Genomic DNA, 53,063 nt, shown 5'->3' with positions numbered 1-53,063 from the left:
CTCGACTTGCATGTATTAGGCACGCCGCCAGCGTTCGTCCTGAGCCAGGATCAAACTCTCCATTAAAGAAAAGCTGATTAAAGCTCAAAATTTACTACTGACGAGAATTTGCATTCTCTTTATGACACTCACTCAATGTTCAGTTTTCAAAGGGCAATGATGTTCGCCATCTTTCGACTTCGTTTTACAACCCGTCAAAAGCGACCTCTTTAATATACCACATCTTCAACCTGTAATGCAAGTACTTTTTTTAAGTTTTTTTTCGAAACTCTTCAAAAGCTTGTCCTTGCACCAGTTTGCGATGCCCCAGCTCATGGCCGGAAGACTAATATACCATGGCTCAAATCGAAAATCAACCCCTCTGCATAAAAAAGATACAAACCAGCGTTGGTTTGTATCCCAGTGCAGAAATATCACTTTAAATTCCGGTGGCCGCAGCTGCTGACAGCTCCTTGTGGATTTCGTTGTGAATATGACCATTCGTAGCCAGAACATCGCGGACATGCAAGCTGTACGGATTCCCATCCATATCGGTAACCTTCCCGCCCGATTCGGAAATAAGCAGCGCTCCGGCAGCCATATCCCAAGAATTTAAGCCAATTTCCCAAAATCCGCTCAAGCGTCCTGCAGCTACATAAGCCATATGCAGAGCAGCAGATCCCGCCACGCGAAGATTCCTTACTTTAGGAGCCAACGCTTGAACGCCTCGCAGGTTCACCGGCAGGGCGCCTGCCCGATCGGCAGGGAATCCGGTTGCAACCAAACTGTCGATGAGCTTCGTTTCGGAAGAAACTTGCATACGCTTTCCTTTAAGATAAGCGCCTTTTCCCTTCTCGGCAACATACAGTTCGTTATGAATGGGGTTGTAAACAACGCCGACAATAACCTCGCCTTTATGAGCAAGCGCCAGCGAGATGGAGAAAAAGGGAAAGCCGTGTACGAAATTCGTCGTGCCATCCAACGGATCGACGATCCACAAATATTCGGCGTCTCTCAGTTGCTCCAGCGCTCGCTTGGAAGCGTCCGGACCGGGAGCGACTCCTTCTTCGCCCAAAATAACGTGATGAGGGAAATGCGTCAGTATCAAATTGCGAATCATCGTTTCGGCGCCTTTATCGACTTCCGTGACAAGATCGTGGGACGAATATTTGGTTTGCAGCTTGTTGAAGTCCCCAAGTTTGCTTTGAATCCATTCTCCCGCTTTGGAAGCGATATTAATTGCGACCGCGGTAAAGCTTTTGCTGCCGACAGCAAAGGAGGGGATGTTGGGATTGGTCATTACTAATCATTCCTTTTCTATACCAATAAATAAAAGTCTTTTTAATCCTAGTGACATGACAACAGATCGAATAGTATCAGTATAGTTAATATACGTAAAATATGCTACGGAGTTTCGTCCAAACCGGCAGTCAATTGTAACAAAACCTTGATTTTCCCCAAATACCCAATTTATACAAGAAACCATCCGCCGATATGACGGATGGCTGTGTTATAAGTAGAGGATTAAACTCCGACAATATGGTAACCGCCATCGACATAAATCACTTCTCCCGTAATCCCGCGGGATAGATGGCTCATTAAGAAGAGGGCGGTATCTCCAACCTCGGCGGTTTCGGTCGTGCGGCGAAGGGGCGCTTTTTCCTCGACGATTTTCAAGATGGAATTGAAATCTTTGATGCCTTTGGCTGCGAGGGTACGGATCGGGCCGGCCGATATGGCATTAACACGGATATTATATTGGCCGAGATCGTTCGCCAAATAACGTACGCTGGCTTCGAGTGCCGCTTTGGCGATCCCCATGACGTTATAGTTTTTCATAGCCCGTTCGGCGCCCAAGTAAGTCATGGTCATGATGCTGCCGCCTTCAGTCATCAGCGGGTAAAGCTTCTGGGCCACGGCCACCAGGGAGTACGCGCTTATATCATGAGCTAATACAAAGCCGTCTCTCGACGTATTGACGAACAGCCCTTCCAGCTCCTCCGTGCGCGCAAAAGCGATGCTGTGCACAATGCCATGCAACACGCCAAACTGTTCTTTCAAGGCTCCGGCCAGCTTCTCGATATCTTCATCCGAAGTGACGTTGCAGGGCAGGATGACGGAGTTCGGAATCGTATCAGCCAGCTTCCGCACCCGCTCCTCGACCCGCTCGCTTTCATATGTAAAAACAAGTCTTGCGCCGTGGCTTGCCAAAGATTGCGCGATCGCCCAGGCAATGCTGCGGTCGTTAGCGACCCCCATGACCAATATGTTTTTGCCGGCAACCAAGTTCATATCCACCAATTCCCCTCTCATCCATAAAATAGGGCTAGGACAACTTTCTCCCTTCTCAACGTACTTGATTTTAACAAAGATTTCAAGTGTGTGGATTCGCCGAAAGTTACAGCTCAAACGAGGCTTGGGACAATATCGTAATCCCTTCTTCCTGACCGATCGCTTCCATAAGATGAAACAGCGCTTCGTCTTTCCTTTTTGCCTCAAGCATGATATCGAGCCGAGGTGTTGTCGGGGCAATGGCACGCAAAAAAGGCATGAGAATGCCGGTATTGATGAAATCGGCATGGCCGCGGGGATCTTTGTCGCTTTTGGGGCTGGAGACATGAATTTTGGGCGGCAATTCGTGCGGAGGAACTGTGGTATCCGCCTGCGCTTTCTGACCTTGCCATGTCCGTTGAATGCGCGGCCATAACTCTTCCGCCACCTCTGCACTCCGGTTCAATTGGTCGTGATGAATGTCAAGCACCATCGGAACCCCGACCTCCTCGCATACCTCCAAGGTTTCGAGGGCGGTAAACGTCTTGTCGTCGTTCTCCAGCGTCATCCGCTCCCGAATCCGCTCCTCTAAAGCATCGAAATTGCGAATGAACCGTTCTGTTGCCATTGTTTTGTTGCCGTACGTGCCCCCAATATGAATGTTGCACTTGGCCGACGCGTCCAGTCCCATCGCCTCCAGCATGCGAACATGACGATCCAGATCGGCGAAAGAGTGCCGCAGCACCTCCTCCCGCGGAGTGCTTAATACTGTAAAATGATCGGGGTGAAAACTGATGCGCATCCGATGCTTCCGGGCGTAGCTGCCGACTTCCGCAAACGATTCCGCCAGCACTTCCATCGGGTCCCAATCGCTAAGCATCTCATGGCCGACTAAGGGAATCAGCTTGGAGGAGCAGCGGTATAGATCGATGTCATGCGCCCGGTTATGCTTTAGCAGCCGCAGCGTGTTGTGAAGATTCTCGGCGGCAATCCGCTCCAGCTTGCGCAGCGCCGCATCCCGGTCGTCAAGCTTGGCGAAGTTGGTATACGTCATCGTTTTGGAAGGCGAGGCATTCTGGACAATCATGGACATCGCTACATAACCAAGACGAACGATCATGCTACAATCACGCTCCCGATAGTTAACTACTCCATAGCTTTTCCCCGGAAAGAAAAAAGCACCCTCTTCCATGGCTGGAAAAGGATGCTGTCCTTAATGGTTTACGCACCGTAAGGTCGGCCGAGCTGACAGTCTACGCCCGCTCTCCGAAAAACATTTCGTGAGCCAACGACGTCTGGATGCGCACTTCTTCCTCGTTCAGCTTGCGAACCAGCTCCATCTCGACCTGCGTCACTTCTTCGCCCTGAAAATTAATTTCGGCGATAGAGGCCAAAATTTTAACGATGGCAACGGCTTGGTTATCCGGCGTGTAGGCGATGACTTTCTGTCCGGTAGGAAACACGCGGAAGCCGCTCTTCATCATTTTGCCGCGGCCGTACTCCAGCAGCTCGAACAGCTCTTGTTCGGATTTGAACTTGCATACGGAATTGAACTCGGTTTGAAATCCCATGAATTCGCTCCTTTCAGCCATTTTTAGCTTAAGCATATCGAACCCGAGAAGACAAAAGCAAGTTCCGGCGCTTAACCTGCACTGAAGGTTAGTCCAAGGTATACTCCAAGCGCTGCTTCTCGGCGTGACGGTCCAACGCAAGATGAATTAAATCGTCGATCAACTCGCTGTAAGGCTTCCCGCTCTCGCGCCACAGTAGCGGATACATGCTGTAAGGAGTGAAGCCCGGCATAGTGTTTATTTCATTAATGAAGATTTTGTTGTCTTCTTTCCGCAGGAAGAAATCGACGCGGGACAAGCCCGAACCGTCGATAGCCGTAAACGCCCGAATGGCGAGCTCCCTGATTTCTTCCGCGGTCTCTTGCGGAATTTCCGCCGGAATAATCATCGACGAGGTGCCGTCGACATATTTGGCCTTGTAATCGTAAAACTCGCTCGAAGATACGATCTCGCCGACGACGGAGGCTTGCGGCTCGTCGTTGCCGAGCACCGCCACTTCCACCTCGCGGGCATTCACGAACTCTTCGACAATGACCTTGCGGTCGTAACGAAATGCTTGATTGACGGCGGCAAGCAGCTCTTCGCGGTTGCGTGCTTTGCTTACGCCGACGCTCGATCCGAGGTTGGCCGGCTTGACGAAGCAGGGATATCCGATCGAGATTTCAATTTCCATCAGGAAATAGGCGTTGTCTTTTTCCCACTGGCTTCGCGTAAAGTGACGGAAAATGCATTGAGGCAGGCCTTCCTGGGCGAATATTTTTTTCATGGTGATTTTGTCCATGCCTACGGACGAAGCCAGTACGCCTGCGCCTACGTAGGCGATGTTCGCCATTTCGAGCAGCCCTTGAATGGTGCCGTCTTCGCCGAACGTGCCGTGCAGTAAAGGAAATACGACATCCAGCGGGGCAAACGGCGCAGAAGCGCCCGACACCTTAATCGGCGCGTCGGCGGAAGCCGGTTGGGCGGCAAAAAACGGCTGAAGGGCAAACTCTCCCGAAGATTCGGACGAGCTATCGAACGCAAGCTCTTTGACCGATTCGGCCGGCGTCATAAGCTGCGGTCCCGAATGCCAGTCCCCTTGCTTGGTTATGTAAAACGGCTGCACTTCATATTTGTTCAAGTCGAATGCTTTGATGACGGCCAGTGCCGTTTGGAGCGAGACTTCATGCTCCCCGGATTTGCCGCCGTAAATCAAGCCTACACGTATTTTGTCGCTCATAGAAACCTCCGGAAGAATGTTGATCCATGCCGTCTAAAATGATGAAAAAGCGGGCTCCGTGCATGGCCGACGGCAGAAAAGCGAAGCCTAAACTACGGCACTGCTAAATTCGGAAAGATTAAAAAGAATCGGATAAATGCAGAAAACGGTAGCGCGTTCGCTTCGTCCAAGCCGGGGAATCCGCATAGCTCCAGTACCGATGCTTGCTGTTGATCGTCTGAGCATTGACAAGCGGCATGCCGCTTGGGTCCTTGGCGGTAACAATGGTCGTATGCTGATACCGGCCGTCGCCGTCCCAATCGTAACTTATGACATCGCCCAAATCGAGCTGTTGCGGATTCGCCACTTCCTGGGCCCGCAGCCCTCTGCGGCTCGTCAGCAAATAGAACTGCAGACTTTCGGCTACGGCCCAACTGAAGCTCCAGTGCTCCTGACCGCCGACCCGGCCTTTGTACCACCAGCCCGAATCCCTTTTACCAGTATAGTTCATAGGCGCTCCACCTGCAAAGATGCATTGGGACACGTAATTGCTGCAGTTGACCTCAAAAGCAAGATAGGTCGGATTGGTTCTATCCCACCATTGATCGGCGTAACGCACCACTTCGAGCCGGTTGTAAGGGGTGCGGGCGGCAGCTTGCTGGAAATGTGAAATGATTTGCGTATTCAAATACGGTACGGAAGGAGCACGCATTAACCCGACAGCGGCAAACGAATCTTCCGCCTGCATGATCCCGCCCGCAACCGGAGGTTTTAAACGTAAAGCCTGCTCCGTTCGAAGATATTCGATATGTACAACGGACCAGCCGTCTGACACCGGGGAAAGGGTGATCCGTTCCTGTTCGATCCGCTGCTCTTCGTGGAGGACCTGCCAAATCTCGCCGACGGTCGTCCGTCTGAGGGTGACGTCGGCTACGATGCTGTCTCCGCGCTCCGCCACTTGATCGACGGTAAGCCGGGTTTCGCTTTTGGTCGGTACGAATTGCCGCTGACGGTCGGTGTCCGCCCGCCGGGCAAGCCTCTCGGTCTGCGCACTCAAATAGGCGGCGTCCTTCACAAAGGGCAGCATCGGTTCCACGGAATAATCGATGTCCATTTGATTGCGATGATGTACATAGTCGTAGAGGGTCGCTTTCCAAGACACGGCATCGTTCCCCTTTCATTCGGAAGCCTGTACGGCTAAGATCGATTTATTTCTATAGGACAGAAAACATTCATTCCCATGGTATGCGCGCCGCCGAATAAAAATGAGCGAAATCCACCTTTACGAAACGGCCTTTCAGCATGTATACTATAGCTATGGCTAATAATGAAATCAAGTTTCATACAATGAAACAAGATCCATGCAGCTGATTACTTGTCTAAGGAGGAATAGCACCATGTCTAAAAAAGACCAATTCTCGGTCCGCAAGCAGCTGAACGTTGGCGGTCAATCGTACAACTACTACAGCCTGCAGGCGTTTGAAGCGCAAGGCAACGGCCATGTGCAAAATCTGCCTTTCTCCATTAAAGTTCTGCTTGAAGCCGCGATCCGTCAATTCGACGGCAAGGCGATCACGGCAGAGCACGTGAAACAAATTGCCGGCTGGGCTTCCGAACGCGATGCCAACAAAGAAATTCCATTCATTCCGGCACGGATCGTGCTGCAGGACTTCACCGGCGTACCGGTCGTCGTCGATCTGGCAGCCATGAGAGATACGATGAAACGGGCGGGCGGCGACCCGAAACGGATCAACCCGCTTGTTCCGGTCGACCTCGTTATCGACCACTCGGTTATGGTTGATGCCTTCGGTTCCCCGGACGCACTCGAATATAACGAACGCATCGAATTCGAGCGCAACGAGGAGCGCTATCGCTTCCTGCGCTGGGCGCAAACGGCGTTCGACAACTTCCGTGCCGTGCCGCCGGATACCGGTATCGTTCACCAAGTTAACCTTGAATATCTCGCATCCGTCGCAGCAACGAAAACCGTTGACGGCGAAACGGAAGTTTATCCGGATTCCCTCGTCGGTACGGACTCCCATACGACGATGATCAACGGTCTGGGTATCGTTGGCTGGGGCGTCGGCGGTATCGAAGCCGAAGCAGGCATGCTGGGCCAACCGCTGTATTTCGTTACGCCGGAAGTTATCGGCTTGAAGCTGACCGGTACGCTGGCGGAAGGCGCTACGGCAACCGACCTCGCGCTCACCGTAACCCAAATGCTGCGCAAAAAAGGCGTTGTCGGCAAATTCGTCGAATTCTACGGCCTAGGCCTGAGCAACATCAGCTTGGCAGACCGTGCGACGGTAGCGAACATGGCTCCGGAATACGGCGCAACGATCGGCTTCTTCCCGGTGGACTCCGAGTCCTTGAACTACATGAGAGGCACGGGCCGCAGCGAAGAGCAAATCGCGCTTGTCGAAGCTTACTATAAAGAGCAAGGCATGTTCCGCACCGACGCAACGCCAGATCCGGTGTTCAGCGATACGCTGGAGCTTGACCTCAGTTCGGTCGTTCCGAGCTTGGCTGGTCCGAAGCGTCCGCAAGACCGCGTCGAGCTGACGAACATGAAGGAATCGTTCAACAGCATCATCCGCACCCCGATCGAAAAAGGCGGCTACGGCTTGTCCGACGAGAAAATCGCGGAAACGGTCGAAGTGAAGCATCCGAACAGCGAAACGAGCAAAATGGGCACAGGCGCCGTCGTCATCGCAGCGATTACTTCCTGTACCAATACGTCTAACCCAAGCGTTATGCTGGGCGCCGGTCTCGTTGCGAAGAAAGCGGTAGCTCTCGGCCTCCAAAAACCGGGCTACGTCAAAAGCAGCTTGACGCCAGGCTCCCTGGTCGTTACCGAATACCTGAAAAAAGCCGGTCTGCTCGAACCGCTTGAAGCTCTCGGCTTCCACGTCGCCGGCTATGGCTGTGCAACGTGTATCGGTAACTCCGGTCCGCTGCCGGACGAAGTCAGCAAAGCGATCGCCGACAACGATATGACCGTAGCTGCCGTACTGTCGGGCAACCGGAACTTCGAAGGCCGCGTTCACGCCCAAGTGAAAGCTAACTACCTGGCTTCTCCGCCGCTTGTCGTCGCTTACGCTTTGGCCGGTACGGTCAACATCGATCTGGCGAACGATCCGATCGGCTACAACCAAAAGAACGAGCCGGTTTACCTGAAAGACATCTGGCCGACATCGCAGGAGATTCAAGAAGCGATCCAAACCGCGATGAGCCCTGCGCTGTACCGTGAAAAATATGCCAACGTGTTCCGTTCCAACGAGCGCTTCAACGCGATCCAAGTACCGGAAGGCGAGCTGTACGAGTGGCCGACTTCCACGTATATCGCGAACCCGCCGTTCTTCGAGAACTTGGGCGCCGGACTGTCGGACATCGCGGATATCCGCGGAGCCAAGACGCTTGCGCTGCTCGGCGACTCCGTCACGACGGACCATATCTCGCCTGCGGGTAACATCAAGGTCGACAGCCCTGCCGGCAAATACTTGATCGAGCATGGCGTGAAGAAAGAAGACTTCAACTCCTACGGTTCCCGCCGCGGTAACCACGATGTTATGATGCGCGGTACGTTTGCGAACATCCGTATCCGCAACCAAGTGGCACCGGGCACCGAAGGCGGCGTAACGACTTACCTGCCGACTGGCGAAGTCATGTCCATCTACGATGCTTCCATGAAGTATCAAGAGCAAGGCACGAACCTCGTCGTTATTGCCGGCAAAGAATACGGCACAGGCAGCTCCCGCGACTGGGCGGCAAAAGGAACGTTCCTGCTCGGCGTGAAAGCCGTCATCGCGGAAAGCTTCGAGCGGATTCACCGTTCTAACCTTGTTGGCATGGGCGTGCTGCCGCTGCAATTCTCGGAAGGTCAAAGCTGGACATCGCTTGGCTTGACTGGCAGAGAAACGTTCGACATTACGGGTCTCAGCAACGACGTACAGCCGGGTCAAAAAGTATCCGTCAACGTCACGCGCGAAGACGGCTCGAGCTTCAGCTTCGAAGCCATTGTCCGTCTGGACAGCTACGTGGATGTCGATTACTACCGCAACGGCGGTATTCTGCAAACTGTCCTGCGTCAAATCATTGCGTAAGACGAAGCCTTTTATATACAGGAAAGCCCCAATCCTCCTCGCGAGGCCTTGGGGCTTCTTTTTTTGCTACATGAAGCAGCTCTGCCAATTACTTCAGCATCTTGCCCATTCTGCGGGCGGCCTCCATCAACGCTGGCGCATGCTCCTTCATCTTCTTGAGCGTCAGCCGGTTGGCCGGCCCCGATACCGCGAGAGCGGCGACCAGCCGCTGGGCGCGGCCGAAGATCGGCGCCGCCACCGCCGCGGCGCCGGGTTCGCGCTCCTCGACGCTGGTGGCGTAGCCCAGCGTCTTTACTTCCTCCAGCTGCTGCAAATAAGCAGCTGAAGATACCGCCGTCGGCCAGGACGGGTCGCGCAGCAGCTGCTGCTGCTCGTTCCGATCGGCGAAAGCGACGAGGATCTTGCTCGACGCGCCGACGGACAGCGGCAGTCTCGCCCCGATCGGAGCAACCCGGCGGATCGCCTGGTTGCTCTGAACCGCCTGCACGCGGACGCGCTCCATGCCGTCGCGCACGTACAGGCTGACGGTCTCGCCGACTTGGTCGCGCAGTCGTTCCATCTCCGGCAGCACGATCAGCGCCGGATCGTCGCTGTGCGTCAAATTGGCGCTCAGCTCCCAGATGCGAAAGCCGAGACGGTACCGCTCCGAGCCCGGGTCGCGAATGATAAAGCCTTTGCCTTCCAGCGAGGCTAACAGCCGGTGGACCGTGCTTTTGTGCAGCCCGACCTTTGTGGAAATTTCCGTTAAGTTTAAATCTTCCGCTTCCGTAAAGCAAAGCAATATATCCAGAGCCCGTTCGACGGCGCGAACGGTTAGTTTGCCATCTTCGACCATATTCCCACTCCCCGAAAATCTGTTTCACTGGTTGAAATCTATTATAGCCGATTTCTATGCGTTTTCCTATATGAAGGTCGTTCCTGCTTCAATAAAATATTGTTTTTCCAGTAGTTGTAACAAACGATGTTACAGGGAGATTACAGAAAGTTTACATTTTTCGCGCAATATTGACGCCCGGTCTTTCTCCCTTTACTATAAAAATACAAGGATCTTACAAGCCTCGAATTTGCGATTCTGACAGCAAATGTACATCGCAAGTTTTTCCCTCCGATCGCTCGGATAAAAAGCTCGCGTTTTTCAAATCATTTATCAGGGCTGTACCCAACGTCATCCGCAACAGGCAGTCAAGTCATCTTAGTTTTCAATGGGAGGGATCCGGCATGGAAACCAATTCTTATTCACCCGCACCTTTAAGCACCACTACGGTTGAAAGCGCTATCAAACGAACTACCTTCCTTAGAAGGCACCGGGGTCTGCTTCTCGCTCTGCTGTCCGTTCTGCTTCTGCTGTTCAGCTTAACGATGGCCTTCCACGCTTATGTAGCTTGGACGCTGGGCCGGCCGCATATCGATCCGCTGCGTTCGAATCCCGCCGCTGCCTTCGGCGCCGCTTATGAGGACGTGCAATTTCCAAGTCTGAATGCCTCTTCGAATCTGTCCGGCTGGTATATCCCGTCGAGCGCGGGAACGGCAGCGGCCCGGCAAACGGTTGTGTTCTCGCACGGCTATGGCGGGAACCGCGAAGAAATCTGGGTGCCCATCTACGATTTGGCTAAGGCAGCCCACGATATGGGCTACAACGTGCTGATGTTTGATTACGGCTTCGTCCAGCCTCAGTGGAACGTGACAGGCGGTTTGCGCGAATCGCAAGAGCTGCTGGGCGCCATCCAGTACGCGAAAGACCGGGGAGCTGAAAAAGTGTTCGTCTGGGGCTTCTCGATGGGTGCCGGAACGGCTCTGCAGGCCGCGCTGCAAACGAAAGAGATCGACGGCATGATTCTGGACAGCACGTTCGTGCTCGAACCGGACACCTTGTACCATAACATGAAGCAGGCAGCGAATTTGCCGAAGTTTTCTCAAAACCTTGTGCATATGTTTTTCCCGCTGATCAATGGAGTCAGCTTGAACCAAGTGCCTTATAACAAAGTGAAAGAGACACAGTATTCGATGCCGATTTTTTTCATCCACAGCAAGAAAGATTTGCTGGCCCCGTACGAAATGACGGAAGGGATCTTCCAGAAGCAAAAAGCGGACTCCGGTTCCGCGTTGTGGCTGCTGGAAAACGACGGGCACGAGCTCATCTATCGCGCTCACAGCAAAAGCTATCTGGAGATGACGACCGGCTTCCTCCGTACGTTGTCCTCCGCTCCGGCACAACCGCTGAAGTATAGTAAAGCCCGTTAGACAAATCAAACATAGCTGTACACCTCCCCGAATACAATGTTCCTGTAGCGTCCGGCCGCGAAAGCCGGATGAAACAGAACGATGGGGAGGTTTTTGCGTATGCTGTACGTTTACGGTTCCTTGATGCCGCTCAGGGTATTGGAGGAAATTCGGTTCTGGAAAATGCAGGAGAGAGAACATACGGTCGTCATCCGTGAACTGGTACCCAAACTCGAACCGGAATATGCCGCGCTGCTGCAGCAATGGGAAGGTGTCCTTGCACAGACGGAAGCCGCCAGCCAGCAATGGATCAAAGCCGTGCTGCGGGCTAAGCCCCCGGTCGGTCCGTATATCATCGACAAAATTAATGAGCTGCTCTATGCGTCCATTGCCCAATCGCAGGAATTTATCCGACAGTTGTTTTTCATTCTGGAACGAAGCCGTCCGGTTCGGGCAAATCCGGTCGTCCAAACCGTGTTCTTGCATATCATACGCGAATCCGAATATTTCCTGGGCGTTCTGCATGCGGTCCAAAGCACACCTGAAGGAGCTGAAGAGTTTCGCGCCGAGGATGCAGTGGATGCACCGTATGCAGTGACAGAGAATCGTGCCCCGGACGAGGAGCAAGCGCACATCCACTTATGGCGCAGCGAAAACGAACCGCTTCCCATCGATCTGAATCAGCTAACGGCTACGCAGGAAGGCACGTGGTCGGGAGAACGCCCTCAGTCCCCCTATTCAAGGCCCGTACCGATTGGAGGCCATAAGCTGCCGCCTCTGCCCTATGCCTACAATGCACTCGAGCCGTATATCGATGCGGAAACGATGCGGCTGCATCATGACAAGCACCATAAAAGCTATGTTGACGGGCTAAATAAAGCCGAGAACATGCTTGCCCGCGCAAGGGAGACGGGCGACTTTTCGCTGGTTGCGCATTGGGAAAGGGAGGCGGCGTTCCACGGAGCCGGGCATTACCTCCATACGATTTTCTGGAATGTGATGAAGCCAGGCGGTGGCGGAAAAGCGACGGGACCGATCGCGGCAGAGATAAAAAAATCGTTCGGCTCCTACGAAGGGTTTCGCAAGCAATTCAGTGCAGCGGCGGAGAAAGTGGAAGGTGGCGGCTGGGCCATTCTGGTCTGGAGCCCGCGCAGCCACCGGCTGGAAATTTTGCAGGCGGAAAAGCATCAAAACTTGTCGCAATGGGACGTCATCCCGCTCCTCGTGCTGGATGTATGGGAGCACTCGTATTACCTTAAATATAAGAACGAACGGCCCAAATACATTGAAGCTTGGTGGAACACGGTGAATTGGGACCATGTTAACGAACGGTTCGCGGCTGCCCGTCATTTGATGTGGCTACCTTATTAAACCTAACGAATCCCCGGCTGACGGAAATCCGGTCCGTATGCGTAAGATCAGCGGATACGCCATGCATCCTTTAGTCCTGTGCCTGCTGCTTTGACGCAAGGGTGCTCTCCGATTGAGCATCGGCCGTGCTTCCGTGAGCCCCTCCGCCCACGTTCAGTCCGATGACGCCAAGAATGATTAACACAATGGAGCCGGCTTTTAACAGCGACATGGACTCGTTAAAATACAAGTAACCGATCACCGCAATGACCGCCGTTCCGAGACCCGACCATATCGCGTACGCCACGCTCACTTCAATTTGTTTCAACGAGAAATTGAGCGCCGTAAACGCCAGCAAGTAAAAGACGACCATGAGAATCGAAGGCGTCAGCCGCGTAAAGCCTTGGGAAAATTTCATTGAAATCGTTCCGGCGATTTCGAGGACAATCGCAGCCCCCAAATATAACCAATACATATGCACGTCTCCCTTGTATCCATTGTTCGAAAGAAAAAGGACGCAGGCTCCCCCGCATCCTCGCATCCTTGTCCTTACTCTTTAATTAGCGATAAAAACTCCGAGCGCGAGACCGCATCCGTACGGAACCGTCCGCGAACGGCGGAGGTGACGGTTTTGCTGCCCGGCTTCTTGACGCCGCGCGCGCACATGCACAGATGCTCGCCCTCGACGACGACCATGCAGCCGTGCGGCTCGAGCACCGACTCGATGATGTCGGCAATTTCCGACGTGATCCGCTCCTGTACTTGGAGGCGGCGTGTGACCGCTTCGACCAAGCGGGCGAACTTGCTCAGCCCGGCAATTTTGCCGCTCGGAATGTATCCGATATGGATTTTGCCGAAGAACGGCGCCATATGATGCTCACACTGGCTGTAGTAGACGATATCCTTCACAATGACGAGCTCCTCATGTTTCTCGTCAAAGGCAACGCCTAAAATATCCTTCACGTCCGCGTCGTAGCCCGCAAAAATTTCTTCATACATGCGGGTTACCCGCGCAGGCGTGTCAAGCAGACCTTCCCGGTCCGGATCTTCGCCGATCAGACGCAAAATCTCCCGGACATGATACTCGACCTGTTCCCGGTTTTCGGCAACACGGCTGTTTCTGTACTCTTTGGCCGGCACTGGTTATCCTCCTCCTGAATTCGTCCGGAGTTTCCGTTCCAATATAGAAAGAAAAGCCCGCGACCAGGCTTTTCGGGCTTACGGACGAAACTTTTGATTCTTCATCATAGTTTGCATTTTCTGCATCTGCTGCTTGTTCAAGTTGTACCCCATTTGCTTGGCCATCTGCTGCAGCATTTCCGGATTGCTCTGCATTTTTTCAAGCTGCTTGCGCAAGTACTGCACACCGATAAAAAAACCGGCCGCGCCTCCAGCAATGAGGGCGATAACCGCGGTAATGACGTAACCCCACATAATCGTACCTTCACCTCAAACGATAGATGTCATTTCTTCATCATAGCATGTCAAAGCCCCGGTTACAAACACCATTTTTCGCTACATCAGGACGCTCTCGATAAACACGGTCGTCTGCTTGGCCAAATCGACTTCCTTGACCTCCATGTCGTCTCCGCTGCCCTTGACCACACGGATGACAGGCCGGCCCGGCAGCCCCCGGTGCTGACCGACCACGACGCCGGTTTCCCGGGTGGACAGCTTGACCGACGTGCCTGTCGGATAAACCGACACCGTGCGCAAAAACTGGATCACGATCTCTCGGTCGAGCTTCTCGCCCGCCAGCACCATCATGCGTTCGCACGCATCGTGCGGCAGCATCCTCCGGCCTTCGGATAAATCGAACAGCAGGTTGTCATACGTATCCGCAACGGCAACGATGCGGGCGTACAGATGAATCTCCTCGCCCAGCAGTTGACGCGGTATGCCTGTTCCGTCTATCGTCTCGTGATGTTGGAAAGCGACGTGCGCAATCAGCAAGCTGAGCTCGCGCTTATGCTTCAATAGTTCAAAGCCGCGCCACGTATGATGCTTTTTCGGATCGCCGCTGTCATCGTCCGTGACGAGCTCAAGCTTGCCGACATCGTGCAGCAGCGCGCCGATCGCCAGTTCCTTCAACTGCGTCGTCGGCAGCCCCATATTGATGCCAATCAAGGTCGACATCATGCAAACGTTGATCGCATGCACGTACATTGCGTTGTCGTGCGTCCGGATATCCGACAACTGCACCAGTACTTCTTTGTTTTTCATAATATCGTCCAGCAGCGTATCAATGCTTGCCCCGACATGCTTCATGTTGAAATCTTTCCCGGATCGGATCGAATCGATCGTCTCTCCCATCCGCTGCATCACGGCCCGTTTCGTCTCCTCCGATACAAGGTCAACCGGCTCGATATCGTCAAACTGAGGGTCTTTAATATAAATCATCGTCACGCCGATCCGTTTCAGCGTCGTGATCATAAATACGGTTAGCTGCACCCCTTCGGATAGCAGCACCGCCCCGTTTGCGGAAAAAATCGTCCGTCCCAAATATTGCCCGGACTCGACGTTCTCGATATGCACGTATCTCACGCTAGGGCCCCTTTCCCCGAAAAGCCTTCATGCTGAAGCAAAAACGTCTTTATGTGCAGTCCGCCGCTGTAGCCGATCATCGCGCCGCTTGCGCCGATCACGCGGTGACAGGGCACAATAATCGGGACCGGATTGCGGTTGTTCGCTCCTCCTACGGCGCGCACCGCTTTAGGCGAGCCGATCCGGAAGGCAACGTCTTTATACGACCAGGCTCCACCGAACGGAATATCGGTCAACGCCTTCCATACTTGAATTTGAAACGGCGTGCCGCGCAAATCCAGAGGCAAATCGAACGTCCGTCTCGTACCGGCAAAATAAGCATGCAACTGCTCAGCCGCCTCAGTTAACGCTCCGGGGTCCCGTATCCAATCGTCCGTGCCGTACCGCTGCCCGGACCAAGCGCGAAGCTTCGGTTCGACATCGGCGAACGCGCCGAATTCGATCTGACACAAGCCGCCTTGCGGCTCTGCGTTCCAGCCGAGCGTCAATACGCCAATCGGTGAATCAATTTCATCGTACCGAATCGCCATCCTGCTCATCCCCCTGTCGCTCTCCCGTAAATTGCGCGCGCCTTGCCGATCTCCCGGCGGGCGGCCTCGTCCCGCTCCGTTTCCCAAGCGGCGTCCAGCGCCTCGCGCGCAGCTGTGCCTCCGATGCGGCCGAGCGCCCAGGCGGCCGTGCCGCGAATCTCGGGGCGCTCGTCCTTTCGCAACAGCTCCGCGAGCTGCGGCACGCTGCTTGCGTCCCGGAAGTTGCCCAGCGCGAGAATCGCGTTGCGCTGGATAGGCTTGCGGCCGCGCCAAGCGGCGGCGCTGTGGCCGAACCGCTCTTTGAACTCGCGGTTCGACATCGAGAGCAGCGGCAGCAGCAGCGGCTTGACGACCTCAGGGTCCGGTTGCAGCTCCGGTTGATGCCCGGCGTGAATGCCTTTATTTTTGGGGCAAACGATCTGGCACGTATCGCAGCCGTACAGCCGGTTGCCGATCTTGCGCTTCAGCTCGTCGTCCTCGATGAGCCCTTTCGTCTGCGTGAGGAACGAAACGCAGCGCTGCGCGTTAAGCTGCCCCGGTCCGACCAGTGCGCCGGTCGGGCAGGAATCGATGCAGAGCGTGCAATCGCCACAGCTCTCGGTTACTGGCGTATCGGGCGGAAACGGCACATTCGTGATCAGCTCGCCGAGAAATACCCAAGACCCCCACTCCGGGGTAATGACGCAGCTGTTTTTACCGATCCAGCCGATCCCGGCCCGCTCGGCCACCGCCCGGTCGACAAGCGCCCCGGTATCGACGAGGCTCGCCGTGCGCGCTCCGGGCACCCGTTCGCGAATCCAGGCTTCCAGCCTTGCCAGCCGGTTGCGCAACACGTGATGGTAATCCTGCCCCCAAGCGGAGCGGGACAAAATGCCCCGGTATGCGCCCGGCTCGGACCGCGGCGCGTTTCTCAGCTTCGACGGATACGCCACCGCAATCGATATAATGGACCGGGGCTCCGCAAGCGTCAACGCCGGGTCCACACGCTTCTCGATATCCGGCTCCTCGAAGCCGGATTCGAACCCTTTCTCGCGGTGCCGGATCAAAATATCCTTCAATTCGACGAACGGGTCAGCGCTCGCAAAGCCGATTTTATCAATGCCCATCTTCGAAGCTTCCGCTTGCAGCTGCTGCTTGAGCTGTCTCCAGTCTGCGGGGTGCAGCTCCGCCGCCGCCGCAAAACGTTCGCTCTGCTGCTCCGTTCCCGCCCTGCTGTCTTCTTTTTCCATTACAGGCTCCTCCACTTTTGCGGCGGCCATACGATCCATTCCGCCCGTCCAATGACCCGGGTTACGGGAATGGCTCCGAAAGTACGGCTATCGTAGCTGGCATACAGATGTCGGTTGTCCCCCATGACAAACAGATGGCCTTCGGCAACCGTATAAGGCTCGAAGCGCCCATCCTCGATGCTGGTATCCGTGTACGCTTCCTGCGCCTCGCTGCCGTTGACGTAAAGCTTGCCGCTCCGGATATGCACCTCGTCTCCGGACAACGCTACCACCCGCTTCACCAAAAAAGGATGCATCGATTCGCTTCCCGGCGGCTCCTGGATGACCACGACGTCTCCGCGCTTGGGCGGCGTTCCGGCGTAGCGGATCGTTTTATTGATAAACAGCCATTCGCCCTCTTCCAGCGTAGGCTGCATAGATTCCCCTTTGACTGTGGACAAATGAAACACGAATTGATGCATGAGCACGACCAAGGCCAACGCGAATGCGAACCACTTCATCCAGCCCAGCAGCTCCCGTAAAGGGTTGGAGCTAACCGGGCTTTCCGATGGGCTTTCGGTCCGTTCACTTTCGTTGTTGCTCAGAGAAAAGCTCACATCCTAACCCTCCGCTCCGCGTTCTCTCCACTGCTCATAATAGGATAGGACCAATTCATCCTGAAACGGCGCTTTAGCGCTTTTTACACGCCCCAGCAAATGCTGCAGGCCCTGCTCGACCTTGCACTCCACGACGGCGGAATAATGATAGGCGAGCTTATGCCGCTCATATTCTTCCCGGTCAACAACATGCACATCGCCCGCCGGCATGCGAATCACGTCCAGATCGTAATCAATATAGGTAATGACACGTCCGTTCACATACGGCGGGGAAGCGACGTTGCAGTAGTACCGGACGCCGGCTTCCTCGATCAGCGCGACTACGTTAAACCACTGCCCCGGGATAAAAAAAGACACTCCGGGTATGCGGCTGACCCATTCTTTGCCGTCGGCCTCGACGATTTTCGTCTGGCTGTTAATCAGCACCAGCATGGACTCCGCCCGATGGGATTCATGCAGCAGACGTTCCGGCACCAACCAATTCTCAATCCACATGCGATGCAAGTGCCCATCGTGTTTAAAGCTTTTGATGACATGCGGGATAAACGTCTCCATGTGGTCCAAACCCTTCTGCCTGCGGTTTTCAACTGACTGTCGTGTTTCCTTCTCAGCCTTAATGATAAACTTATGTTGCACCGCTTTCAAGAGCCGTAATCTTCGAATAAACAAAAAAAGCATAGCCGGGAAGCCGAAGGGCTCCGGGTATGCCTGAGTGATTCGTTAAGCTTGATTCGTCCGATGTCAGCCGTTCACAATGCTGAGCCGCTGCGGGAATCGGGAAAAGTCATCTGCCTGATAGCCGGCTTTCTCGTATATGGGAATGACCACTTCGTTGTGCGCATCGATGGTGACCATAATGCGGCGCACTTTGCGACCCACGAAGCGCTGGCGAAGGGACTCGATCAAGGTCTGGCCGATTCCTCTGCGCTGGTGTTCCTGCTCTACGGCAATGCGATAGTAGTAGCCATCCTGGTTATCGATCGTTCCGACGATGACCCCGACGATCTTGCCTTCGTTCTCGGTAAGAAGGACGAGCTCGCTGTCCCAGGACAACTGTCTGGCGAAAGCCGACATTGTCTCCTCATAACATTCCTCTGAAAGCACATTCCTGAAAAGCTCCGTGACTGAAACGTAATCGGACAATTTAAACGTACGAACCAGATACGAACTTACAAGCATGTTAAACTCTCCCCGCCACTCATATGGTAGATAATAAAATACGACAAATAACGCAATATTCCTGCTAATTTTCAAAAAAACGATAAAAAATCTTCATATTTTTTAAAATTGCTCTTGAAAGCGCTTAATTTTAATCGTTTACAAGAGATTCGAGGCATTTATTGTCTATTCTTTGCAAATCGTGCAATCTCCGATCAACGGCGAAAAAAGCTCCCCTCCGGCGGACACGGCGGGATCGGGAGCTCCAGTTCAAGCAGTGGGGGTTAGGCTTGGGAGGCAGAACTGCCTCCGCTTTTCTTTTGCATAAAAGTCCGAACGGCGTGAAACGATAATCCGGTAATCTTTGGCTTTGCACAGACGATGCAATATCATACGGCAATCGTTCGGATTGCCTTGAGGAGGAAGACGATGACACACGAAGCGACGACTAAATCCGGTACGATGCGCCGGATTGACGAACTGAACGATGTGCAAATGACGAAATGGACGTCAGAGGAGCTTCATTACCATCAACGGGTCATGAGCGACCTGTCCCCTTGGCTGAACGCTCAAGGCACCGCCATGCTCGGGCAGATCATCCATGAGATCGAACACCGCGGCGGCGAACGGTTCCGTGGAGAGGATGCCCCGGCCACGAACACTTAATATACATAAATGTTGATTTTATATGGAAAATAGGCGATAATAAATCTTGGAAATCTCATATCCTCAGGAGGTAGATAGAAGATGGCACACCAATTACCGGCACTTCCTTATGCAAACAATGCGCTTGAGCCTCACATCGACGAAATGACCATGATGATCCACCATGATCGTCACCACAACACGTACGTTACGAACCTGAACGCTGCACTTGAAGGTCATGCCGATCTTCAATCCAAAAGCGTGGAAGACCTGATCGCCGATCTGAACAGCGTACCGGAGAGCATCCGTACCGCAGTCCGCAACAATGGCGGCGGCCATGCGAACCACTCCTTGTTCTGGGAAACGATCGGTCCGAACGGCGGCGGCGCTCCGAGCGGCAAGCTGGCTGACGCGATCAACAGCGAACTGGGCGGCTTCGACAAGTTCAAAGAAGATTTCGCCAAAGCGGCCACGACCCGTTTCGGCTCCGGCTGGGCTTTCCTGGCTGTGACCAAAGACGGCAAATTGAAAGTGTACAGCCTGCCGAACCAAGACAGCCCGATCATGGAAGGCGAAACGCCACTCCTCGGTCTGGACGTATGGGAGCACGCGTACTACTTGAAATATCAAAACAAACGCCCTGACTACATCGCGGCATTCTGGAACGTTGTCAACTGGAACGAAGTAGGCAAACGTTACGAAGCGGCTGTAAAATAATCGGGCTTGCCAGCAAAGGACTGCGGAGGTTCTCCTCCATGCAGTCCTTTTTCTATTCTCGACATGCATCGAACGAACCGATTCTCCTCTAAGACCACCTGACAGGTATATCCAAGGCCCCTTTCCCCCGAAGCCGGAACGTAGTATGATAGAGAAATAGGCGAATTTTGGAGAAAACGGAAACCGTGACCGAAAAACGCAACATATTTGATCAGGAAAGAGTGAGACTCATGAGCAAACTGATCACTCTCCTGCATGATGTGCCGCTGTTTCAAGATATGTCGGTGGCCGAGTTGGAGACGATCGTTCCCCTGTTCGTGGAACGAAAATTCAAAAAAGGAAACATTTTATTTTTCGAAGGAGACGTCGGTGAGGAATTTTATTTGATTCATTCCGGTGTCGTCAAAATTTACCGCATCGACAATTCCAAGGAAATTATTCTTTCGTTGTTCCGGGAAGGGGACTTTTTCGGGGAGATGTCGTTGGTTCAAAAAGGGCTCAGGCGCTCTGCGACGGCAGAAACGCTGGAGGCCTGCTCGTTGTATACGCTGATGCGCTCGGATTTTCAGCAGTTTATGGAGCGAAGCCCCAAGCTGTGTCTGAAGCTGATGGAAGTTGCTATGGAGCGACTGCGCAAAGCGAACGAGAAAATATACGACCTTACGTTCCTCGACGTCCGGACGCGCACGATCAAAACGATCTGCCGGTTGGCGGAAGAATACGGCCAGCCGAAAGCCGGCGGCATGTTTATCGATATGAAGCTGACGCATCAGCAGTTGGCCAACATGGTCGGCACGGTGCGCGAATCGGTGACGAAGGTGCTTCAGGAGCTGCAGGAAGACGAGCACATCGCGATCGACAAAAAGCATATTCTGATCAAAGACATCCAAGCGATGAAGAAGCAGATTTACTAGATATCGCAAGAAACGCCAACCCGGAACGAAGGGCAGACCTTCGTTTCCAGGCTGGCGTTTTTCATTTTATCCGGGCTGTCTATGTCATTTATTACATTGCCATTTTTCTTTCACATTTGGAAAAGAAAAGCGTGATTTACATCACTTACACATCCGGCCGCGTTTCCTATAATTCAGCTATAAGGACATCGTAAAGCAAAAAAATGTGAAAAGGGGTATGAACGTATGGCAAACCTGAAAACAAATGAACCGAAGCAGCGAAATAGCGGCCTTCTGCTAGTGGCAATTCTCTTCGTTGTGATCCTTTGTTCACCGCTATTCTATTTCATGTATCACCTCGTGCTGGGTAACGAAGCGATGTTTATATACAATCCCTATAAATAACGAATCGGGTTGCGGCACAGCGCAACGATCGAGAGCAAAGGCGCCCGTAGAAGGCCTTCAGTCTTCCAGTGCTGCGCCCGTTCAACCGCATGAGTCCGGTTCTTTCCTATCAACTGCAGTCGTTATTCCATTTCGGTTGCAAGGTTGTGCCATATAATTTGAAACAGTTGTTTGGCGGCGATACGAACCTGAGATCAAAGACAGTCCGCCATCCTTCCCAAACCAGACCTGTGTGTTCCTGTCCGATAATCCAAACATCGGTTGCATCGGGAGGAATGTAATAGGTCTTCTTGTTGCCTAAAGTCATACCGCCGGTTTTGAATACCAGCGATTCTCCGCCATAGGTATAATGGAGTTCGAAGCGCGCTTCGAAACCGCCATCATTGAAGAATGTAACATGACCCTCCGTAGGAGGAACCGGCATGGGAGGATAAGGAATCGTATCGTTAAGGTTGCATTCCCATGAATCTCCAGTGAAGTCGTACTTGCCGTTTAATGGACATGCCCTTTTACGGACAATCATTTTCTTCTGTTCCGTGTCTATATCCGCTACAAGGTAATCCTGGTAGGAAGCCGCGCCTGAACGGAAGAAAGGGATATTCGAACTCCCGATGGTTCCCATCTTGCCGCAAGTTCGGTGGATATGCCCGGCAAAAACTGCGGATACGCCATATTTGTTTATCATATCGTCGAACTCGGTCACAAACGGCTCGATAAAATTGTCATGATAGTCGTGAAGACTGACGATGATCACGTCGCCTCTGTTGCGTGCGATAGCCAGATCGTTCTTTAGCCATGTGAAGGATGGCTTAATGAAGAAAAAATCCCTGCGGGCCGAGCCAGCATTCCACGAATCCCAATTGTCTGTATACGAGGGGAAATTTTGCAGCTGAACGAAGTGGACCTTGCCGATATTAAACGAATAGGCCAGGCTGCCCGTATAATCTACCCGCAACTCCGGGAATTTGTAATAAGACCTTTCTGCGAAATCGTATTTGAGCATTCCTGTGTGCAATCTTAACCACCCGTACATAAAATCGACCATACGCGTCGCGCAATTGTTGTTGTAGCTGTCGTCCACGTTGTTCGCATAATCATGGTTTCCCAGTCCCGGGTAATAAGGCAGTTCAAGCTTTCCGAGCAGTTGTTTGTACTTCTCCATCTGCCAGTCATGACCGAAAGCTGTCAGGTCGCCGTTGATCAACACCCCATGTACAGGAAAAAGACTTCCGGTTTCTCGGCGCTGTTTCGCCAATTCGTTCATACTCTCGTATTGCTCGGATATTTGACGCGCCGAATTCAATTTGATCTCGTCTTCCGTTTTCAAGCCCTCGGGCAGGACGCCATCATACCAAGGATACTGAGGGTCCGACGAAATCATGACGCTGAACTTTCCCGGAGACGCAGTCAATATGCAATCCCCCTTTCGCTATTTCCTACTCGTTTCATTGCCATTCACTCCCTTATGTTTTTTACGGTTTTTAACATATGGTTTTAAACAAACTTTAGAACTGAAAAAAAGACATTAGATCAGAAAATACAAAAAAAAGAGCCAGTCGTCATCTCCACGGATGAAGTGCCGACAAAGCTCTATCTGGTGTTTTATAACAATATTAATGCCGCTTGCCTCAGCCCCGGGTTTGGCTGAAATACGCATTCAGGATGCGCAAAAAGACGTTCGGGAACGCATACTGCTCCATCTCCTCGCGGTTTATCCAGCGATAATTCGACGGCAGTGGCACAGGCAGCAGCAGCGCGGAGGATTCCTCCAGGCGGCCGGCGTACACTTCCATCTCCCAGCGGATGTGGCTGAACGTATGCTCCGCCTGCATAAGCCAGCCGACCGGGCCGAGCCCGAGGCCGTCCCCGGCGAGATGCGCCGCCAGCGCGGCATAGGCCGCGGCGGGGTCTCCGCCTTCGCCGCGCGCCTCCGCGGCTGCGGGCGCTGTGGGAACTGCCGCATGCGGCAGTTCCCACAGGCGCGCCAGCAGCCCTTCGGCCGGCCGCTGGCGGATCAGTACCCGGCCGGCGTGCTCCGCCGCGCCCTCGATCACTACGGCGTACCGCCGCTCCGGCCGCGGCGGCTTCGCCTTGGTCTTCACCGGCAGCGATTCCTCCATGCCGGCCGCCCGTCCCGCGCAATGCGCCATGACCGGACAGGTCAGGCAGCTCGGCGACTTGGGCGTACAGACGAGCGCGCCGAGCTCCATCAGCGCTTGGTTAAAATCGCCGGCCGCCCCTTCGGGAATCAGTTCCTGCGCGAGCTTCTCCATGCTGACGCGGGTACTCCCCTTCATGATATCGTCTTCGATCAAAAAATATCTCGACAGCACGCGCATCACGTTGCCGTCTACGGCAGGCTCGGGCTTGTTGTAGGCGATGCTCAGAATCGCCCCGGTCGTGTAAGGGCCGACGCCCTTAAGCGAGGACACCTCCTCCTTCGTGTCTGGCACAACGCCGCCGTAACGCTCCTTCACCTCGCGGACGGCGCTTTGCAGATTGCGGGCGCGCGAATAATAGCCGAGCCCCTCCCACGCCTTCAGCACCTCGCCCTCAGGCGCTTCGGCCAATGCTGCGACAGTCGGAAATTTATCCATAAACCGGTTAAAATAAGGAATGACGGTGTCAACCCGGGTTTGCTGCAGCATGATTTCGGATACCCAAATATGATACGGATTCCGGCTGCGCCGCCAAGGCAGGTCGCGCTTGTGCCGCCGGTACCAGGATAACAGCTCGGTGGAGAAATACTGCTTTTGCTCTGAACTGGACATAGGATCTCCTTCTCTTTGCACACGTTTTCGGGATATAATAGAAATCAATACCCCGAATAAACGGCGGTACGACTTTTTTTGCAAGGACAGATACGACGATTGCCAAGATAGAAGCGAAGCTTTAAAAATAGCTCATGACGGCGCTTATCTCAAGAAGGAAAGGACGGACGCCGATGCTGACTCCCGGAGAGCTGGCCTCGCGCCTGAACAAGCTGGTCATCTCGATTCTGCTCGTCGGGCATCAGAAATGCGAGCCCGACTGGCGCCAGAAGCCGCGAACGGTCAAGTACCACTCCGTATGGCTGATCATTAAGGGCAAGGGCACCTTTACGATAGGCGGCACGCATTATCCTGCCGAGCCCGGCAAGCTGTTCTGCTTTGCCCCCGGCATGATCGTCGAACGCACGACCGATCCCGAGCAGCCGCTCGAATACTATTTTCTACGTTTTCATTATACGGAAGTTTACGAGGAGAAGGAACAGTGGATTTCCCGCAGCGCCGCCGAAGCGTGGTTCCCGCTGGAGGGGATGTACACGGTCACCAATACGCCGCAGCTCATTTATTTGATGGAACAGCTCCATATGCTGTGGAAGCGCCGGGGACACATGACGGCGATGCGGCGCAAAATCGTGCTGCAGGAGTTTTTCTTGACGCTGGTCGCCGATTTCCGCGCGCAGAAAATCGCCGGCGATACGACGGCGGCGATCGAGCTGACGCAGGACTACATGGTCGGGCATTACCGCGAGCCTCTCACGCTCGAAGGGCTGGCGCAAATGGCCGGGCTCAGCGTGAGCCACTACTCCCGCCTGTTCAAAAAATACATCGGCTACAGCCCGATCGATTACCTTACGCATTTGCGCGTCGACCGGGCCAAGGAGCTGCTGGTGCTGTCGGATTACCGGTTGAAATCGATTGCCGGCAGCGTCGGCTACACGGACGAGTTTTATTTCAGCCGCATTTTCAAGAAGGTGACCGGCTTCTCCCCCCGCGAATATGCCAAAAAACACCGGTTCACACCGGCAAAATAATACCCGCGGAACGTGCTGGACGCACGGTTCCTGCCAGGCCGGCACTGGGTTTGACTTTCGCCCCCCGAAAGGTGTACGCTACCTGTAAATGCCGTCGAAGTTTCGGAAAATCGGCGGTTTTTGCAACGTTCAGCAAAGCGAGGCGATAGCGATGAAACAAGCGAATGCGGCCGGAGGCCCCATCCGCGTCGACGGGATAAGAACAGACAAGCTGTCTGCCGAAACGCAGGCTTGGAGGGCGGCGGCCCCTTATTCGGCTTATTTATACATTTGGGGAACGGCATGGATGGCGGCGGCCATCGTGACGTTTCTTGGGCAATGGCGGGATTGGGAGCTAATGCAGCCTGTCCTGTTCTTGGTTGCGCTTCTCCTTACGGCGGCGGTCTTCCTCCGTCGGCGTCGCTCGTCCGCCGAACGCACGGCGCAGAACGGGTTTCTGGGTGCGCTTCTCGTTGCGGCGGCAGCCGTCGCGGTCGTTTGGCTGCTCACACGCGGTCCAATCGAAATCGATCCGTTCTACTGGCCGGTGCTGAAGGGGCTCGCGCTTACAGCCGCCTATCTTGCCCTCTTCCCGCGGTTGGGCTGGGTGCTCGGGGCGTTCGGGGTGTGGATGCTTGCTCTGACGATGACGGTGGTATGGATGTATCTCGGCTATGCGCCTGTATTGATCGGGGGCTTCGGCGGCCTCAGTATGGTTACGCTCGGCGCGATGATTCGTATGCGAAACAAGGGGATGAATGCAGAATGAAACGATGGAAGCAATGGGCGGCCGCTGTGGCGGCATTGACGGTTTTAGCAACGGTAACGGCATGCACAGCAAACAGCCCGGAGCCGTTCGGCGGCGGCAAGAAGGAAAGCGGCCTCACGGCGGAACAGGCAATGGCCGGCTCTTCCGAGCAGGTGCAGACGCTCTATAAGCAGAACTGTCTCTCCTGTCATGCAAGCAATCTGGAAGGCCGCATGGGACCGAAAACCAACCTGCAGCAGGTCGGCGGACGGATGACCAAAGAACAGATCGTGAAGCAGATCGAACAAGGCGGGGGCGGCATGCCGGGCTTCCAAGGCAAGCTGAAACCCGAGGAAACGACAGCTCTGTCCGAATGGCTGGCAAGCAAAAAATAAGCCGCTTCCTGTCTATGGGTTAGCTGCGGTTCGCTCTGCCACGGCATAGGCCATCGCCAGCGTTTCGCTGTGCGTAATGCTTAGATGAATGCGAATCGCGTCTGCCGTTACGGACTGGAAGACCGGGTTCCAGGCGGCTAAGCGTTCCCAAGCCGCCTCCGACAACCGGCATACCGGCTTGCCCTTTCCGTCCGGCAGCACTTCCATGTCCTGAAATCCTACTTCTTTTCCGATCCCGCAGCCGAGCGCCTTTACGACCGCCTCCTTGGCGGCAAAGCGCCCGGCTGCAAACTCGACCAACCTCCCGCCTCTCACAGCCGCCAGCTCCCGCTCCGCAGGCGTCAGCACCCGCTCCAGGAAGCGCTTGCCGGACGGTGGCCCCAGAATCTTCCGCATCCGCTCAATTTCCAACACATCGGTACCGATGCCGATAATCATAGCCGTTATTTCCTCTCTTTGTCCTCTATATGCGTGTGTCCGTAGCAGTAAGTCGCATTCCGTGTGGCTTTATCGTATCCGATCGGAAGGACAAGTTCAAGATGAGCAAATTTGCCGGAGGAGCATTATGTATTCATCCCTCTTGACTTTACGCTCGTGAAGAAGTTAGAATATTGAAACATCAGGCGATGACCAAAGACACGATTCCCTGCAAGGGCTGCACAGAGAGAGGAGTCCCGGCTGTAAGCTCCTCCAGCGACCGGCATGGATTTACCCCTTTGCAGCCGTGACGCTGAACTTGCGGTCTTGACCAAACGATCGCGAAATTAAGCGCGCCGTCTCATCCCCGTTATCGGATGGCCATGAGGTCCGGCATGATTCCTTTCGTTCTGGCAGCAGCCATGACGCGGAGGGCAGCCGGTCGAATTAGGGTGGAACCACGAGCTGAACGCACTCGTCCCTTGGGCGAGATGCGTTTTTTTGCGTTCACATTCCATTTGACCGGAAACGGAGGACGAAAACCATGAAGATTCAAGTGAAGCTGCCGGACGGCTCGGTCCGGGAATACGAAAAAGGAGCAACCATCGAGCAGGTGGCCGAATCCATCAGTTCCAGCTTGAAGAAACAAGCCGTAGCAGGCAAAATCGACGGCAAACTCGTCGATCTTAACCGGACGATCGAAACGGACGCTTCGGTTGAAATTGTGACGCTAGACAGCAAAGAAGGCTTGGAGGTATACCGTCACAGCACAGCGCACCTGATGGCTCAGGCCATTAAACGGCTGTACGGACAAAAAGCGGTGAAGCTGGGAATCGGTCCTGTCATCGAAGACGGATTTTATTACGACATCGATATCGAAAAGCCCCTATCCGTCGACGACCTCTCCTCAATTGAACAAGAGATGGGGCGGATCGTCCGGGAAAATGTGCCGATTACCCGGCGCGTCGTCAGCCGGGACGAGGCCGTGCAAACGTTTGAAGCTTTGGAGGACCCGCTCAAGCTGGAGCTTATCCGCGATTTGCCGAATGAAGCGGTTCTTTCCCTGTACGAACAAGGCGAGTTTGTCGATCTGTGCCGCGGGCCTCATTTGCCGTCCACAGGCCGCATCAAAGCGTTCAAGCTGCTGAGCGTCGCCGGCGCCTATTGGCGGGGCGATTCCAATAACAAGATGCTGCAACGCATCTACGGTACGGCCTTCCCAAAGAAGGCGGAGCTTGACGAGCACCTGTATCTGTTGGAGGAAGCCAAGAAGCGCGACCACCGCAAGCTTGGTAAAGAGCTCGGGCTGTTCATGTTCTCCGAAGAAGCGCCGGGGATGCCGTTCTTTTTGCCAAAAGGAATGACGATCCGCACGGTGCTTGAGAACTTCTCCCGCGAGCAGCAAGCGGCAAACGATTACGACGAGGTCCGCACGCCGTTCATGATGAACCAGCGGCTATGGGAGGAATCCGGACATTGGGATCATTACCGGGAGAATATGTATTTTACCGAGGTGGACGAGACGAAGTTCGCGCTCAAGCCGATGAACTGCCCGGGCCACATGCTTATTTATAAAAACGAGAGGCACTCTTACCGGGAGCTGCCGATCCGGCTTTGCGAATTCGGCCAAGTACACCGGCACGAATTTTCCGGCGCTTTGAACGGGATGATGCGGGTGCGCACCTTCTGCCAGGACGACGCGCATCTGTTTGTCCGTCCCGATCAGATTGAAGAAGAAATCGGCCGAGCCATCGATCTGATCGGCGAGATGTACAAGGTGTTCGGCTTCCAGTACAAGCTTGAGCTGTCCACGCGGCCTGAGGATTCGATGGGCTCCGCCGAGCTGTGGGAGCAGGCGGAAACAGCGCTGCGCAGCGTGCTGGAACGCCGGGGAATCGCCTACAGCCTCAACGAAGGGGACGGGGCCTTCTACGGGCCGAAAATCGATTTTCATATTTTGGACGCGCTCAAACGAAGCTGGCAGTGCGGGACGATTCAGCTCGATTTTCAAATGCCGGAAAAATTCGACCTGTCCTACATCGGCGAAGACAATCAAAAGCACCGTCCGGTCGTTATTCACCGCGCGATTTACGGCTCGATCGACCGCTTCATCGGGATTTTGACGGAGCACTACAGCGGGGCGTTCCCTCTCTGGCTGTCTCCGGTGCAGGTCAAGCTTTTGCCTGTCTCGGACGTTTACAATTCGTACGTGATGGAAGTCAAAAAGGCGCTTGCCGAAGCGGGCATCCGGGTGGAAGCCGACCTGCGCAGCGAAAAACTCGGCTACAAAATCCGCGAAGCCCAGCTTGAAAAAGTGCCGTATATGCTGGTCCTCGGCGAGAACGAGCAAAGCTCCCGCACCGTTGCCGTCCGTAAACGGGGCGAAGGCGATTTGGGCCCGATGCAAGGGCAGGAGCTTGCGGAACGACTGCGGCAGGAAATTCAAGCGAAGCAAGCTTAACTTCAGAACGATCCGTCTCCCGGAGGCGTAAAAAAGCATGCTACCCGTTCAGGGCAAGCATGCTTTTTTTCGTGATGGGTGTACCAACGACGGCTAAATGCCGGGAATCGGTGTCCGCTTGTGCTCCGTCTTCAAATACTGCTTTTCCAGCTTCTCCTGGGCTTCGGGCGAAATCGTTTTGCCTTCCAAGTAATCGCTGTTGTCGTCGTAAGTGATGCCGAGCTCGTTCTCGTCCGTCTGCCCTTCCCAAAGACCGGCGGTAGGCGCTTTATCCAGCACGCTGGCCGGAACGCCCAGCTCGCGGGCAAGCTGCCGCACCTGGCGTTTGTTCAGACTGCTCATCGGAGTGACATCGACGGCGCCGTCGCCATACTTGGTGAAAAAGCCCGTAATCGCCTCCGACGCGTGATCCGTGCCGACCACGAGCAGATTCAGCTCGAACGCGAGCGCGTACTGCACGACCATCCGCGTTCTGGCTTTGACGTTCCCTTTGCCCCCGCGGCTCAAATGCTTGTGTACGCCGATCGATTTCAGCCCGTACTCGGCTTCAAGCGCAATCTCGTTGACCGCTTCCTCGATGTTCGTTTCGATGCGATATTTCAAATCGAACGCTTCCGCCGTCGCGTAGCTGTCGGAGATGTCCGCCTGCTCCCCGTACGGCTGAAATACGCCGACCGTTTTGTATTCCTTTCCCTTTTCGGCTGTCAGCTCATCCGTAGCCCGCTTGCACAAACCCGCCGCCACGGCGCTGTCGACCCCGCCGCTGATAGCGATCAGGAGCCCGTCGACACCTGCTTTGAGCACGTATTGTGTTAAAAAATCGACCCGCTTGCGAATCTCCTCATTGACATCGATCGCCGGCTTGACGCCAAGCTTCGCAATAATGTCCTGCTGCAGACTCATCGTTCTCCACACCTCTCCACGCGAGTAGTCGCGACTTGCGGAAAGCTGGCCGGCCGCTTGGTGTAAACTTCTGGTTGTCCGGTCTTTCCGCTTGTCAATTTTGGTTACATTATAGCACGATCCGGTCGAAGGAGGAAAAATTATACGAACCTTCTCCTCTTGCGCGGTTTCCTGAAATAAAAAAACTCCCGTCTGACGCTTCAAGCGCCGACAGGAGTTGTTATGCGAGTTCAAGCTCTTATTTGCAGTACGTTTCGAAGGCGCCGATCAAATCGTTGGCGATCATTTCGGCAGAACGGTCTTCTACTTGATGGCGTTGGATGAAGTGTACCAATTGGCCGTCTTTCATCAGCGCGATCGATGGCGAGGACGGCGGATACGGCGCAAAATATTCACGTGCCTTGGCCGTTGCTTCCTTATCTTGTCCCGCAAACACCGTGTAAAGGTGGTCCGGCTTCACTTCGTGCTGCAGCGCTTTGGCCACGCCCGGACGGCATTGGCCGGCGGCACAGCCGCACACGGAATTGACCACGATCAGAGCGGTCCCTTTCATATTGTCGAGGGCCTCGGATACTTCCTCCGGCGTGCGAAGCTCGGTAACCCCGATACGCGTCAGCTCTTCTCTCATCGGCTGCACCATATCTCTCATGTATGCTTCAAATGACATGGACATATTAAGCTTTCACTCCTTTTTGAACGAACATAAAGGTATATAAAGTTTTCTATGTCCATTATACAACGGCACAGGGCAAAAGCAAGGCATTCCTGCTTTGGACTTCCCGCCGTTATTTTTTATCGGCATCCTTCTCGTCGGGCTCGCCGCTCGGATACGATTTGTAGGCCACATCTTTGTCCGAGTGCATAAACGGGTATCCCTGCGGCACGATCCCCTGCTCGAAGAGCTCGCGGTTTTCCGTCGTTTGAAAGCCTACATCTTTGTACGGGTGCACCCACTGGTCCCCGGACATCACGGCCGGATCGGTTTCATTGCTCCATTGTTCAAGCGGGGATTGCTCCGATTGATAGATATGGTCTCCGACCAGCACGCCGTATTCGTTCACGAACGCTTCGCGCGGACCCCGGTTTTGATGAAATTCCTGACGAAAATTAATTTCAAAAGGATCTAGCTCCGGATCGTTCTTGGCGTTATACGAAATGCCGGTATCGACCTGCTCATACGATGCGTTTTTATCCCGATTTTCCTTATCGCTCATGAACTGTTCCTCTCTTCAGCCTGGCTCAGGTTGACGGACGGTTCGGGCCGTTCAGTTTTTTATCCCGCGTGTCGGCTGCATCACTATTGGCTCCGGCCTGATTCGCGTTTGCCTGCCGCTTTTGTTCCTTGGAATCTCCAGATCCCGGTTGCTGTTGTGCCATCGCTCAGATTCATCTCCCTTCATAATGATGTTAGTATGCGAAGGCTTTGCCAAAATAATCAGCCAGGCGGATGCAAAAATCGAAAAACAAAAAGGACTTCGATCATGTCTCGAACTGGTATCCTTGCTTTTTCAACCAATCGATCGGATGTTCCATAACGGAGCGCGAACCGCAAGCACCAAGCAGACGGAGGCTTGATCTAAACTCACGGCTTCCGCACGAAATCCATGGGCTTGAAACCAAGCGATCAACCGCTGCGATTCGGCATAATGCTCTTCGCCGGGAGCCGTTCCACTTGCCGCATACAGGTCATCCGGGGCATCCATCCAATCGACGATGGCGATGCGCCCCTTCGCTTTCAATACCCGGGCCATCTCCGCCAACGCGAGCGGCTGTTGCGCTTCCGTCAAATGATGGAACGCAAAGCTGGCCACGACGAAATCGAATTGTCCGTCAAATGATGGAACGGACAGCAAATTGCCGATTCTCGTTTCCAGAGTCGGCAATTGTATGCGGCAGCGGCGCAGCATTTCGGCCGATTGATCGATCCCGACCATGCGCACGCCGCTTTCAAGCAAGCGGGAAGCAAAACCGCCGGTGCCTGTTCCGATGTCGAGTCCCCATTCGCCGGGCTTTGGAGCAACCCGCTCTGCGGCTTGGGCCAGGATGCGCGAGTAAGCGGGCTCGGCCGGCACATGCGGCGCCAGTCCGGCACTGCCGCTAAGCTCCCATTGCTCCGACAGCGCATCGAAGTTCCAGAGATCGGCCCATGATTCGCGAATCGCTTTGCTTGCCTTAGCCCGTTCCGCCAGCGCATGCCAACGGTGCCGAAGCGATTCGGGCTCGTCTTCCGTTCGCTCGATCATGCCATCCAGCAGGGCAAGCGTCTCCCGAAGCTCCAGCCACTGCCCGTAAAGAGCCGAGCGCTGCAGCTCCAAATATCGCCGGACCTCGTCCGTTTCGGCCCGGTCCGTCCGCTCCAGCACGGTCCGAATATCGACTACGGCAATGCCGGCCTCCCGCAGCGCAAGAATCGTCTGCAGCCGCCAAGCATCTTCCTCCGTAAACCGGCGGTAGCCGTTGTCCGGATGCTTGGCGGGCGACAGGAGGCCCTTTTCCTCATAAAATCGAATCGCCCGGGTCGAGACGTTCAGCCGCCGGGCCAGCTCTTGAATTTTCATCCTTCTATACGATCCTTTCCGTGCGTCAGCCCGGTTTCGTCTCAGCATCCGCTACGACGAGCACATCCATATGCCGGGAGCGGCGCAGCAGCTTTTTTACGACCGAGCCCTGTATCATTTCCTTCCAGGAAGACTTGCTGGATTGGCCTATAATGAGCTGCGTCGCCTGACAAGCATCCGCCTTGGCAGTCAACACTTCCGGCAGACGCCGCCGATTTTCCGCCCGGTGCACTTGAAAGACGCCGCCGAGCCGCTCCGTCAGCTTGCGGAGCTGCTCTAATCTGGCGTCCAGCTCGCTGCTCTGCGCCCTGCTGCCGAGCTGGACGTAGGCAACATGCCATACGGCTTTCAGCCGATGAGCAATGCGAAAACCGCGCCGGATCAACCGCTCGGCCTCCGGAGTAACATCCACGCACACAAAGATCGATTCCTGCCGACGCCACGGACCGCGAAGCGAGCTTTTGCGCTCGTACGATTCCAGCCGTTCGTCCACGTCGTCGGCAATTTCGCGGAGAGCCAGCTCCCGCAGCCCAATCAAATTCATCGTACGAAAAAAATGACCGAGCGCTTGGTCCACCTTGTCGAGCGCGTAAATACGCCCCTCTCTCATGCGCTGCCGAAGCGTCTGCGGCGCGACGTCGATCAGTTGAACTTCGTCGGCCAAGCGTAAAATATGGTCCGGTACCGTCTCCCGGACACGAACTCCGGTGAGCTTCTCCACTGCATCGTTCAAGCTTTCCAGATGCTGCACGTTCACCGTCGAGATGACCGAAATGCCTGCTGACAACAGCTCCAGCACGTCTTCGTAGCGCTTCTTGTTTTTGCTGCCCGGTACATTCGTATGCGCCAGCTCGTCGACCAGCACGACTTCGGGCTTGCGCCGGATAATCTCGTCCGTATCCATTTCCTCCAGCTTTGTGCCGCGGTAATCGATCACCTGCCGCGCGATCATTTGAAGCTCGCCGATCTGCGCCTGCGTCTCCTTGCGGCCATGCGTTTCCAGCAGACCGATCTGCACGCCGATCCCCTTTTTCAGCAAATCGTTGCCTTCCCGCAGCATCGTATACGTCTTGCCGACACCTGGAGCCGCGCCGATATACACCTTGAACCGACCTTTGCGCAGCTGCTCGATCTCCTGTTCGACCTCATCCGAGCTGAGCCGCCGGTACAGATCGGACGCTTTCTTCCGCTTGGTCTGTTTGGTCGGCAAAATACGCTCACCCTCATGCGCCGCCCGATCCGCCACAATAAAAATATCGATGCTGCACGTCCGCTTGAGCATGTCGTGCACGATCGACCCTTGCCACAGCTCCTGCCATAACGTCTGCTTGGAGTGCCCGAGGACGATGCGCGTTACACGATGCGTCAGCGCATAATTCACCAGCACGCCGGGCAAAGAACGACGCGAGCAAAATGGCAGCTGTTCGAACACTCCGTCAACCTTCTCCACCAGCTTGACCATCGACCGCTTAAACGCCGCCTCTTCCTTGGATAACTCCTTCTTTGGATGGACAAAAGCGACCACAAGCAGGTCGCCGTTCAGCCGCTTGGCGATCTGTTGGCCCCGCCGCACATAAATCGAACCGTTCCAGTGATATTGGGCGGATACGAGAATGCGTTCAGCCGCGCCCGACGGTCCGATCAGCCCGAGCTCTTCGCGGTGCTTCTCCAGCGAATCGTTGACGCCCTCCGCCACGAGCCGCAGCGCCAGCTCCCGGAGCACGGCGAGTTTGCCCCGCTTGAATATGCCCGCGCCCTTCTGCGCTTTCACACTGCCTTCCTCGACACGGCTTAAAATCATCTCCGGCGTCGCATCGATCAGCACGACTTCATCCGCCAAGTCCAGCGTATCGGACGATACCTTTTCACGCACCTCGATGCCGGTCAGCTTCTGAGCCAGCTCCGTTGCGCCCTCCAGCTCGTACACGTTGACCGTCGTAATGACGCTGATGCCCTTGCTGAGCAAATACCGGATATCCTCAAGCCGTGTCGGAAAAAGAGCCCCTGCGCGGTTGCGGTGCGCCAGGCCGTCCACCAGCACAACCTCGGGATTGCGCTCGATGAGCGCTTCCAGATTCAAGTCCTTCTTTTCTATACCGTCTTTTTGCCAGTGGATGCTGGACACCCGCTCCAAATCGCCGATCTGCCGGACCGTTTCCGGCCGCTGCATTGTGGAAACGGCGCAGATGACGACGTCGATCCCCTGTTCCTTCAGCAGCTGTCCTTCCCGGAGCATGTGATACGTCTTTCCCGACCCGCTCACCGGCCCGATATACACTTTCAGCCGCCCTTGATGAAGCTTGGAGATGGACCGCAAAATTTCCTCCGGCGTTTTTCGCTTGAACGTTTCCGTCCCCATCCTGACATCGCCTCTCTTCCCACGGCGTTCAGACGAACAGCTTGACCGTTCCCAGCACCAGTCCGATCAAAAAGCCGCATAGCGCGCCGTTGACCCGAATCCACTGCAAGTCGCTTCCGATTTTATCTTCCATTAATGCAATCAGGGTCTCATTGTCGAACCGGTCCACATTTTCCCGGATCAAAGCGCCGATTTTGGAATGGTTCGCCTCCACCCAGCGGCCAAGCTGCTCATGGACCCACTGCTCCAGCTTCTCCACGCCCTGCTCGTCTTCCCGAATCCGTTGCAGCAGCTCTTTCAGAAAAGGAATCGCATAGCGCTCGGCAAAATCCGGCTCTCGTACCGTTTCCACCAGCCGCTCCTTCAACTGCTCCACCCATCGCTCGGTCTGGGCAGTGAGATCCAAGTTGTCCAACAGCCGGATCTTCCAAGCGTTTAACGCATACTCCGTCTCCGGATCGGCCAGCCAGCGCTCCAGCCGAACTCGCAGCTCGGCCAGCAGCGCCAGCCGGTTTTTGTTCCCCTGCCGCTTCATGTCGCGTATGGCGTTCCACACAAACTGCTGGATCATCGCCCCAAGCTTTTCTTCGTTATAAAAACCGAGAAACGCGTTAACCGCAAGCTGCATAAATCCGTTCGTCTGAAGCCCCTGCATCGCCTGCGCAGCCATCGCGCCAAGCCGGTGCTGCGTTTCTCTCGTCAGTACAAGCTGCTCGGCCAAGTCCAGCAAAAAATCGAGCGCTTTCTCGTCCCCCTGATGCTCGTACACTTGATCCAGCGCTTTGCGGAGAGCCGGTGCGGCCTCCAACGCGTCAATGCGCTGCCGGATTTCCTTCTCCAGCAGCGCGGGTATACGATCCCATGGGATATAGTCCAGCAGCCGCTCGCATAATACGGCGATACTCTGCTGCGTTTTGTCGGATTCCAAAACCTGTTCGGCCGCTTCCAGTCCGCGCGAAACGATCTTCAGCCCGGCGAGCTTGCTGCGGATGCTTTCTTTGCTGATCAGTTCCTGCTCGACGGTTGTAATGAGCGCTTCCGTTACACGCCGCCGATTATTCGGCAGCAGCGCGGTATGCGGGATCGGGATGCCCAGCGGATGGCGGAACAAGGCGGTCACGGCAAACCAATCGGCCAGCCCCCCTACAAGTCCCGCTTCGAATCCGCTTTGCAGCAGGCGAACCCACGTATGATCCGCCCACGGTATGGTCGCCGCGAATCCCGCGGCCATGACGCCGAGCGACACGGCGGCGGTATGTTTGGCTTTTCCGGACAAGACACAACAGCTCCTTTTACACTACTTTTTCGTCATCATTTCGGTAAGCGCCAGATTCAGCTTTAGCACGTTGACACGGGGCTCGCCGAATACGCCGAGATCCCGCCCCTCCGTCTGGCGCTCCACCAGTTGTCCGAGGTCCACTTCGGCCATCCCCGTCAGCTTGCTGATCCGCGGCACTTGCGCCTCGGCTGCCTTTGGGGAAATGTGCGGATCAAGACCCGAGCCGGAGTTGGTCAGCAGGTCGATCGGAACTTCGCTGACCGGCACGCCTGGATTGGCCGTCTTCCAGGCCTCGATCGATTGCTGCGTCCGCTTCAGCAGCTCGGGGTTCGACGGCGCATAGTTAGTCGAGCCCGAGGCATCGGCTTTATAATCTATACTCGATACGCGCCCCTGGAAATATTTTGGATCGCTGAATTTCTGCCCGATCAGCTCGGAGCCGACTACGACGCCGCTGCGGTCTTGAATCAGGCTGCCGTTCGCCTGAGCCGGGAAAATCACCTGCGCGATTCCGGTCGAGACGAGCGGGTAAATCAGACCGCAAACGACGATAAACACGATCGACGCGCGTACGGCAATACTAAGCGAGAAGCGGGCCGTCTCGGCCCCTTCATGATTGGTGCGGCTTACCATAAGGAATCATTCCCTTTCTATATATCATATCTCCAACTTGTTTTCTCTACAAATCTTGTTTCCGTGAAAACATGGACGCAAGTCTTCGCCCGTCAAATCCACAGGTGAACCGCCAGATCGATCAGTTTGATGCCAACGAACGGCACCAATACCCCGCCCAGCCCGTACAGGAGCAAATTACGGCGCAGCAGCTGCGTCGAGCTCATCGGCTTGTAGGTCACGCCTTTCATCGCCAGCGGAATCAGCAGCGGGATGATGATCGCGTTGAAAACAAGCGCCGAGAGAATCGCCGACATCGGCGAGCCGAGCTTCATGATGTTCAGGGCTTCCATCTCCGGAATCGCCAGCGTGAACATCGCCGGGATGATGGCAAAATATTTTGCCACGTCATTGGCGATACTGAACGTCGTCAGCGCGCCGCGGGTCATCAGAAGCTGCTTGCCGATCGCCACGACTTCGATGATTTTGGACGGGTCGGAATCGAGATCGACCATGTTGGCCGCCTCCTTCGCCGCCACCGTCCCGCTGTTCATCGCGAGGCCCACGTCGGCTTGCGCCAGCGCCGGGGCGTCGTTCGTCCCGTCGCCGGTCATCGCCACCAGCTTGCCTTCGGCCTGTTCGCGCCGGATGACGGCGATTTTGTCCTCCGGCTTGCTCTCCGCGATAAAATCGTCCACCCCAGCCTCCCGGGCAATCGTTGCGGCCGTCAGCGGGTTGTCGCCCGTACACATGATCGTCTTGATGCCCATCTTGCGCAGCTGTTCGAACCGTTCCCGCATGCCGGGCTTGACGGTATCCTTTAAATAAATCAAGCCGAATATTTCGCGGTCTACGGCCACCGCCAGCGGCGTGCCGCCTTCCGAGGCAATCTTATTGCCCTCAGCTTCCAAATCGGACGGGATGACGCCGCCCTGCGCCTGCACCCACTTCTTCACCGCATCCACGGCGCCTTTGCGCACCTGGCGGCCGTCCGTCAGATCGATGCCGCTCATCCGGGTCTCGGCCTTGAATTCGATAAATTCGCCGCCTTCGGCGAGAGCTTGGTCGAACGAAAAGTTGTGCTTTTTCATCAGCTCCAGCACGGAGCGGCCTTCCGGCGTCTCGTCCTTGACCGAGCTGATCGCAGACCACTTCGCCACCGTATCGGAATCCGCCGAGCCAACCGGTACAAACTCGCTCGCCATCCGGTTCCCGAACGTAATCGTGCCCGTTTTGTCGAGAATCATCGTGTTGATGTCGCCGGACGCTTCGACGGCTTTCCCCGACATCGCCAATACGTTGAACTGGGTCACCCGGTCCATCCCGGCGATTCCGATCGCTGACAACAAACCGCCGATCGTCGTCGGAATCAAGCATACCAGCAGGGCGATCAGCACCGGGATTTGCAGCTCGATCTCTAAGTAACGGGCAATCGGAGCGAGCGTGACGACGACGATCATAAAAATGAGCGTCAAGCTGGTGAGCAGCGTGTTCAGCGCAATTTCGTTCGGCGTCTTCTGCCGCTTCGCGCCTTCGACCAAAGAGATCATCCGGTCGATGAACGATTCGCCGGGATCGCTCGTAATGCGTACTCGGATCTTGTCGCTTACCACCCGGGTCCCCCCGGTCACCGAGCTAAAGTCGCCTCCGGCTTCTTTAATGACCGGAGCGGATTCCCCCGTAATCGCAGATTCGTCCACGGACGCCAGCCCTTCGATCACTTCGCCGTCGCCGGGAATCATTTCGCCTTGGGATACGATGACGATATCGCCCTTCCGCAGCTCGGTGGAGGGAACCTGCTTCACACCGGCTCCCGTCACTTTATTCGCGGTAATTTCCTTCTTCGATTTTTTCAGCGAGTCGGCCTGCGCCTTCCCGCGCCCTTCGGCGAGCGCCTCCGCGAAGTTCGCGAACAGCACCGTGAACAGCAGGATGACAAATACGGTGAAGTTGAAGCCGACGCTCTTTTCCGTTCCGAAATACCCCGGCAGCAGCGTCATTAGCAGCACGACGAACGTGCCTACCTCGACCACGAACATCACCGGATTTTTCATCATCGTGACCGGATTCAGCTTCACGAAGCTTTCTTTTATCGCATTCCGGACGATCGGCCCGGACAGCATGCTTTTTCGATTCGAACTCATGGGTAACTCCCCTCTTCCTTCGCGATCTTCACGTTTAGCGCAGCGTCAAATGCTCGGCCACAGGCCCAAGCACGATGGCCGGCAGGAACGTCAGCGCCCCGATAATGAGCACTGTTCCGACGAGAATGCCGACGAACAAACCGTTGTCCGTACGGAACGTGCCGACCGTCTCCGGCACCCACTGCTTGCGGTTGAGCGAACCGGCCACAGCCAGCAGCGCAATCATCGAGATATAGCGCCCGAACAGCATCACAAGGCCCGTCGTAATGTTCCAGAACGGCGTATTGTCGCCCAGACCCTCGAAGCCGGAGCCGTTATTGGCCGCCGCCGACGTATATTCGTACAGCACCTGCGAGATGCCGTGGAACGACGGATTCGTGATCGCCGCTTTGCCCAGCTCGGTCGCAAGCGCAATTGCCGTCGGCGCCAAAATAATAAACGGATGCGCCAAAATCGCAATGGCGATCAATTTCATCTCGCGGGCCTCGATCTTCCGCCCCAGAAATTCCGGGGTTCGTCCGACCATCAGACCTGCAAGGAACACGCCCAGAATGGCGTACATCAGCATATTGACGAGTCCGACGCCTTTGCCGCCGAACACGCAGTTCAGCATCATCAGCGCGAGCGGCGTAATGCCTCCGAGCGGCGTCAGCGTATCGTGCATGTTGTTGACCGAACCGGTCGTCGCCGCCGTCGTCACGGTCGTAAACAAGGCCGACATCGGGATGCCGAAGCGCACCTCTTTGCCTTCCATGCTGCCTTGGGAAGCGTCCATGCCCAGCTTGTTCAACGCCGGGTTGCCGTTTAACTCGGACGTGTAGACGAGCGCCAGGAACAGCACGAACAAAATGAGCATCGCGGAGAAAATAACCCAGCCCTGCTTCCGGTTTTTCGCGAACAACCCGTACGTGTACGGCAGCGCCGCCGACAAGCACCACATGGACAGCATCTCGATCACGTTCGTCAGCGGATTCGGGTTCTCGAACGGGTGCGACGAATTGACGCCGAAGAAGCCTCCTCCGTTCGTCCCTAAGTGCTTGATCGATTCCAATGACGCGACCGGTCCGATCGCAATCTGCTGCTCCGCCCCTTCAAGCGTCTGCACGGCGATAGTCGGCTGCAGCGTCTGCGGCACGTGCAAGGCTACCAGCGCCAGCGTGACCACGAAAGCCAGCGGCAGAAACACACGGGTGTGCGCTTTGACAAAATCCTCGTAGAAGTTGCCCAGCGTCTTGCCCTTGGTTGTAACGCCGCGGATAAAGGCGATCGCCACGCACAGCCCCGTCGCCGCAGAAGTAAACATCATCATGGTGATCACAGCCATTTGCGACAAATAAGAAAGTCCCGACTCCCCGCTGTAATGCTGCAGGTTCGTATTCGTCATGAAGCTGATGATCGTATTGAACGACAAGGTCTGCTCCATATTGTCGATGCCGTTCGGATTGAGCGGCAGCAGCTTTTGCAGTCTTAACAGCAAGTAGCCGAAGGCCACCAGCACAAGGTTGGTGACGATAAAGCTGAGTCCGTACGTTTTCCATGTCATCCCCTTGCGTTCGCGCAGTCCGATCAGCTTGAAGATCGGCCGCTCCGCCCATCCGAATAAGCGGTCCGTATGATTAGCCTCGCCGGAAAAGACATGATATAAATAAGTGCCGAGCGGCTTCACGAGCAGCACCAGAATCCCTATGACAACGGCCATTTGCAAAATACCCACGGGGTTCAAACCTCCTTTAGTAAACAAGCCGAATCCGGATCGTTAAAACTTCTCCGGATGAATCAAGGCATACGCCAAATAGATGAATACGAATAAAATCATTCCCCCGATGACGATCATCGTTCGTCCCCTCCCGATTCCTCGGTTACCCGGCCGCACCAGGTCAGAAAGCCCCAGAACAATACGTAGGTTCCCGCCAACAGCAATGCCATGTACAAGTCCGCCACTTTCCAACGCCTCCTTCCGAGCGATTGCGCCCGTTTACTCCAAATGACCGTCGATCAAAAATCCGATATCGTCGCCGTTCGTATAAATGACATGATGCGCGCCAAGCCCCTTATACACGAGCCGGGGGCTTGGATTGCTCGTAATCAGATAAATCGGCCCGTTCGTCCACGTCCGGCAAATTTGAATGTACCGGCACGACAAGTTCAGGCTTTTCTCGAATAAATACACTCGGCTGACCGCAAACTGGGGCACGGCCCAGGATTCGCAGCCCGACGTGTCGATCGTCACCACGTTCCCGACGCCAAGCCCGGCCAGCCTCTTATGCTCTGTCTTGCTGTTGACAATGGCCGCCAGGCGAAACTGCCGTCTTTGCAGCTCGCGAATAAAGTTTTCTCCCGCCTTATTCGGCGCGGACACCAAAATATAGCCCGATGATACGATGGTCATTATTATTCGTTCTCCTCCTGTTCACTCCAGGAGAAAAGGCAACAAAAAAGAAGCCTGGGGCAAGAGGTGACTCTTCCCGCGGCTTCCAGGCACGGTGAAACAAACCGTGTCTTATGAGCTCACGACAATCGTTGCCTCTCTCTGTACGCTTACGAGGTTAGCTGTCGGATTCGGGCGTGAGAGTCGCCCTACCCCAGCGCTTGCAAGGCAAGCACGAAGAGATTCACCCCGGGGACCGATCCGCGCATCTAACGCGCCGTCCTGTCCCGTTGGTTCCCCCGCTTCCCGGCGAGCCGGGAATTCAGCGATATACTGCATGGAATGGCTGCATTTTTATATTTTCTCGAATAGAACTGGTGTTCCGTTTTTCCAAAAAAGACAATAAAAAACCACAGAGGCAGGAGCCCTGTGGTCGCTATACGATCACAAGCTTCATCATCCTCTCTCCATTCGAACAAAGGCCGCGGCCGGCCGCTAAACGGCTGTTCGATCCAACGCTGACGAGGTTAGCTGACGGATTCGGGCGGTGAGAGTCGCCCTACCCCAGTGCATGTTTCACATGCACGATGAGGATTCACCCCGGGGACGCATGGCTTTCGGCTCTCACACCGGCAGCGCAGGCTTCCCTTGTGGTTCCCCCGCTTTCCGCACGATGGCGGAAATTAAGCGATAAGAATTTGGAAACTGTCAATTTATGAATTGAATATTACGCTTGTCGAAACCAACTGTAAAGAACAGCGGGAATGGTTCTGGAGCTAAAAAAGGGAAGATCGGGCAATTAAGAGCGCTTTCTCTGATATCGTTCTTTTCCAATCTCTACAAATCTCACTATTTCTTAGTTTTTCAAAAATCGTGAGCTTTTTCTCGGCACTCCGTTCCCGACTACAGCCAGATCCCGCTCTCAATCCGCGTCAAGCCATGGCCTGAGGCATACATATAAGCAAATGCCTCGTAGGTTGCCGCTCCCGCAAACACTTGCACGGACTTCAGCTCGAAGCGGTACGGCGGGTTCATCCGGTTAAAGTTCGACGCCAATTCCCGAACGGTTTCAATCGCGACATCTCCCATCGCCAGCAGCTTGCCGCTGACCTTGTCTTCCCCGGAGGTTAATGCGGGAAAACCGAGTCCGGTATCGTACAGAACGCCTCTTACCCAGGCCTCGTCGCTCAGAAGCCGAGAATGTCTGGAAATAAACGGGTTGTCTTTGTGATTCAAGGAAACGACGTCATACACGAACAGATTCAATTCCATAGCCTCTTTTCTCTGAAATGCCGTTTGAGCCTAACTATAGGGGAAAACTGTTAGAAATATGTTAGGAACGGAAATTAACCCGGTAATCAACAGCTGCGCGGCACGCAAAAAAGGCTCCGTCAGCGGATCTGTCCCTGACCGAGCCTTTTTTGGCCGTTTAAAAACACTGGTTACCCTTCTTTACCCCAAAGCAAAACCAATTTCTGTACATGATGCTGCGCATACCAAAACAATGAAAGCCCTGCCTCTCTTCCATCCTTGCGGCTCCGAAGACCGCGCCAGTGTGAATCAGTGTTACAACAATTCCTAATCATGGGAGTTCCTTGAATGAACGATTAAACATGTGCGGAAATAACGCTGCTTTCTCGAGGAAAATCTTCCGTATAGGGGTTGTATGAGGGTTTAAGTATATTCTTGCGAATATCGAATAAATTTACCATAGCCCGTCCCCGATGTCAACCCGGACATCCGTTTGAATTTAAAAATCAACCGTGTTTTCGTCATTTTCGCACGAAAATGAACAAATTCGCAGAAAATCGGGGGATTTTCGTTAATACCTCGCGATTCGGAGTCCGCACACCCCGTGCATACCCCGGAGTGCCCCACTCGCCGTTTGAGCGCCGGTATGCGTTCCGAGTATAATGGATTAGAAGCCATCTTTATTTTTGTCTATTATTTGAACGTCTAAGGGAGGTGTACCTATCCACCTCACGCAGGGGATAGGGAATGATTGAGTAGTGACCCGTTACCTTTATTGTTTAACGTGGTTCTCATTATCGTCTTGGTGCTGCTGAACGGCTTTTTCGTCGCCGCGGAGTTCGCCATGGTCAAAGTAAGAAACAGCCGCATTGATACGCTCGCCCAAAGCGGCAATGTGAGCGCGCGGTTCGCGCAAAAAATTGCGGGCAACCTGAACTCTTATTTATCCGCCTGCCAGCTCGGCATTACGCTTGCGTCGCTGGGACTCGGCTGGGTCGGAGAACCGGCCATCGCCGCTTTTCTCAAACCGATCCTTGCAGATTGGTTCGGCTTAAGCCCCGTCGTTATTCATACGATCTCCTTCTTAGTAGCTTTCTCGCTCATTACCACGCTGCATATTACGCTCGGGGAGCAGTTCCCGAAGACATACGCGATCCGTAAGTCGGAGAACGTGACGCTTTGGTCCGCGCTGCCGGTGATCATGTTCTACAAGCTGATGTACCCTTTCATCTGGATGCTGAACGGCGCATCGAACTGGATGCTGAAGCGCGCAGGCATCGAACCGGCCACAGAGCACGAATCGGCCCATACGGAAGAGGAAATCCGTCTCTTAATGAAAGAAAGCCATAAAAGCGGCTTCATCGACAATACGGAGCTTACGCTTTTTGACAATATATTCGAATTTACCGAAACGAACGCCCGCGAAATTATGATCCCGCGGACGGAAATGGCCTGCTTGTACGCCAATCTGCCGTTCGAGGACAATATGGAAATCGCGCTTCGCGAAATGCGCACCCGCTATCCTGTTTGTCATCCGGATAAAGACAACATTATCGGCTTCGTTCACATCAAGGACCTGATGAAGTTGAACGGCGCGCTGACCGAGCTTCGCTCAATCGTGCGTCCGATCGCCAAAGTGCCGGATTCGATGCCGATCAGCAGGCTGCTCAAGCTAATGCAAAGGAAAAAAGTGCAGATTGCCCTGCTAATCGACGAATACGGCGGAACTTCAGGCATGGTGACGCTGGAGGACATTCTCGAGGAAATCGTCGGCGAAATCCAAGACGAGTTCGACCCGGATGAGCGGGCGCATGTGGAGAAGAAAGACGAATTCAACTACTCCATCGACGGTCTGATGTTAATCGACGAAGTGAACGATCAGTTCGGTCTGGAAATCGAGTCTGAGAACTACGACACGATTGGCGGATGGATGTACTCGCAGGTGGAGCTTCCGCCGAAGCATGGACAGAGCGTCGTCTACCAGAACGAATTCGAGTTTGTTATCGAAGAAACGGACGACCTGCGAATCGCAAGGCTCGCCGTCCGCAAGCTGCAATCGGATTCACAATCGCAATCGGCATAATACATGGATCATTTGAATAAAAAGTGAGGCCCTTCGTGGACCTCACTTTTTTATGTTGAAGATTGGACGGTAAAATTAACGCGTTCGCATCTTGCGTAAGTACGATGAAGCATCTCGCCCGGCATTTGCAAAAACAATTCCACGTACTGCTTATCGAACTGCGTGCCGCTGTGCAGACGCAGCTCTTCCTTTGCTTCCTCCAGCGACATCCCTGATCGGTAGGGCCGATCGGATAGCATGCTGTCGAAGGAATCGATGATGGTGCAGATCCTGGCGAACGCCGGAATGTCCACCCCATTTAAGCCGTACGGATAGCCTGTTCCGTTCCATCGCTCGTGGTGAAATTCGACGATGTCGATGATCGCCCGCTCCTCCGGCGCATGAATTTTCAATATATCCGCACCCAGCAACGGATGCTGCTTCATCATCCTCCATTCTCTTTCCGTAAGCGACGTATCCTTTTTTAAAATCGAGTCGGGCATGTAGATTTTCCCGATGTCGTGCAAGCAGCATCCGATCACCAATTGCCGGGTCTGCGCAAGGTTCAGGCGCATCATCAGCGCCATGCTCTTCGCGAGCTTCCCTACCCTCAGACTATGCTCATAGGTATCGACGTCCTTTTCCATTAACCGAACCAACTCTTGAGTGACTAAACGATCCCGCACGCGTTACCCCTCCTCAGCCCATGTGTCGCGCCCTGTCGAAATCCTTCGAGCCCCTCCTTTCCGTAGTCAGGCGTGATACAATAGAGTTCGTACAATTTGTGTTGTTCGAAAAAGAAAGGAGACCTTATGCAAACCCTACTCGCTCAAATCCATCTTCCCGAACAATGGAAACCAACCGAAAAATACACGGATGAACAAATCGTCAACATGTTTCTGACGACTTGCTCCCGATCCCCGTATACGATGAGAAATTACCGCAACGCGATCGCCAAATTCCGCCGCTTTATCGGCGATAAATCGTTACAGGACGTGACCTGGCGGGAAATCGAGGTCTATAAAATCGGCCTGTTGGAAGGGCTGTTAAGCCGCGTGAACAAGCCTCAAGCTCCGGCGACGGTGGCCATACATATCTCGCCTCTACGTTCGCTTTACAAGTGGGGCAGCGACCCGAATATCGGCATGTTCAAGCATAACCCGACCACCTGCATCCGCATTCCCAAAATTCCCGTGAACAGTAAAAACCATTATTTGACCAAGGCCGAAGTGCTTCGTTTGTTCGAGCAGTTAAAGCACCAAGGGCTGCGCGATTACGTCATCGGAATCACGCTGGTATTGCTCGGCATCCGGGTATCGGAGCTGGTTTCGATTCAATGGAACCATTTTCACACCGACCCCGAAGGCGCTTCCATGTGGATAACGATTCGCGGCAAAGGCGATAAAGAACGCGAAGTCAAGGTGCCGCAAATGCTATGGACGCTGCTTCAAGCTTATGAAGCAACAAGGCCGGGGCCGCCCGGGCCGGAGGACAAGCTGTTCCCTCTATCCGTCCGCCTTGTTGAGAAGGTTATCAAGAAAGCCCGTGAGCAATGCGGCTTGGAGAAAAAGGCGACCCCTCACTGGCTCCGCCATACGAACGCGACTCTCGCCCTCCTGCGCGGCGCTTCCTTGCAGCAGGTACAGGAATCCCTCGGGCATACGCACATCAACACCACGCAGCGTTATCTCCATACGGTCCAGCAAATTAAAAAAGCAGCCCCCGACTATGTCGAAGACTGCTTCAAAGATAGCTTATAGGCATTTCATCCTATGTTTTTCCAATATTCTCTTGTTTCATTGGTTAATATTGACTATAATACAAAAAAGAAATATTTGTAGAAATAGTATGAATTACACAAAAAAATGTCGAACAACACAAATTGTACGAACCCCCATTTTAACGTATTGTCTATGAAAAAGCACCCCATTTCCCACCGTCCGTCGTTGCCCGCGAACAGCCGCGACAGCAAGCGGCCCTCTTTCTTCTTTCGTGCGTCAGCCATCTTCCGCAGCCATTTTGGGATCGTTTCGTTTTGGGCTATAATACTAGCAAATACGCTTCATGAGCAGGAACAGAATGGAGAATGAATATGAAGTACGATGTCATCGTCATCGGCGGCGGACCTTCCGGCTTGATGGCCTGTATTGCAGCCAGCAGGCAGGGCGCCCGCGTCGTGCTGGTCGATAAAGGCGACAAGCTTGGACGCAAGCTCGGCATTTCCGGCGGAGGCCGGTGCAACGTCACGAACGCGAAGGAAATTGACGAGATTATTAAGCATATTCCGGGCAACGGACGGTTTTTGCACAGTGCGTTCGCCCATTTCGGCAATCGTGAAATCATCGCTTTTTTTGAAAATCTCGGCATCCGGCTGAAGGAAGAAGACAACGGGCGGATGTTTCCTGTGACGGACAAAGCCAAAACCGTCGTCGACGCGCTTGTCGGCCAAGTCCGCAAGCAAGGCGTGGACATTCGGGTGAACCGCGCGGTGGAGCAGGTGCTTTATCAAGACGGACGCACCGCAGGCATTCGCCTTCAGACGGGCGAGATGATCGCCGGAGCATGCGTCGTCATCGCCAGCGGAGGCAAATCGGTGCCGCATACCGGCTCGACCGGCGACGGCTACGCTTGGGCCGAGGACGCGGGGCATACGATCACGCCGCTGTTTCCAACGGAGGTTCCGCTGACCTCCGGCGAGCCCTTTATCAAGAGCCGCGAGCTTCAGGGCTTGTCGCTGCGGAATGTGGAGCTTACAGTTTGGAACGCCAAGGGGAAGAAAATCATTTCCCATCAAGGGGACATGCTATTTACCCATTTCGGCTTATCCGGCCCGATCGCGCTGCGGTGCAGTCAATTCGTCGTGAAGGAGCGGCAAAAAACGGCGGAGAAGCAGGTGCTGACCACCATTGATTTGTATCCGGACAAAAGCGTGCAGGAGATCTATGACGAGACGATGGCTTTGGCTAAAAGCGAGCCGAAAAAAGCGGTCAAAAACGTGCTGAAAGGGTACGTCTCCGAACGCCTCGTCCCGCTTCTGCTCCAGCAAGCCGGACTGGACGAGCAAACGACGTATGATAATATTCCGAAGCAGCCGTGGATGGAATTATGCAAGCAAATCAAAGCATTTCCCGTGAAGGTGAACGGGACGCTGTCGATTGAGGACGCTTTTGTCACCGGTGGCGGGGTGAATTTGAAGGAGCTCGATCCGCGGACGATGGGGTCGAAGCTTATGGAGGGGCTGTTCTTTTGCGGCGAGATTCTCGACATCCACGGGTATACCGGAGGCTACAACATCACGGCGGCCTTCGTCACAGGCTATACGGCAGGGACGTTCGCTGCACAGGCCGCGCAAGACGCGCTTGAAGCGTAGAAGCCCGGCCTGAAACACAACAGAGAGGGTGGCCCGCAGGCCATCCTCTCTCGGCTTATGATGAGCAACTTAGCGACGAGTTACAGCTCGGTCAGTGCTTGAACCACCAAGTAAGGCAGCATCCCAATAGCAATAAGACCGAACAGAAACCCTTTTGCGATGGACTTTAAAGCATGGATCATGATGCTTTCCTCCCTACACTCTTTTTTTATCTGTGTCTAACCTGTGAATTACTTTTATTGTAATTTTCAGTTGTTACGATTTTATGACGGTAACCTGAAACGAACATAAAATAAACAAAAAACGGGGGTCCCTTTATTTAGAAAGGTACTCCCGCTTCTATTCGACGTAAGGCTCGATATGAACGTGCACGTTGCCAATCTGATGCTCCTCCAGCATCCGCTTCTCGATTTCGTCGCTGATTTCGTGACTTTCGCCGACGGACAGCTCGGCGCTGACCTCCACGACGACATCCAGCAGCACGTTGCTGCCATGCACCCGGGCCCGGATGTCCTTGATCCGCTCTACGCCGGGCGTTTGGTGTACCGTATGCCGGAACACCTTCAGCTTCTTATCGTCGAACCCGTCGGTAAGCGCATGGGCAGCATCGATGAATACGTCCCAGGCCGTCTTGCAAATGACCAAGCCGACGGCGAGCGCCGCGGCCGCATCCAGGATCGGATAGCCGAGGCGTGACCCGATAATGCCTACGGCTGCCCCGATGCTGACGAGCGCATCCGACCGGTTATCGTAGGCCGCCGCTTTCAACGACTGGCTGTTTAACCGTTTCGCCAAACGGCTGTTATACCTATATACTCCCCACATGACGGCCGCGCATCCAAGCGCAATCCACGCAGCCAGCAAATCCGGGGCCTCACGGTCTGTCGCGAAAAAGCTCTTGCACGCCTGCAGCACGACTTGAATCCCAGCCGCAGCCATAATGAACGACGCGACGAGCGAGGCGATCGTCTCGGCCCGTCTGTGTCCGTAAGGGTGGTCCCGATCCGGCGGCTTGCGCGAGATGCGCAGTCCGATCAGCACGGCGAGCGATACGATAATATCGGTCGAGTTATTGATGCCATCGGCGGTAAGTGCCTCGGAGCCAGTCGTATACCCCATGCCGATCTTAAAAGCGGCAAGCAGGATGTACGTGATAATGCTAACCCACGCGCCCTTTTCGCCTTCTTTTAACGGATCATGCATTTCCACGGCGGTTCCCCCTCCATTAACTCTTGCCAAAATAAGCTTGATTTAAGTCAGGCTCATCATATCAGACGAAAACCGAGTGGGTCTAGAGAAACACTGTTTTACCCGCCAATAAAAATAGGCCCCGTGCAACTTTGTTTTACCAGTCAAAGGATGTGAGGAACAGCCAACAAAAAAGGACCGGGCCAAAAAAAGAAACAGCGGCCCGTATCTCCCCGGGTAACCGCTGTCCGGACGGCGTCAGACCGCCGCTTGCCGCTTAGAAGCGCAAGCCGGCATCGAAGCCGTTATAGTCGTCGCCCGAAGGATCGAACGGCACGTTCTCGTCATTATATGCGCCGCTGGATCGGTTGACATAATCCGAAGCGGACACGGCCGGCTCGCTTTCGGTCCAATCCTCGTTCACGAAGTGCGCCGGAATCGGGATCAGGCTGTCTTGGTCGTAAGCCATGGCGAAAGCGGCGGTTTCGCTCAGTGAGCCTTCTGCTTCGATCAAGCGGCCGCCATAGGCCTGAACAATTTCGAGCGCAGACGTCAGATCGTGCCGGTCTACGATGACATGCAGGGTCGGGCGCTTCAGGCTCGTATGCGGACTCACGCGGTATCCAAGCTCCTCCAGCATATCCTGGGCCAAGGCTGCCGCATTCTGGGAATCGAATTGAAACAAAATCGGTGTGCTGCTCATAAGGTTCCTCCGCTTGTCGGTAGTAGGTTCACGTTTGGTTCTAGTTTGCCCCGATGAAGGATGCTTATTCCAAGCACGGCACATACTCCCTCGCCTGTGGGCATAGGATGATAGCGAAACCGCTGCCTGATCCGGCTTCGCCAAATTTTGATCCGAAAGAGGTGTACGCCATGTACCACGTACCACCCGAAAGCCCCGAGCCGGAGGACGTTCGTTTGAACCCATGGATTGGCGCCGCGGCGTATTTGTTATTTTTCGTGCCGCTGCTTGCCGCTCCGAAGTCGAGGTTTGCCATGTACCACGCTAATCAAGGGCTGGTGCTGCTCTTGACATCAATCGCCGCCAATCTGGTGCTCGGGCTGCTGCCGCTGATCGGGCTGCTGCTCGTGCCGCTGGCCAATCTTGGCTTACTCGTCCTATTTATCATGGGCATTCTGAACGCCGTGAACGGGTGGATGAAGCCACTGCCGCTCATCGGCGGTCTGAGCTTGATCAGGACGCCTTAGCGCGCGGGCACGCCAAAAAGACGTTCCGTATCCTTCTCTTGGAGTAAGGAAGCGGGACGTCTTTACTTTTGTCATGAATTTAGCGCACGACCTCTTGCAGCGGCCGCCGTTCGACGGTCAGCAGCTTTCCCTCATGGAAAAAGCAGCGGTGCTCCGCACAAGGCTCACCGGCCAGCATCATCGGAAGAAAATGCCGGACATGCTGCACCACCCCGTAATTTTCCGGGTCGATCACCCATTCGACGGGCTTCCATGCCAGGATGCCCTCGGCCGTCTCCATCGGCAAGTCCGGCAGCGCATCACCCGGAGCCTCTCCGACAAAAGCGTACATCCCCCCGACATCCCGGCCGTCCACCTCCCACGTCACGGTCCCGCCGAAGCGCACCGCTTCCGCTTCGAGCCGGAGCCCGGTCTCCTCTTCGATTTCCCGTATAACGCTCGCCAGCGGCGTTTCTCCCGGCTCCAGCTTGCCGCCGACCCCGTTCCACAGCCCGAGCAGCGGCGCCTTCCCACGGTTCAGCATGAGCAAGCGATCGCCGCTGCGAATAAAAGCGATATTGTATTTCAGCATGTCTCACCCTCCTGCCCCGCAAAATTCGCAAGTTTGTCTCCATTATACTGCAAGTTTCCACAAAACCCCGGAAAATCCTGCAACTTTTGCTTATTTTCGGCGCAGATGAGATTGCCACGGTACGGGGAATTTGTTATCATTGACAAGTGGCGAGCCATATGTAATATTTATTATAAAAACGTACGCTTTATCGCTTAAAAGCTTAAAAGCCACGAAGCGGTCGCCTATTTTGGAGAGGAGTCAATCATTATGGTCAGGGAAAACCACAATATTTTGGACTGCACCATCCGCGATGGCGGTTTGGTCAATAACTGGGATTTTAGCGTCGAGTTTGTCAAAGACATGTATTACGGTCTGAGCGAAGCCGGCGTCGAATATATGGAGATCGGATATAAAAACTCGGCTAAGCTGCTGAAAGGCGCTGAAGCGGGTCCTTGGCGCTTTTTGAACGAGGATTTCCTGAAGGAAGTCCTCCCGCAAAAGACCGACACCAAGCTGTCTGCGCTGGTCGACATTGGACGCGTTGACGAGAAGGACATTCTCCCCCGGGAAAACAGTCTGCTTGACCTGATCCGCGTAGCAACCTACATCAAAGATGTGGATAAAGCGATCGATCTGGTGCAGAAATTCAACGATTACGGCTATGAAACGGCGATCAACATTATGGCGCTCTCCCACGTGATGGAGAACGATCTGAATGAAGCGTTCGAAGAAATTGCCAAGAGTCCGGTCGATGTCGTGTACGTCGTCGATTCGTACGGCAGCATGGACTACCGGGATGTCGAATATCTCGTCTCCAAATTCCAGCGTCTTCTGCCGAATAAGAAGCTCGGCCTGCATATGCACAACAACATGCAGCTCGCCTTCTCCAATACAATCGTGGGCGCTACCAAAGGCGTCGAGTTCCTTGACACATCCGTATACGGCATGGGACGAGCTGCCGGCAACTGCCCGACGGAGCTGATCGTCAGCCATTTGAAAAATCCGAAGTACGACATTCGTCCGATTCTCGGCATCATTGAGAAACATATGATCAAAATGCGCGAGAAGTGGGAGTGGGGCTACCTTATTCCTTACATGATCGCCGGCGTATTGAACGATCATCCGCGTTCGGCCATGGCGGTTCGCGCCAGCGACAAAAAGGACAAGTTCGTGGAATTCTACGACAAAATGACATCCCCCGAAGCGATGCCGACCGGCGAGTAATCCGGCTGCCGCTTGCGGTTCACGCAGCAAAAACCCGGTTTCCCTGGAGGGAGCCGGGTTTCTTGTCTGTTCGCGTGCTATTCTGGCAAGCTTAACCTTGTATGGAAAGGGGAAATACGCTACTATGAAAACTTTTGAAGCCCGGGTCAAGGCCGTAATGGCCGCCCGCGATCCGCATACGTTCGTCACCGCGCGAGAAAACTCCGTCACCGTGGACCTTGCCGGCATTCCCGGCGACCGGCATTACGGACTCACACGGCCTGCCGACAGCCGGCAGCGGCTTTATCCGCGCGGTACCGAGATTGCCAACCGGAGGCAGATCAGCATCGTCTCCGTCGAGGAATTAGCTCAAATCGCCGAGCGGCTAGGGCTGCCCGAAGTGCGCCCGGAGTGGCTCGGCGCCAATCTGCTGTTGGAGGGATATCCTTCTCTCACGCTGCTGCCTCAGGGCGCACGCCTGCTGTTTCCTGCCGGCACGGGCTTGATCGGCGAAGGCGAGAACATGCCCTGCACGGGACCGGGCGAAGTGATCGCCGAAGCGACAGGCCATCCTGCGGCGGCTACCCGCTTCACGGCTGCCGCCAAGAAGCGGCGCGGCATCGTCTGCTCCGTCGAGTGCATAGGCACCATTGCGGAAGGCGATATCGTGCGGATTATGATCGAATAACCGGGGCTGGACCCGGTCGGGCTTTTTGCCGTAAATAGACATCCATGCCGCTGGCGCGGCACCATCAGAAGGATGAAAATGGTGCCGCGTCGAACTTAGTCTTTACGG

General features: G+C 54.7%; 53 protein-coding genes, 1 rRNA gene and 2 riboswitches. Of the genes, 17 read left to right on the top strand and 37 right to left on the bottom strand.

The window, feature by feature from the left end; genetic code table 11:
• The 7 genes from NLX71_RS20970 to NLX71_RS20940 form a co-directional block, all read right to left on the bottom strand.
• A 16S ribosomal RNA gene (locus NLX71_RS20970) occupies positions 1–66 on the bottom strand; the annotation flags it as partial.
• A gap of 352 nt (positions 67–418) precedes the next feature.
• Positions 419–1,279 carry an inositol monophosphatase family protein gene (locus tag NLX71_RS20965; protein ID WP_254365716.1) on the bottom strand — a complete coding sequence of 287 codons (861 nt, stop codon included), beginning with the start codon at positions 1,277–1,279 and terminating at the stop codon, positions 419–421.
• A 224-nt stretch (positions 1,280–1,503) separates the two neighbouring features.
• Entirely contained in the window at positions 1,504–2,271 is a 768-nt protein-coding gene (gene fabI, locus NLX71_RS20960; RefSeq protein WP_254365715.1) for an enoyl-ACP reductase FabI, read from the bottom strand.
• A gap of 106 nt (positions 2,272–2,377) precedes the next feature.
• A complete protein-coding gene (uvsE, locus tag NLX71_RS20955) occupies positions 2,378–3,370 on the bottom strand; it encodes a UV DNA damage repair endonuclease UvsE (protein ID WP_254365714.1) in 993 nt (330 codons plus the stop codon).
• A 133-nt stretch (positions 3,371–3,503) separates the two neighbouring features.
• Complete coding sequence (locus NLX71_RS20950) at positions 3,504–3,821, bottom strand: hypothetical protein (protein ID WP_254365713.1); 318 nt, start codon at positions 3,819–3,821, stop codon at positions 3,504–3,506.
• An 88-nt stretch (positions 3,822–3,909) separates the two neighbouring features.
• Positions 3,910–5,040: a D-alanine--D-alanine ligase gene (locus NLX71_RS20945; protein ID WP_254365712.1), complete on the bottom strand. Its 1,131-nt coding sequence runs from the start codon at positions 5,038–5,040 to the stop codon at positions 3,910–3,912.
• 118 nt (positions 5,041–5,158) lie between these two features.
• Entirely contained in the window at positions 5,159–6,181 is a 1,023-nt protein-coding gene (locus NLX71_RS20940; RefSeq protein WP_254365711.1) for an amidase domain-containing protein, read from the bottom strand.
• Positions 6,182–6,416: 235 nt separating this feature from the next.
• Between NLX71_RS20940 and acnA the strand changes: the two genes are divergently transcribed.
• Positions 6,417–9,122 carry an aconitate hydratase AcnA gene (gene acnA, locus NLX71_RS20935; RefSeq protein ID WP_254365710.1) on the top strand — a complete coding sequence of 902 codons (2,706 nt, stop codon included), beginning with the start codon at positions 6,417–6,419 and terminating at the stop codon, positions 9,120–9,122.
• Positions 9,123–9,210: 88 nt separating this feature from the next.
• On the opposite strand, the gene NLX71_RS20930 is transcribed toward acnA, so the two are convergent.
• The gene (locus tag NLX71_RS20930) at positions 9,211–9,957 is read right to left on the bottom strand and encodes an IclR family transcriptional regulator (RefSeq protein WP_254365709.1); all 747 of its coding nucleotides are present in this window, start codon (positions 9,955–9,957) and stop codon (positions 9,211–9,213) included.
• Between the two features lie 383 nt (positions 9,958–10,340).
• Here NLX71_RS20930 and NLX71_RS20925 point away from each other — a divergent pair, with 383 nt between their 5' ends.
• Positions 10,341–11,363, top strand: coding sequence for an alpha/beta hydrolase (locus tag NLX71_RS20925; protein WP_254365708.1), 1,023 nt, complete (start codon positions 10,341–10,343; stop codon positions 11,361–11,363).
• A gap of 99 nt (positions 11,364–11,462) precedes the next feature.
• On the top strand, positions 11,463–12,713 hold the full coding sequence (locus NLX71_RS20920; RefSeq protein WP_254365707.1) for a Fe-Mn family superoxide dismutase: 1,251 nt from the start codon (positions 11,463–11,465) through the stop codon (positions 12,711–12,713).
• A 70-nt stretch (positions 12,714–12,783) separates the two neighbouring features.
• Here the strand turns inward: NLX71_RS20920 and NLX71_RS20915 are convergent, their stop codons facing one another.
• The 9 genes from NLX71_RS20915 to NLX71_RS20875 all read right to left on the bottom strand — a co-directional run bounded on the left by NLX71_RS20915 (position 12,784) and on the right by NLX71_RS20875 (position 18,770).
• Complete coding sequence (locus tag NLX71_RS20915) at positions 12,784–13,167, bottom strand: DMT family transporter (RefSeq protein WP_254365706.1); 384 nt, start codon at positions 13,165–13,167, stop codon at positions 12,784–12,786.
• 74 nt (positions 13,168–13,241) lie between these two features.
• The gene (folE, locus tag NLX71_RS20910) at positions 13,242–13,832 is read right to left on the bottom strand and encodes a GTP cyclohydrolase I FolE (RefSeq protein ID WP_254365705.1); all 591 of its coding nucleotides are present in this window, start codon (positions 13,830–13,832) and stop codon (positions 13,242–13,244) included.
• A gap of 78 nt (positions 13,833–13,910) precedes the next feature.
• A complete protein-coding gene (locus tag NLX71_RS20905; protein WP_254365704.1) occupies positions 13,911–14,126 on the bottom strand; it encodes a YneF family protein in 216 nt (71 codons plus the stop codon).
• A gap of 81 nt (positions 14,127–14,207) precedes the next feature.
• On the bottom strand, positions 14,208–15,236 hold the full coding sequence (locus tag NLX71_RS20900; protein ID WP_254365703.1) for an HD-GYP domain-containing protein: 1,029 nt from the start codon (positions 15,234–15,236) through the stop codon (positions 14,208–14,210).
• Positions 15,233–15,766 carry a methylated-DNA--[protein]-cysteine S-methyltransferase gene (locus NLX71_RS20895; RefSeq protein ID WP_254365702.1) on the bottom strand — a complete coding sequence of 178 codons (534 nt, stop codon included), beginning with the start codon at positions 15,764–15,766 and terminating at the stop codon, positions 15,233–15,235. Before NLX71_RS20895 ends, NLX71_RS20900 begins: the two co-directional genes overlap by 4 nt.
• Positions 15,767–15,771: 5 nt before the next feature.
• Entirely contained in the window at positions 15,772–16,995 is a 1,224-nt protein-coding gene (gene queG, locus NLX71_RS20890) for a tRNA epoxyqueuosine(34) reductase QueG (RefSeq protein ID WP_254365701.1), read from the bottom strand.
• Positions 16,995–17,591, bottom strand: a complete 597-nt coding sequence (lepB, locus tag NLX71_RS20885) for a signal peptidase I (RefSeq protein WP_254365700.1) — start codon at positions 17,589–17,591, stop codon at positions 16,995–16,997. The genes queG and lepB overlap by 1 nt, the downstream gene beginning before the upstream one ends.
• 3 nt (positions 17,592–17,594) lie before the next feature.
• Positions 17,595–18,146 carry a DUF402 domain-containing protein gene (locus NLX71_RS20880; RefSeq protein WP_254365699.1) on the bottom strand — a complete coding sequence of 184 codons (552 nt, stop codon included), beginning with the start codon at positions 18,144–18,146 and terminating at the stop codon, positions 17,595–17,597.
• Between the two features lie 186 nt (positions 18,147–18,332).
• Positions 18,333–18,770: a GNAT family N-acetyltransferase gene (locus tag NLX71_RS20875; RefSeq protein ID WP_254365698.1), complete on the bottom strand. Its 438-nt coding sequence runs from the start codon at positions 18,768–18,770 to the stop codon at positions 18,333–18,335.
• Between the two features lie 408 nt (positions 18,771–19,178).
• On the opposite strand from NLX71_RS20875, the gene NLX71_RS20870 reads away from it, so the two are divergent.
• The 3 genes from NLX71_RS20870 to NLX71_RS20860 all read left to right on the top strand — a co-directional run bounded on the left by NLX71_RS20870 (position 19,179) and on the right by NLX71_RS20860 (position 21,025).
• Positions 19,179–19,415, top strand: a complete 237-nt coding sequence (locus NLX71_RS20870; RefSeq protein ID WP_254365697.1) for a hypothetical protein — start codon at positions 19,179–19,181, stop codon at positions 19,413–19,415.
• An 81-nt stretch (positions 19,416–19,496) separates the two neighbouring features.
• Positions 19,497–20,111, top strand: a complete 615-nt coding sequence (locus NLX71_RS20865) for a superoxide dismutase (protein ID WP_253414831.1) — start codon at positions 19,497–19,499, stop codon at positions 20,109–20,111.
• Positions 20,112–20,341: 230 nt separating this feature from the next.
• Complete coding sequence (locus NLX71_RS20860; protein ID WP_254365696.1) at positions 20,342–21,025, top strand: Crp/Fnr family transcriptional regulator; 684 nt, start codon at positions 20,342–20,344, stop codon at positions 21,023–21,025.
• 493 nt (positions 21,026–21,518) lie between these two features.
• Here the strand turns inward: NLX71_RS20860 and NLX71_RS20855 are convergent, their stop codons facing one another.
• Together NLX71_RS20855 and mutY are read right to left on the bottom strand one after the other, a co-directional pair.
• The gene (locus NLX71_RS20855; protein ID WP_254365695.1) at positions 21,519–22,820 is read right to left on the bottom strand and encodes a metallophosphoesterase; all 1,302 of its coding nucleotides are present in this window, start codon (positions 22,818–22,820) and stop codon (positions 21,519–21,521) included.
• 217 nt (positions 22,821–23,037) lie between these two features.
• The gene (gene mutY, locus NLX71_RS20850; protein ID WP_254365694.1) at positions 23,038–24,180 is read right to left on the bottom strand and encodes an A/G-specific adenine glycosylase; all 1,143 of its coding nucleotides are present in this window, start codon (positions 24,178–24,180) and stop codon (positions 23,038–23,040) included.
• Positions 24,181–24,353: 173 nt separating this feature from the next.
• Here mutY and NLX71_RS20845 point away from each other — a divergent pair, with 173 nt between their 5' ends.
• The 3 genes from NLX71_RS20845 to NLX71_RS20835 all read left to right on the top strand — a co-directional run bounded on the left by NLX71_RS20845 (position 24,354) and on the right by NLX71_RS20835 (position 26,330).
• Entirely contained in the window at positions 24,354–25,208 is an 855-nt protein-coding gene (locus tag NLX71_RS20845) for a helix-turn-helix domain-containing protein (RefSeq protein ID WP_254365693.1), read from the top strand.
• A 151-nt stretch (positions 25,209–25,359) separates the two neighbouring features.
• Positions 25,360–25,956 (top strand): hypothetical protein, encoded by a 597-nt coding sequence (locus NLX71_RS20840; protein ID WP_254365692.1) that lies wholly within the window; start codon positions 25,360–25,362, stop codon positions 25,954–25,956.
• Positions 25,953–26,330 (top strand): c-type cytochrome, encoded by a 378-nt coding sequence (locus tag NLX71_RS20835; protein ID WP_254365691.1) that lies wholly within the window; start codon positions 25,953–25,955, stop codon positions 26,328–26,330. Before NLX71_RS20840 ends, NLX71_RS20835 begins: the two co-directional genes overlap by 4 nt.
• Positions 26,331–26,342: 12 nt before the next feature.
• On the opposite strand, the gene acpS is transcribed toward NLX71_RS20835, so the two are convergent.
• The gene (gene acpS, locus NLX71_RS20830; RefSeq protein WP_254365690.1) at positions 26,343–26,768 is read right to left on the bottom strand and encodes a holo-ACP synthase; all 426 of its coding nucleotides are present in this window, start codon (positions 26,766–26,768) and stop codon (positions 26,343–26,345) included.
• 523 nt (positions 26,769–27,291) lie between these two features.
• Here acpS and thrS point away from each other — a divergent pair.
• A complete protein-coding gene (gene thrS / locus NLX71_RS20825; RefSeq protein ID WP_254365689.1) occupies positions 27,292–29,208 on the top strand; it encodes a threonine--tRNA ligase in 1,917 nt (638 codons plus the stop codon).
• Positions 29,209–29,301: 93 nt separating this feature from the next.
• Here the strand turns inward: thrS and nadE are convergent, their stop codons facing one another.
• The 13 genes from nadE to NLX71_RS20765 form a co-directional block, all read right to left on the bottom strand.
• A complete protein-coding gene (nadE, locus tag NLX71_RS20820; protein WP_254365688.1) occupies positions 29,302–30,111 on the bottom strand; it encodes an ammonia-dependent NAD(+) synthetase in 810 nt (269 codons plus the stop codon).
• 238 nt (positions 30,112–30,349) lie between these two features.
• Complete coding sequence (locus NLX71_RS20815) at positions 30,350–30,784, bottom strand: BrxA/BrxB family bacilliredoxin (RefSeq protein WP_254365687.1); 435 nt, start codon at positions 30,782–30,784, stop codon at positions 30,350–30,352.
• Between the two features lie 112 nt (positions 30,785–30,896).
• On the bottom strand, positions 30,897–31,325 hold the full coding sequence (locus NLX71_RS20810; protein WP_254365686.1) for a DUF3905 domain-containing protein: 429 nt from the start codon (positions 31,323–31,325) through the stop codon (positions 30,897–30,899).
• Positions 31,326–31,350: 25 nt separating this feature from the next.
• Positions 31,351–31,488 (bottom strand): hypothetical protein, encoded by a 138-nt coding sequence (locus NLX71_RS20805; RefSeq protein ID WP_254365685.1) that lies wholly within the window; start codon positions 31,486–31,488, stop codon positions 31,351–31,353.
• 131 nt (positions 31,489–31,619) lie between these two features.
• On the bottom strand, positions 31,620–32,669 hold the full coding sequence (locus NLX71_RS20800; protein ID WP_254365684.1) for a MerR family transcriptional regulator: 1,050 nt from the start codon (positions 32,667–32,669) through the stop codon (positions 31,620–31,622).
• Between the two features lie 25 nt (positions 32,670–32,694).
• Positions 32,695–35,028 carry a universal stress protein gene (locus NLX71_RS20795; protein WP_254365683.1) on the bottom strand — a complete coding sequence of 778 codons (2,334 nt, stop codon included), beginning with the start codon at positions 35,026–35,028 and terminating at the stop codon, positions 32,695–32,697.
• Positions 35,029–35,056: 28 nt separating this feature from the next.
• Complete coding sequence (locus NLX71_RS20790; RefSeq protein ID WP_254365682.1) at positions 35,057–36,304, bottom strand: DUF445 domain-containing protein; 1,248 nt, start codon at positions 36,302–36,304, stop codon at positions 35,057–35,059.
• 21 nt (positions 36,305–36,325) lie between these two features.
• Positions 36,326–36,940 carry a potassium-transporting ATPase subunit KdpC gene (kdpC, locus tag NLX71_RS20785; RefSeq protein WP_254365681.1) on the bottom strand — a complete coding sequence of 205 codons (615 nt, stop codon included), beginning with the start codon at positions 36,938–36,940 and terminating at the stop codon, positions 36,326–36,328.
• 92 nt (positions 36,941–37,032) lie between these two features.
• Positions 37,033–39,063, bottom strand: a complete 2,031-nt coding sequence (gene kdpB, locus NLX71_RS20780; protein WP_254365680.1) for a potassium-transporting ATPase subunit KdpB — start codon at positions 39,061–39,063, stop codon at positions 37,033–37,035.
• A gap of 34 nt (positions 39,064–39,097) precedes the next feature.
• Positions 39,098–40,777, bottom strand: coding sequence for a potassium-transporting ATPase subunit KdpA (gene kdpA, locus NLX71_RS20775; protein ID WP_309248972.1), 1,680 nt, complete (start codon positions 40,775–40,777; stop codon positions 39,098–39,100).
• A 42-nt stretch (positions 40,778–40,819) separates the two neighbouring features.
• Positions 40,820–40,879: a potassium-transporting ATPase subunit F gene (locus NLX71_RS27115; protein ID WP_375377945.1), complete on the bottom strand. Its 60-nt coding sequence runs from the start codon at positions 40,877–40,879 to the stop codon at positions 40,820–40,822.
• A 159-nt stretch (positions 40,880–41,038) separates the two neighbouring features.
• Positions 41,039–41,452, bottom strand: coding sequence for a hypothetical protein (locus NLX71_RS20770; RefSeq protein WP_254365679.1), 414 nt, complete (start codon positions 41,450–41,452; stop codon positions 41,039–41,041).
• Positions 41,453–41,582: 130 nt separating this feature from the next.
• Positions 41,583–41,769: riboswitch (cyclic di-AMP (ydaO/yuaA leader) on the bottom strand.
• Between the two features lie 163 nt (positions 41,770–41,932).
• A riboswitch (cyclic di-AMP (ydaO/yuaA leader) is annotated at positions 41,933–42,131 on the bottom strand.
• A 203-nt stretch (positions 42,132–42,334) separates the two neighbouring features.
• Entirely contained in the window at positions 42,335–42,697 is a 363-nt protein-coding gene (locus NLX71_RS20765; RefSeq protein WP_254365678.1) for a gamma-glutamylcyclotransferase family protein, read from the bottom strand.
• Between the two features lie 64 nt (positions 42,698–42,761).
• Here NLX71_RS20765 and NLX71_RS20760 point away from each other — a divergent pair, with 64 nt between their 5' ends.
• On the top strand, positions 42,762–43,013 hold the full coding sequence (locus NLX71_RS20760; protein WP_254365677.1) for a hypothetical protein: 252 nt from the start codon (positions 42,762–42,764) through the stop codon (positions 43,011–43,013).
• A gap of 420 nt (positions 43,014–43,433) precedes the next feature.
• The gene (locus NLX71_RS20755; RefSeq protein WP_254365676.1) at positions 43,434–44,765 is read left to right on the top strand and encodes a hemolysin family protein; all 1,332 of its coding nucleotides are present in this window, start codon (positions 43,434–43,436) and stop codon (positions 44,763–44,765) included.
• A 50-nt stretch (positions 44,766–44,815) separates the two neighbouring features.
• Here NLX71_RS20755 and NLX71_RS20750 read toward each other — a convergent pair whose 3' ends face one another.
• On the bottom strand, positions 44,816–45,430 hold the full coding sequence (locus NLX71_RS20750) for an HD-GYP domain-containing protein (RefSeq protein ID WP_254365675.1): 615 nt from the start codon (positions 45,428–45,430) through the stop codon (positions 44,816–44,818).
• Between the two features lie 126 nt (positions 45,431–45,556).
• Between NLX71_RS20750 and NLX71_RS20745 the strand changes: the two genes are divergently transcribed.
• Positions 45,557–46,504, top strand: coding sequence for a tyrosine-type recombinase/integrase (locus NLX71_RS20745; RefSeq protein ID WP_254365674.1), 948 nt, complete (start codon positions 45,557–45,559; stop codon positions 46,502–46,504).
• A 332-nt stretch (positions 46,505–46,836) separates the two neighbouring features.
• Positions 46,837–48,114: a BaiN/RdsA family NAD(P)/FAD-dependent oxidoreductase gene (locus NLX71_RS20740; protein WP_254365673.1), complete on the top strand. Its 1,278-nt coding sequence runs from the start codon at positions 46,837–46,839 to the stop codon at positions 48,112–48,114.
• 339 nt (positions 48,115–48,453) lie between these two features.
• On the opposite strand, the gene NLX71_RS20735 is transcribed toward NLX71_RS20740, so the two are convergent.
• Both NLX71_RS20735 and NLX71_RS20730 read right to left on the bottom strand, forming a co-directional pair.
• Positions 48,454–49,323: a cation diffusion facilitator family transporter gene (locus tag NLX71_RS20735; protein WP_254365672.1), complete on the bottom strand. Its 870-nt coding sequence runs from the start codon at positions 49,321–49,323 to the stop codon at positions 48,454–48,456.
• A gap of 256 nt (positions 49,324–49,579) precedes the next feature.
• Positions 49,580–50,005, bottom strand: a complete 426-nt coding sequence (locus NLX71_RS20730) for a hypothetical protein (protein WP_254365671.1) — start codon at positions 50,003–50,005, stop codon at positions 49,580–49,582.
• Between the two features lie 170 nt (positions 50,006–50,175).
• Here NLX71_RS20730 and NLX71_RS20725 point away from each other — a divergent pair, with 170 nt between their 5' ends.
• On the top strand, positions 50,176–50,511 hold the full coding sequence (locus NLX71_RS20725; protein WP_254365670.1) for a hypothetical protein: 336 nt from the start codon (positions 50,176–50,178) through the stop codon (positions 50,509–50,511).
• A gap of 79 nt (positions 50,512–50,590) precedes the next feature.
• Here the strand turns inward: NLX71_RS20725 and NLX71_RS20720 are convergent, their stop codons facing one another.
• Entirely contained in the window at positions 50,591–51,082 is a 492-nt protein-coding gene (locus NLX71_RS20720; RefSeq protein WP_254365669.1) for an NUDIX hydrolase, read from the bottom strand.
• Between the two features lie 249 nt (positions 51,083–51,331).
• Here NLX71_RS20720 and NLX71_RS20715 point away from each other — a divergent pair, with 249 nt between their 5' ends.
• Positions 51,332–52,288 carry an aldolase catalytic domain-containing protein gene (locus NLX71_RS20715; RefSeq protein WP_254365668.1) on the top strand — a complete coding sequence of 319 codons (957 nt, stop codon included), beginning with the start codon at positions 51,332–51,334 and terminating at the stop codon, positions 52,286–52,288.
• A gap of 124 nt (positions 52,289–52,412) precedes the next feature.
• Positions 52,413–52,955 (top strand): MOSC domain-containing protein, encoded by a 543-nt coding sequence (locus NLX71_RS20710; RefSeq protein WP_254365667.1) that lies wholly within the window; start codon positions 52,413–52,415, stop codon positions 52,953–52,955.
• Positions 52,956–53,063: the final 108 nt, after the last annotated feature.

The organism is Paenibacillus sp. MZ04-78.2, from assembly GCF_024213375.1.
Taxonomy (GTDB): Bacteria; Bacillota; Bacilli; order Paenibacillales; family NBRC-103111; genus Paenibacillus_G.
Note: the sequence above shows the minus strand (reverse complement) of the source record. Positions and strands in the feature narration are given on the sequence as shown.

What these genes read in the sequence shown, in the direction of transcription:
- kdpB (WP_254365680.1), bottom strand. Translation starts at nt 39,063, where the DNA reads ATGAGTTCGAATCGAAAAAGCATGCTGTCCGGGCCGATCGTCCGGAAT.
- kdpC (WP_254365681.1), bottom strand. Translation starts at nt 36,940, where the DNA reads ATGGTAAGCCGCACCAATCATGAAGGGGCCGAGACGGCCCGCTTCTCG.
- NLX71_RS20760 (WP_254365677.1), top strand. Translation starts at nt 42,762, where the DNA reads ATGTTAGGAACGGAAATTAACCCGGTAATCAACAGCTGCGCGGCACGC.
- NLX71_RS20800 (WP_254365684.1), bottom strand. Translation starts at nt 32,669, where the DNA reads ATGAAAATTCAAGAGCTGGCCCGGCGGCTGAACGTCTCGACCCGGGCG.
- NLX71_RS20795 (WP_254365683.1), bottom strand. Translation starts at nt 35,028, where the DNA reads ATGGGGACGGAAACGTTCAAGCGAAAAACGCCGGAGGAAATTTTGCGG.
- NLX71_RS20870 (WP_254365697.1), top strand. Translation starts at nt 19,179, where the DNA reads ATGACACACGAAGCGACGACTAAATCCGGTACGATGCGCCGGATTGAC.
- NLX71_RS20915 (WP_254365706.1), bottom strand. Translation starts at nt 13,167, where the DNA reads ATGTATTGGTTATATTTGGGGGCTGCGATTGTCCTCGAAATCGCCGGA.
- NLX71_RS20770 (WP_254365679.1), bottom strand. Translation starts at nt 41,452, where the DNA reads ATGACCATCGTATCATCGGGCTATATTTTGGTGTCCGCGCCGAATAAG.
- NLX71_RS20805 (WP_254365685.1), bottom strand. Translation starts at nt 31,488, where the DNA reads ATGGCACAACAGCAACCGGGATCTGGAGATTCCAAGGAACAAAAGCGG.
- NLX71_RS20880 (WP_254365699.1), bottom strand. Translation starts at nt 18,146, where the DNA reads ATGGAGACGTTTATCCCGCATGTCATCAAAAGCTTTAAACACGATGGG.
- NLX71_RS20945 (WP_254365712.1), bottom strand. Translation starts at nt 5,040, where the DNA reads ATGAGCGACAAAATACGTGTAGGCTTGATTTACGGCGGCAAATCCGGG.
- NLX71_RS20930 (WP_254365709.1), bottom strand. Translation starts at nt 9,957, where the DNA reads ATGGTCGAAGATGGCAAACTAACCGTTCGCGCCGTCGAACGGGCTCTG.
- fabI (WP_254365715.1), bottom strand. Translation starts at nt 2,271, where the DNA reads ATGAACTTGGTTGCCGGCAAAAACATATTGGTCATGGGGGTCGCTAAC.
- NLX71_RS20965 (WP_254365716.1), bottom strand. Translation starts at nt 1,279, where the DNA reads ATGACCAATCCCAACATCCCCTCCTTTGCTGTCGGCAGCAAAAGCTTT.
- NLX71_RS20895 (WP_254365702.1), bottom strand. Translation starts at nt 15,766, where the DNA reads ATGGCGATTCGGTACGATGAAATTGATTCACCGATTGGCGTATTGACG.
- queG (WP_254365701.1), bottom strand. Translation starts at nt 16,995, where the DNA reads ATGGAAAAAGAAGACAGCAGGGCGGGAACGGAGCAGCAGAGCGAACGT.
- NLX71_RS20860 (WP_254365696.1), top strand. Translation starts at nt 20,342, where the DNA reads ATGAGCAAACTGATCACTCTCCTGCATGATGTGCCGCTGTTTCAAGAT.
- uvsE (WP_254365714.1), bottom strand. Translation starts at nt 3,370, where the DNA reads ATGATCGTTCGTCTTGGTTATGTAGCGATGTCCATGATTGTCCAGAAT.
- mutY (WP_254365694.1), bottom strand. Translation starts at nt 24,180, where the DNA reads ATGTCCAGTTCAGAGCAAAAGCAGTATTTCTCCACCGAGCTGTTATCC.
- NLX71_RS20720 (WP_254365669.1), bottom strand. Translation starts at nt 51,082, where the DNA reads ATGCTGAAATACAATATCGCTTTTATTCGCAGCGGCGATCGCTTGCTC.
- acpS (WP_254365690.1), bottom strand. Translation starts at nt 26,768, where the DNA reads ATGATTATCGGCATCGGTACCGATGTGTTGGAAATTGAGCGGATGCGG.
- NLX71_RS20710 (WP_254365667.1), top strand. Translation starts at nt 52,413, where the DNA reads ATGAAAACTTTTGAAGCCCGGGTCAAGGCCGTAATGGCCGCCCGCGAT.
- acnA (WP_254365710.1), top strand. Translation starts at nt 6,417, where the DNA reads ATGTCTAAAAAAGACCAATTCTCGGTCCGCAAGCAGCTGAACGTTGGC.
- NLX71_RS20840 (WP_254365692.1), top strand. Translation starts at nt 25,360, where the DNA reads ATGAAACAAGCGAATGCGGCCGGAGGCCCCATCCGCGTCGACGGGATA.
- NLX71_RS20865 (WP_253414831.1), top strand. Translation starts at nt 19,497, where the DNA reads ATGGCACACCAATTACCGGCACTTCCTTATGCAAACAATGCGCTTGAG.
- NLX71_RS20875 (WP_254365698.1), bottom strand. Translation starts at nt 18,770, where the DNA reads ATGCTTGTAAGTTCGTATCTGGTTCGTACGTTTAAATTGTCCGATTAC.
- NLX71_RS20810 (WP_254365686.1), bottom strand. Translation starts at nt 31,325, where the DNA reads ATGAGCGATAAGGAAAATCGGGATAAAAACGCATCGTATGAGCAGGTC.
- NLX71_RS20815 (WP_254365687.1), bottom strand. Translation starts at nt 30,784, where the DNA reads ATGTCCATGTCATTTGAAGCATACATGAGAGATATGGTGCAGCCGATG.
- NLX71_RS20845 (WP_254365693.1), top strand. Translation starts at nt 24,354, where the DNA reads ATGCTGACTCCCGGAGAGCTGGCCTCGCGCCTGAACAAGCTGGTCATC.
- NLX71_RS20730 (WP_254365671.1), bottom strand. Translation starts at nt 50,005, where the DNA reads ATGAGCAGCACACCGATTTTGTTTCAATTCGATTCCCAGAATGCGGCA.
- thrS (WP_254365689.1), top strand. Translation starts at nt 27,292, where the DNA reads ATGAAGATTCAAGTGAAGCTGCCGGACGGCTCGGTCCGGGAATACGAA.
- NLX71_RS20740 (WP_254365673.1), top strand. Translation starts at nt 46,837, where the DNA reads ATGAAGTACGATGTCATCGTCATCGGCGGCGGACCTTCCGGCTTGATG.
- NLX71_RS20835 (WP_254365691.1), top strand. Translation starts at nt 25,953, where the DNA reads ATGAAACGATGGAAGCAATGGGCGGCCGCTGTGGCGGCATTGACGGTT.
- NLX71_RS20745 (WP_254365674.1), top strand. Translation starts at nt 45,557, where the DNA reads ATGCAAACCCTACTCGCTCAAATCCATCTTCCCGAACAATGGAAACCA.
- NLX71_RS20715 (WP_254365668.1), top strand. Translation starts at nt 51,332, where the DNA reads ATGGTCAGGGAAAACCACAATATTTTGGACTGCACCATCCGCGATGGC.
- NLX71_RS20920 (WP_254365707.1), top strand. Translation starts at nt 11,463, where the DNA reads ATGCTGTACGTTTACGGTTCCTTGATGCCGCTCAGGGTATTGGAGGAA.
- nadE (WP_254365688.1), bottom strand. Translation starts at nt 30,111, where the DNA reads ATGAGTCTGCAGCAGGACATTATTGCGAAGCTTGGCGTCAAGCCGGCG.
- NLX71_RS20905 (WP_254365704.1), bottom strand. Translation starts at nt 14,126, where the DNA reads ATGTGGGGTTACGTCATTACCGCGGTTATCGCCCTCATTGCTGGAGGC.
- NLX71_RS20925 (WP_254365708.1), top strand. Translation starts at nt 10,341, where the DNA reads ATGGAAACCAATTCTTATTCACCCGCACCTTTAAGCACCACTACGGTT.
- NLX71_RS20725 (WP_254365670.1), top strand. Translation starts at nt 50,176, where the DNA reads ATGTACCACGTACCACCCGAAAGCCCCGAGCCGGAGGACGTTCGTTTG.
- NLX71_RS20950 (WP_254365713.1), bottom strand. Translation starts at nt 3,821, where the DNA reads ATGGGATTTCAAACCGAGTTCAATTCCGTATGCAAGTTCAAATCCGAA.